This window comes from Pseudomonas sp. ERMR1:02 (assembly GCF_002277815.1).
GTDB lineage: Bacteria > Pseudomonadota > Gammaproteobacteria > Pseudomonadales > Pseudomonadaceae > Aquipseudomonas.
In genome coordinates, this window is record NZ_NKJI01000018.1 from 57,672 (window position 1) to 111,494 (window position 53,823).

General features: G+C 59.5%; 40 protein-coding genes and 5 pseudogenes (1 of these 45 cut by a window edge). 11 read left to right on the forward strand and 34 right to left on the reverse strand.

All coding sequences use genetic code 11. The annotated features are described in order from the left end of the window. From CES87_RS25025 to CES87_RS25095, 15 genes and pseudogenes are all read right to left on the reverse strand, one after another. Positions 1-775 carry the 5' portion of a glycosyltransferase gene (locus CES87_RS25025; protein WP_128608215.1) on the reverse strand. It extends 338 nt beyond the left edge of the window, so only the first 775 of its 1,113 coding nucleotides appear in the window; the start codon lies at positions 773-775; its stop codon lies off the left edge, out of view. Next, the gene (locus tag CES87_RS33615) at positions 772-2,577 is read right to left on the reverse strand and encodes a glycosyltransferase (RefSeq protein WP_256591080.1); all 1,806 of its coding nucleotides are present in this window, start codon (positions 2,575-2,577) and stop codon (positions 772-774) included. Before CES87_RS33615 ends, CES87_RS25025 begins: the two co-directional genes overlap by 4 nt. Positions 2,578-2,669: 92 nt before the next feature. Further along, positions 2,670-4,061, reverse strand: a complete 1,392-nt coding sequence (locus tag CES87_RS25040; protein WP_128608216.1) for an undecaprenyl-phosphate glucose phosphotransferase — start codon at positions 4,059-4,061, stop codon at positions 2,670-2,672. A gap of 117 nt (positions 4,062-4,178) precedes the next feature. Then, positions 4,179-6,491, reverse strand: a complete 2,313-nt coding sequence (locus tag CES87_RS25045) for a GNVR domain-containing protein (RefSeq protein ID WP_128608217.1) — start codon at positions 6,489-6,491, stop codon at positions 4,179-4,181. A gap of 2 nt (positions 6,492-6,493) precedes the next feature. Beyond that, a complete protein-coding gene (locus tag CES87_RS25050; protein ID WP_128608218.1) occupies positions 6,494-7,027 on the reverse strand; it encodes a polysaccharide biosynthesis/export family protein in 534 nt (177 codons plus the stop codon). 11 nt (positions 7,028-7,038) lie between these two features. Continuing rightward, positions 7,039-8,199 carry an outer membrane beta-barrel protein gene (locus CES87_RS25055; protein ID WP_128608219.1) on the reverse strand — a complete coding sequence of 387 codons (1,161 nt, stop codon included), beginning with the start codon at positions 8,197-8,199 and terminating at the stop codon, positions 7,039-7,041. A gap of 134 nt (positions 8,200-8,333) precedes the next feature. Next, on the reverse strand, positions 8,334-8,879 hold the full coding sequence (rfaH, locus tag CES87_RS25060) for a transcription/translation regulatory transformer protein RfaH (protein ID WP_128608220.1): 546 nt from the start codon (positions 8,877-8,879) through the stop codon (positions 8,334-8,336). 822 nt (positions 8,880-9,701) lie between these two features. Further along, positions 9,702-11,047, reverse strand: a pseudogene (locus CES87_RS25065) (sensor histidine kinase). Then, positions 11,023-11,688, reverse strand: coding sequence for a response regulator (locus CES87_RS25070; protein ID WP_128608221.1), 666 nt, complete (start codon positions 11,686-11,688; stop codon positions 11,023-11,025). The pseudogene CES87_RS25065 and the gene CES87_RS25070 overlap by 25 nt, the downstream one beginning before the upstream one ends. A 233-nt stretch (positions 11,689-11,921) precedes the next feature. Beyond that, on the reverse strand, positions 11,922-12,353 hold the full coding sequence (locus CES87_RS25075) for a hypothetical protein (protein ID WP_128608222.1): 432 nt from the start codon (positions 12,351-12,353) through the stop codon (positions 11,922-11,924). 27 nt (positions 12,354-12,380) lie between these two features. Next, a complete protein-coding gene (locus CES87_RS25080) occupies positions 12,381-13,145 on the reverse strand; it encodes a hypothetical protein (RefSeq protein WP_128608223.1) in 765 nt (254 codons plus the stop codon). A 111-nt stretch (positions 13,146-13,256) separates the two neighbouring features. Next, positions 13,257-13,730 carry a hypothetical protein gene (locus CES87_RS32430; RefSeq protein WP_178081479.1) on the reverse strand — a complete coding sequence of 158 codons (474 nt, stop codon included), beginning with the start codon at positions 13,728-13,730 and terminating at the stop codon, positions 13,257-13,259. A 157-nt stretch (positions 13,731-13,887) separates the two neighbouring features. Beyond that, on the reverse strand, positions 13,888-15,252 hold the full coding sequence (locus tag CES87_RS25085) for a glutamine synthetase family protein (RefSeq protein WP_128608224.1): 1,365 nt from the start codon (positions 15,250-15,252) through the stop codon (positions 13,888-13,890). 310 nt (positions 15,253-15,562) lie between these two features. Continuing rightward, positions 15,563-16,908: pseudogene (gene chrA, locus CES87_RS25090) on the reverse strand (chromate efflux transporter). 139 nt (positions 16,909-17,047) lie between these two features. Next, positions 17,048-17,899, reverse strand: coding sequence for a CAP domain-containing protein (locus CES87_RS25095; RefSeq protein WP_128608225.1), 852 nt, complete (start codon positions 17,897-17,899; stop codon positions 17,048-17,050). 141 nt (positions 17,900-18,040) lie between these two features. On the opposite strand from CES87_RS25095, the gene CES87_RS25100 reads away from it, so the two are divergent. Continuing rightward, positions 18,041-18,661 carry a cell wall hydrolase gene (locus tag CES87_RS25100; RefSeq protein WP_128608226.1) on the forward strand — a complete coding sequence of 207 codons (621 nt, stop codon included), beginning with the start codon at positions 18,041-18,043 and terminating at the stop codon, positions 18,659-18,661. 90 nt (positions 18,662-18,751) lie between these two features. Here CES87_RS25100 and CES87_RS25105 read toward each other — a convergent pair. Further along, positions 18,752-22,240: pseudogene (locus tag CES87_RS25105) on the reverse strand (hypothetical protein). A gap of 244 nt (positions 22,241-22,484) precedes the next feature. On the opposite strand from CES87_RS25105, the gene CES87_RS25110 reads away from it, so the two are divergent. Beyond that, positions 22,485-23,420 carry a GlxA family transcriptional regulator gene (locus CES87_RS25110; protein ID WP_128608227.1) on the forward strand — a complete coding sequence of 312 codons (936 nt, stop codon included), beginning with the start codon at positions 22,485-22,487 and terminating at the stop codon, positions 23,418-23,420. Between the two features lie 173 nt (positions 23,421-23,593). Beyond that, positions 23,594-24,562 carry a nitrilase-related carbon-nitrogen hydrolase gene (locus CES87_RS25115; protein ID WP_128608228.1) on the forward strand — a complete coding sequence of 323 codons (969 nt, stop codon included), beginning with the start codon at positions 23,594-23,596 and terminating at the stop codon, positions 24,560-24,562. 135 nt (positions 24,563-24,697) lie between these two features. Here the strand turns inward: CES87_RS25115 and CES87_RS25120 are convergent, their stop codons facing one another. Beyond that, complete coding sequence (locus CES87_RS25120; RefSeq protein WP_128608229.1) at positions 24,698-25,213, reverse strand: DoxX family protein; 516 nt, start codon at positions 25,211-25,213, stop codon at positions 24,698-24,700. 396 nt (positions 25,214-25,609) lie between these two features. On the opposite strand from CES87_RS25120, the gene CES87_RS25125 reads away from it, so the two are divergent. Further along, positions 25,610-27,112 carry an aldehyde dehydrogenase family protein gene (locus tag CES87_RS25125; protein WP_128608230.1) on the forward strand — a complete coding sequence of 501 codons (1,503 nt, stop codon included), beginning with the start codon at positions 25,610-25,612 and terminating at the stop codon, positions 27,110-27,112. A 46-nt stretch (positions 27,113-27,158) separates the two neighbouring features. Here the strand turns inward: CES87_RS25125 and CES87_RS25130 are convergent, their stop codons facing one another. After that, on the reverse strand, positions 27,159-27,818 hold the full coding sequence (locus CES87_RS25130; RefSeq protein ID WP_128608231.1) for a carbonic anhydrase: 660 nt from the start codon (positions 27,816-27,818) through the stop codon (positions 27,159-27,161). A gap of 60 nt (positions 27,819-27,878) precedes the next feature. Next, a complete protein-coding gene (gene cynS / locus CES87_RS25135; RefSeq protein WP_128608232.1) occupies positions 27,879-28,346 on the reverse strand; it encodes a cyanase in 468 nt (155 codons plus the stop codon). A gap of 122 nt (positions 28,347-28,468) precedes the next feature. Between cynS and cynR the strand changes: the two genes are divergently transcribed. Continuing rightward, positions 28,469-29,350, forward strand: a complete 882-nt coding sequence (cynR, locus tag CES87_RS25140; protein ID WP_128608233.1) for a transcriptional regulator CynR — start codon at positions 28,469-28,471, stop codon at positions 29,348-29,350. Between the two features lie 199 nt (positions 29,351-29,549). On the opposite strand, the gene CES87_RS25145 is transcribed toward cynR, so the two are convergent. The 3 genes from CES87_RS25145 to CES87_RS25160 all read right to left on the reverse strand — a co-directional run bounded on the left by CES87_RS25145 (position 29,550) and on the right by CES87_RS25160 (position 32,955). After that, the gene (locus CES87_RS25145; RefSeq protein ID WP_128608234.1) at positions 29,550-29,879 is read right to left on the reverse strand and encodes a hypothetical protein; all 330 of its coding nucleotides are present in this window, start codon (positions 29,877-29,879) and stop codon (positions 29,550-29,552) included. Between the two features lie 522 nt (positions 29,880-30,401). Continuing rightward, positions 30,402-30,905 (reverse strand): GNAT family N-acetyltransferase, encoded by a 504-nt coding sequence (locus CES87_RS25155; protein WP_128608236.1) that lies wholly within the window; start codon positions 30,903-30,905, stop codon positions 30,402-30,404. Between the two features lie 88 nt (positions 30,906-30,993). Further along, positions 30,994-32,955, reverse strand: coding sequence for a DNA topoisomerase III (locus tag CES87_RS25160; protein WP_178081480.1), 1,962 nt, complete (start codon positions 32,953-32,955; stop codon positions 30,994-30,996). Between the two features lie 270 nt (positions 32,956-33,225). On the opposite strand from CES87_RS25160, the gene CES87_RS25165 reads away from it, so the two are divergent. After that, positions 33,226-33,591 carry a DUF427 domain-containing protein gene (locus tag CES87_RS25165; RefSeq protein ID WP_128608238.1) on the forward strand — a complete coding sequence of 122 codons (366 nt, stop codon included), beginning with the start codon at positions 33,226-33,228 and terminating at the stop codon, positions 33,589-33,591. A gap of 113 nt (positions 33,592-33,704) precedes the next feature. Here the strand turns inward: CES87_RS25165 and CES87_RS25170 are convergent, their stop codons facing one another. Next, on the reverse strand, positions 33,705-35,327 hold the full coding sequence (locus tag CES87_RS25170; RefSeq protein WP_128608239.1) for an MFS transporter: 1,623 nt from the start codon (positions 35,325-35,327) through the stop codon (positions 33,705-33,707). Between the two features lie 236 nt (positions 35,328-35,563). Continuing rightward, positions 35,564-37,210, reverse strand: a complete 1,647-nt coding sequence (locus tag CES87_RS25175; RefSeq protein ID WP_128608240.1) for a GMC family oxidoreductase — start codon at positions 37,208-37,210, stop codon at positions 35,564-35,566. Between the two features lie 133 nt (positions 37,211-37,343). On the opposite strand from CES87_RS25175, the gene CES87_RS25180 reads away from it, so the two are divergent. After that, positions 37,344-38,246: a LysR family transcriptional regulator gene (locus tag CES87_RS25180; RefSeq protein WP_128608241.1), complete on the forward strand. Its 903-nt coding sequence runs from the start codon at positions 37,344-37,346 to the stop codon at positions 38,244-38,246. A 137-nt stretch (positions 38,247-38,383) separates the two neighbouring features. On the opposite strand, the gene CES87_RS25185 is transcribed toward CES87_RS25180, so the two are convergent. Continuing rightward, on the reverse strand, positions 38,384-40,192 hold the full coding sequence (locus tag CES87_RS25185) for a monovalent cation:proton antiporter-2 (CPA2) family protein (RefSeq protein ID WP_128608242.1): 1,809 nt from the start codon (positions 40,190-40,192) through the stop codon (positions 38,384-38,386). Between the two features lie 157 nt (positions 40,193-40,349). Here CES87_RS25185 and CES87_RS25190 point away from each other — a divergent pair, with 157 nt between their 5' ends. Continuing rightward, a complete protein-coding gene (locus CES87_RS25190) occupies positions 40,350-41,264 on the forward strand; it encodes a LysR family transcriptional regulator (RefSeq protein ID WP_128608243.1) in 915 nt (304 codons plus the stop codon). Here CES87_RS25190 and CES87_RS25195 read toward each other — a convergent pair. The 3 genes from CES87_RS25195 to CES87_RS25205 form a co-directional block, all read right to left on the reverse strand. After that, positions 41,254-42,024: a substrate-binding domain-containing protein gene (locus tag CES87_RS25195; protein ID WP_128608244.1), complete on the reverse strand. Its 771-nt coding sequence runs from the start codon at positions 42,022-42,024 to the stop codon at positions 41,254-41,256. The genes CES87_RS25190 and CES87_RS25195 overlap by 11 nt on opposite strands. A gap of 25 nt (positions 42,025-42,049) precedes the next feature. After that, complete coding sequence (locus tag CES87_RS25200; protein WP_128608245.1) at positions 42,050-43,342, reverse strand: MFS transporter; 1,293 nt, start codon at positions 43,340-43,342, stop codon at positions 42,050-42,052. A gap of 210 nt (positions 43,343-43,552) precedes the next feature. Beyond that, complete coding sequence (locus CES87_RS25205) at positions 43,553-44,620, reverse strand: sensor domain-containing diguanylate cyclase (protein WP_128608246.1); 1,068 nt, start codon at positions 44,618-44,620, stop codon at positions 43,553-43,555. 182 nt (positions 44,621-44,802) lie between these two features. Between CES87_RS25205 and CES87_RS25210 the strand changes: the two genes are divergently transcribed. After that, positions 44,803-45,141, forward strand: a complete 339-nt coding sequence (locus CES87_RS25210) for an FKBP-type peptidyl-prolyl cis-trans isomerase (RefSeq protein WP_128608247.1) — start codon at positions 44,803-44,805, stop codon at positions 45,139-45,141. A 209-nt stretch (positions 45,142-45,350) separates the two neighbouring features. On the opposite strand, the gene CES87_RS25220 is transcribed toward CES87_RS25210, so the two are convergent. From CES87_RS25220 to CES87_RS25240, 5 genes are all read right to left on the reverse strand, one after another. Further along, positions 45,351-46,370, reverse strand: a complete 1,020-nt coding sequence (locus CES87_RS25220) for a branched-chain amino acid aminotransferase (RefSeq protein ID WP_128608249.1) — start codon at positions 46,368-46,370, stop codon at positions 45,351-45,353. A 223-nt stretch (positions 46,371-46,593) separates the two neighbouring features. Next, positions 46,594-47,976: a dihydrolipoyl dehydrogenase gene (gene lpdA, locus CES87_RS25225; protein ID WP_128608250.1), complete on the reverse strand. Its 1,383-nt coding sequence runs from the start codon at positions 47,974-47,976 to the stop codon at positions 46,594-46,596. 7 nt (positions 47,977-47,983) lie between these two features. Next, positions 47,984-49,258, reverse strand: a complete 1,275-nt coding sequence (locus CES87_RS25230) for a dihydrolipoamide acetyltransferase family protein (protein ID WP_128608251.1) — start codon at positions 49,256-49,258, stop codon at positions 47,984-47,986. Further along, positions 49,259-50,317, reverse strand: coding sequence for an alpha-ketoacid dehydrogenase subunit beta (locus CES87_RS25235; RefSeq protein WP_128608252.1), 1,059 nt, complete (start codon positions 50,315-50,317; stop codon positions 49,259-49,261). 1 nt (position 50,318) lies between these two features. Continuing rightward, positions 50,319-51,554, reverse strand: coding sequence for a 3-methyl-2-oxobutanoate dehydrogenase (2-methylpropanoyl-transferring) subunit alpha (locus tag CES87_RS25240; RefSeq protein WP_128608253.1), 1,236 nt, complete (start codon positions 51,552-51,554; stop codon positions 50,319-50,321). A 185-nt stretch (positions 51,555-51,739) separates the two neighbouring features. Between CES87_RS25240 and bkdR the strand changes: the two genes are divergently transcribed. Further along, complete coding sequence (bkdR, locus tag CES87_RS25245) at positions 51,740-52,228, forward strand: Bkd operon transcriptional regulator BkdR (RefSeq protein WP_008059350.1); 489 nt, start codon at positions 51,740-51,742, stop codon at positions 52,226-52,228. A 130-nt stretch (positions 52,229-52,358) separates the two neighbouring features. On the opposite strand, the pseudogene CES87_RS25250 reads toward bkdR, so the two are convergent. Continuing rightward, positions 52,359-53,221: pseudogene (locus CES87_RS25250) on the reverse strand (MBL fold metallo-hydrolase). A 161-nt stretch (positions 53,222-53,382) separates the two neighbouring features. On the opposite strand from CES87_RS25250, the pseudogene CES87_RS25255 reads away from it, so the two are divergent. Beyond that, positions 53,383-53,823: pseudogene (locus CES87_RS25255) on the forward strand (sulfite exporter TauE/SafE family protein); the annotation flags it as partial.

Genomic DNA, 53,823 nt, shown 5'->3' on the forward strand with positions numbered 1-53,823 from the left:
TGTATCCCGGCAGATCCACTCGATCGGCAACGCCCAGCGCACGTGCCTGCTCAAGCAAGGGAGCCCTGAGAATGCCTTCACCAAAAATGATCAATCGAGCACGGCGGTCCGGTAGTTGGGCGAAGGCGTCGATCAAGGTGTCGAAGCCTTTTTGCCACGCCAGGCGACCCACAGCGACAATCACCGGCGTGGTTTTTTCCTGCAGCCAGGGGTGATCGGGACGCTCGAGTAGTTTTTCGCGAAAGTCATTGTCGAGCACCGGGTTGTCGGCAATGGTCACGTCGCGCTGGCGGGCCAGGGTGGTGTCGACCAGATCCTGGGCCACCCCCTGCGACACACAGATCACGGGATTGGGGATGAGCCGGTAAAGCAGCGGCGCCACCAGGTAGGCCGCTCGCACCCGCCGCGACGGGTTGACGTGTTTGTCGTAGGAAAATGCGTTGCGCTCGCTGACATGCAAGTGTGCCAGGGTTCCGGACAGCGCGGCGGCGGCGATCGCCACCACGTTGACATGGGTAAGGGCGGCCAGTTGTGCATCGAAACGATGGCCGCGAAGAAAGCGTGCCAATGCCGGCACGGCATTCGCGCTGCGTCCGCTGTGCAGTTCGACCTGACGGACGCGGGGATCGAGGTGCGCGGCGTTGATGCCGCCACCGGTGAGCATCAACAGGGTCACCTCATTGCCGGCATCTACCAGGGCGCCAGCCAGGCGCGCCATCATTTTCTCGGCGCCACCGGCACTCAGGTCTTGCAGAATGATCAGCAGCTTCTTCATTGATTCCACACCTGGTAGTACGCCTCGGCGGCTTGCTGGCTGGTGTACTGCCGCACCGCCTCTGCCGCCATTTGCCCGCTCAGTCCGCCCTGACCGTCGACGCTCAGACTGCGCAGCATGCCTTCGGCCAGCGCCGGTACGTCGTTGACTTTTACCAGGCGTCCCAGGCGTCCGTTTTCCAGCAACTCCCGAGGTCCGCTATCGCAATCACAGGCCAGCACCGGAGTGCCCAGTGCCAGCGCTTCAATCAGCACGGTCGGCAAGCCTTCGTGGAAAGAGCTCAGAATCAGCAAGCGTGCCTGGCGGATCAATGGGTACGGGTTGAGCAGATAACCGGTGAAATGCACACGGTTCGAAATGCCCAGGCGCTGTGCTTGAGCAATCAGCGCTTCACGTTGCGGGCCGTCACCGGCAATCACCAGGTAAGGCAACTGCTCTGAGCGGGTCAACGCCATGGCGTAGGCGTCGATTAACAGGTGAAAGCCCTTGGGCTCCACCAGGCGGCCCACGCCCAGCCAGAATCGAGCGGGCAAGTCGCCGGGCAAGGGCGCCTGCGCGGCGCCGAGCATTTGTTCCGTGACCACGGCATTGGGGCAATAACGGATGCGCTGGTGACCCCACGGCATCCAGTCCTGGAGCGACTGGCGCAGGCCTTTGGAGACGGCGACGACCTTGCCATTGCCACACAGATACAACGCATAGAGCAGGCGCAGGCTGGTGGGCCCCGTTTTCTGCTCATCGCAGTCGAGTGCCGCGTGGCGGGCATAAATGACCTTGCACGGGCTGATCAAGGTCGCAAACCAGGTGCACAGATTGGCTTGTTCCTTGGCGGCGATGAGGTGGGTCACGCCCTCACGGTGGATGATTCGGCGTAGCAGGACGATGGACTTGAGCAAGCCGATGAGGCCATTGCCGCCACCTTTGAAAGTGGCCCCGCTCGGGTGGTCCGGCGTGTCGCCGTTCATGACGAAGAAATCGACCTGCCGGCCTTCCTCAAGAAATTGCCCTGCCAGGCGCTGCTGGACACTTTCGACACCTCCGCCGGGCTGGAAGTCTTTGAGAATGAAGAGGATATGCATGGGCATCTCCGGCAGTGGCGCAATGAGGTTTATGGCGACTTTGTGCCGAGCGATCTGTGTCCAGAGCTGCAGGAAGTTGCTTGGGTAGTCGAGCAGGTAGCGTTTGATCGTGTGTGGCTCGCGATACATGCGGTAGAACGCGCGCAGGTGAAGGCGATTGATCCACTCGGGGTAGTAATGGCCAGAGGCTGTGGCCTCTTGGCGAATGAACCCGCCGCAGGTGAATGCCACGCCGCTGAATCCTTCCTGCATAACCTCTTCGACGAACTGCTCCTGCAACCCTGCACCCAGGCCGATGATCAGGATGTCTGTTGTGCCGGCACAGATGTCTTCGCGAATGCATCTGGCCTGTGACGCATCGAAGTAACCGTTGTGACAACCGGCGATTTTCAACCTCGGGTAGCGAGTCCTGATCTTGAGCAGGAAAAGATCCAGTTCCACTTGCCGGGCCCCCACGATGAACACCCGTTTACCCTGCTGTTGGGCGTGGCTCAGAACCGGGTCGGCGATGGAGGTGAAATCGAAGCTGACCCGCTCGATGTGCCGTCCGGTAATGGCCGACATGAAGGCCGACATCAGCATGCCGTCGCAAAAAAAGGCGATGTTGTTGCTGTCATGGCAGTCGAACAGGCTGCCAATGGACGCAAAGTTGATGAAAGAAAATGCTTTGCCGCTGTCGAGCAAGTCCGAAGTGAATCGCGCGACTAATTCAAGCTTGATCATTTGCCTGACTCCTTGCGCAGCGTTAGAGAGTCTGTCGGCCTGTGGAGAGGTAAGTGAAACCGCGATTTTTCAAGCGCTGCGGGTCGTACAGGTCAGTAGATGTCTTTGGATAGCAGGGTGAACGGGGTCTTGACGAGGATCTTGATGTCCAGCCACGGCGACCATTGGTTGATGTAATTGAGGTCCTGGGCGACGCGCAGCTGCATTTTCTCCAGGGTCTCGGTTTCACCCCGATGCCCGGTGATCTGTGCCAGACCGGTAATGCCCGGTTTGAGCCGGTGACGGGCCATGTAGGCGCGCACTTTGCCGGTGTAGTAGAGGTTGTGCGTGACGGCATGCGGGCGGGGGCCGACGAGGGCCATTTGGCCAAACAGCACGTTGAACAACTGTGGTAGCTCATCGATGGAGGTGCGACGCAGAAAGCGTCCAAGCGGGGTGACGCGGTCATCGTCGCGGGTGGCCTGGACCACTTGCCGGTCGTCGTGCACGCGCATCGAGCGGAACTTCCAGACCTTGATCACTTCGCCATCGCAACCGTGACGGTTCTGTTTGAACAGAACCGGGCCGGGCGAGGTGACCTTGATGGCAATCGCCACCCCCAGCAGCAACGGGCTGAGCAGGATAATCGACAGGACTGCCAGGCTGCGCTCGAACAGGTCCTTGCACAGCAGGCTTCCGGGGTGCGAGCTGATCAGGCTTTCGTTGAGGTAGATGGCCGGCATGCGCTCGATTTCTGAAATCGACTGGTTGAGTAGCACCATGCTGCCAAGGTCCGGGATCCAGACCACGTCGACGTTCATGTCCAGAAGATCGATGTACAAGGCTTCAATGAGCGCAGCCTGCGCCATCGGCAGGACGATGTAGACCCGGCGGATTTCCATGTGCGTGAGGATGTCGCGGATCTGGGTGACACGTCCGAGCAGCGGCAGGATGCTGGGAGCAGGGCCGGTCATGTCCTCTGTGGCGATGAAGCCCAGAACTCGCGCATGATCCGGCTGAGTGAGTTTGCGGGCCAACTCGTCGGCGGTCGGACAGGTGCCGATGATCACCGAGCGACACTGATTGGACACCTTGCGCGCAAGCAGTCGGGCCAGTCCGTGCAGGGGCAGGAAACTCGCGGCCTGGACCAGAAAGCCCGCTACCGCCCAGACGATGATGACCTGGCGCGAGAACCTGACGCTGGTCTGGGTGATGAAGGCGATGGTCATCAGCACCGAGAGCAGAATCAACCAGCCGGCCAGCAATCGGCCCAGGCCGACCAGCAATCCATGACGCTTGTGATACACCAGCATGGCGCTGTAGATCGGCACCGAGCCGAACACGGTGAGAATCATCAGGGCGCGGTACTCACTGGTCAGACTTCCGACCCGCCAATACACCAGCAGCATTAGCAGAGCGTTGATCAGAATCATCGCGCACAGCCACTGACCCCAGAAGGTCAAGCCCCGGCGGTGCTCTATTTGAGTAGTGATTTGCGGAGTCATCGGCTCAATCTCCAGGAAATAGTGATACGTCGGCACCGCTGGCGTGCTGGCGGGCGTCGGTCTGATTGAGATGAGGAGCAGGCGAGCAACCTGCGCTTTCGGGCTCAGGGCGGTGCGTTACCGCGAGGCATAGTCATAGTTGTAGAAAGTCTGTGAATGGCCGTACCCGTACTTGCGAGCCTTGCGCAGGTCGACCTGATTGAGCACCACGCCAAACACCGAGGCGTGGCTCTGTTGCAGTACTGTCAGGTACTTTTGCACCTGGCTTACGGGGGTGCTGTCAGACTTGACCACGTAGATCACCGCGTCCGAATGCTGGGCCAGCAACAGCGCGTCGCTGACCATTTCGGCCGGCGGCGAGTCGATGATGATGTGCCGGTAACGCGTCTTCAGCACTTCGAGCATGCGCGCCACTCGCGGCGAGCTAAGCAAGTCTTGTGGTGGAGGTTGACGCTGTGAGTCGGGCTGGTTCAGCGGTGGCGGCAGGCGCGGTGAGCTGAACAAGTCCAGCAAAGGCGGCGAAACGCACCCGGCCACAAGCATGTCAAGGTTGCCCACCGTGCGGATGCAGTCTTCGAGTCGTGCCGTGCCGGCAAGGACATTGACCAATCCAGGGCTATCAGGTGGAAAATCAAAGTTCAGCGAAAGGGTGGGCTGGCGTAAATCGGCGTCGATCAGCAGCACGCGCTCCAGTGACGTGAGTGAGCAGGCCAGGTTGTTGGCGATGGTGCTTTTGCCTTCTTCGGCCACTGTCGAGGTGACCAGCACCACCTGGGCTTGCGTTTCAGCGCTCTGCAGCATCAGCCAGGTCCGCAGGTTGCGTATGGTCTCGGAAAAATGCGGGTTGTCATTGTCGTCGAAGAGCCGCGCCAGTTGCCGGCGGCTTTTCCTTGGCACCAGTGGTACCACGCTGAGCAGCGGTATGTTGAGCGTGCTTTCGATGGTCTCGTCGGTCTTGAAGGTGTTGTTCAAGGTGTCGAAGAGGAAGGCAAGCGCGACGCCGATGATCCCGGCCAGTACTGCGACAATTGCCACGATCAGGGTTTTGCGCGGTTTGCTTGCTTCAATGGGCACGATTGCCGGGTCGACGATGAGCGCCTTGGTGGAGTCCATGTCTGCAGTGGCTGCGGTCTCTTTCAACCGGGTGATGAAGGTTTCGTAGAGTGCCCGGCTGCTGTCGACCTCGCGCTGAAACTCGCGCAGCTGGAATTCCTTGCGCGCGATGTCCTGAATCTGCGCCTTGTTGACGTTGAAGGATTTGCGCAGGGCATCTTCACTGGCAACCGCCAATTGATACTGGTGTTCAATGCCCGAAACCACCTGTTTGACCTGCAAGCGCAGGCTGTCCTGCGCGGTGCGCAGTTCCGAGCGAGCGGACACCAACGTCGGGTGCTTGGGTCCATAACGGCTTGATAATTCCTCGACCTTGGCTTGAGCCTTGGCCAGCTCCGCCTGGAACTGCTGGACCAATGGGTTGCTCAGGACAGCGGGGACGCTGGAGAGTTTGTTCAAGTCGCCGTTGCTCAATCCTTGCACTTGACGGTATTGGCTCTCGGCTTCCGCACGGTTGCGACGTGCGTCGATCATTCGGTTGCCGGTCATTTGCAGTTCGTTCGCGCTGATGGTGGCGACACCGTCAACATCCACCAGTCCCTGTGCTTCCCGATAGCCCTGCAACTTGTCCTCAGCCTTACGCAGGCTGTCGCGCAACTCGACCAGTCGTGTGTTCATCCAGCTGGTGGTGGTTTGCGAGGACTTCTGGCTGGTGTCGAACTGGCTATCAATGAAACTCTGGGCCAGCGCGTTGGCGGCGGCCGCTGCCAGGGCGGCGTCGGGCAATTCCACTTCAATGTCGATCAGCTGACTCTTGCCGACATATTTGACGCTGGTATGGAGCATGAGGTTTTGCGTGACTTCATTGAAGATGTCGTCTTCAGTGGGGGGCACGGCAACCGGGATCAAAAGCTCCAGGCCTGGCAGCCATTGCCCGGCGTTAAGGTCGGCCAGCCACTGGCGCGGATTGAACAAGGGTTGCGGCCGTTGGCGCGGGTCCGTCACCGGGTTCGTCGTCAGCTTGAGTTTCCTCACCACCCGTTCGGCCAGGTCCCGCGATTGCAGAAGCGCAAGTTGAGTCTGCAAGTAATCGGCGGGCGGGGTTCCGGTGTCCGTCGCTTGCTGGAAGGCCAGCAGCGGTGGCGTCTTTTCCTTGATCAGCAAGGTGGTGCTGCCGATATATTGCGGGGTCATGGCGTACACCGCCGCTATCGCCAGTGCACTGCTCAGCAGTACGCACCAGCCAATGTTCCATCTCGCGCGCCAGATCACCCTCCAGAAATTGAGCAGGTCAATGGTGTCCCTTTCTTCGGTGTGCGGCAGATGCGCAGACAGTTGAAGCGGACGTTCGAGGTAGGTGCTAGGGCTGTTGTCCATGATTAGAAAAAGCCTTGTGCAATGGAAATGGTGTCACCGGGGGCTATCACTGTGCTGCGGGTGACGGTGTCGGTCAGCGTCTGTCCGCCGTCGCCGCGCACGATCGTCACGCGCTTGATAGATGCGCGTTCGGTCAGGCCACCGCCCAGGGCTATGGCTTTATCCAGCGTCAATCCCGGTACAAACGGATAGCTGCCAGGTTTCTGCACTTCGCCATTGATGTAGAAGGCGCGATATTCGATCTGGCTCAGGCTGACTTTCGGATCGACCAGGTAACCCTGTTTGAGTCCGTCGACGATGATCTTTTCGACTTGATTGGGCGTGAGCCCCCTGGCGGAAATTTCCCCCAGAAACGGGTAGGAGAAGGTGCCGGCATCGTTGAGGCGAATCCTCTTGAGACTTAACTCCGGCTCGCCGAATACCGTGATGCGCAATACGTCGCCGGCCGCCAGTTTGTACTGAGTACCAGGTTCCTCCGCGTGCGAGAGAGGTACCAGGCACAGCATGAGCAACAATCCGCCAATTTGTGAGTTCATGGGAAATCTCCTTAGAGACTGACGTTGAAGCTGATCTGGAATATGTTGCGCTCGTAGCTTTGGTTTTCTGCATCGGAGTTGTCATCGCGGTAGCGGTAACCCACTTCGATATCCAGCCAGCGGCGCATTTTGTACGCGAGGGCCAGGTTGTATTCGCGAAGGTCATCGGTACGGCTCTGACCTTCGTAGACTTCACGACCCGCGCCGATTTCAAAAATTGAGGTGATGCGTTCTGTCCAGCCATGCCGCCAGCCAACCTGGGTAAAGGTGGTTTTGACAGCGTCGGCGCCATCGTCCCCCTCCGCCAGGGCCTGGCGGGCTAGAAAGGTGAAGGTTGAATAGGTCAGAGGCTTCCATTGCAGATCCACTTGCCACCTCGGGTTATTGAGGTCCTTGGAATTGCTGTCATCGAAGTTCTTGTGCTCATAACCCACACGGACTTTGCCACTGGTGCGTGCGGTGAAATCCCACTCAGCCCCGGCAAGTACGGCATCGGATTTACTGCTGCGGGGGCTGTTGGACAGCAAATAGTCGAAGATCGTGTGGTCGTATTCCAGCAGGCTCCGGGTGTTGCTCCCGATACGGTGATACCAGGTGGTGTTCAAGTTAGTGGTATTGCGTTCTTTGTCATCGTTGGTGCCGCCCGAATTGTCGTATCGAAGTTGCGCGTAATTCGCGCCGAAATCGATCTGGTTGGCGGCAGATTTGGCGCCGTAGGTATAAAGGCCACCTACGCGATCACTGTGAATCTTGTCATTGATGCCATCCACCGCCGTTGAAGTGGTTCGCTCGTACTTGCGCCATTCCGCTTCGAGTTTCAAACGGTGACGATCAGTGAACTCCATGATGCTATCCAGCCGCACCCGCTGTGCGGTATTCGAGGCATCCGGTTCGTCATGATAAATATTGCGGGTGGGCTGCCAGATAACCCGGGTGGCACTGTTTCGGTCTTCCGCCTTGAGTTCGAACGAGGGCGCTATTTTGGTGACCATGGACGATTGAACATTGTGTTCAAGCTCCCGAAAGTTATCATCGTAACTTTCGGAAAATAGCAGAGTTGGCGTGAAGTCGAAGCCGTAGACATTGATGGTCTGCGGGTCGAGACTCCAGGCATATCCAGGGTATGAACAGGCCAGGATCAGCGCAAAGGGATGATGAGGCTTTATAGCCATATCATTGCTCCTGGTCAAAGAGTGCCCGTGCGTAACGACTGCTCATTAATTGCAGGCGGCACAATGCCGTTCTATATAGAGCTGATAGTTGATGTTCTTTTGTGGGTGTTTGTTGGTAGAGGCGGTTTGGTTTGTTATTGTTGTTGTCTTTGCAGTTCATGTCGGCTCGTTCCTGTTTGTTCCAAGTGGCTCAGGGGAATTCGAACGTGCTGCTCTCTATTCAATAACTGTAGCAATAGCATCACGCGCTCTGCACCCTGCATAGACAGGAAAATACCTTCCAGATTTGACAGGGGACCGCTGATTATTTGCAGTGATTCACCTGGTTTGAGCGCCTGGGTCGGACGTTCCTGTGATGCATTACAGCGTAGCCGCAGGTGCTCGATCACGTGGTCAGCGACGACGGCCGGGCCGTGATTGAATTCGACGATCCGGCTGACACCTCGCGTGGAGCGAATTGGCGCCCAGTTGTCGTCCTGACTCAACTGCATGAAAAGATAACCGGGAAACAGTGATTCGAGCACTGTTCGCGGTTTGCCGCGAAACAGGCGTTCACTGCGCAGTTGCGGGCGAAAGATCTGGTAGTTCTGTCTTAGCAGGTTGGTCTGTGCGCGGTCATCCTGACGCGGTTTACACTGTAAGAGGTACCAACGAGAGGCGTTGGCGTCGATAGTTAGCATGCTGACAACTCCGTACTTAGCGAAATGTAAGCGTCATAAGACACTCTGGCGTAAAAACACCATCAGGCTTGCTAGTAGGCAGTGTTGGAGAGTGTATTGCCCGGCGTGGTTGTTTTTGTGGTGGGCTGAAGTGTGTCTCAATAATGAGTCACTTCACGCTCGGGTAAGTAGCGCATCGTCGAAAGACGGTCGAACTGGAGGGAATCATAATGAGTGATTTCACCGGTGTGATTGATTGGCCATCAAGCACCTTCGCCATGGCCAAAGCTACCGCACGGTCCGTGCACGCGGGCCTTTGATTACATAGTTACTATGAACTTTCCCTGAGATCAGCGGGTCCCGGTCAATGTCCGCTGGCAGCCTGTTTTAAGATAGGCTGTTGTAGTTATCAACCAGTCTGAACGGCCTGTCAAACATTGAAGTCAAAATACGTGCCTTTTATCCAGTAGTTGCATTGGGCTGCTGCAAGTGGTTGTTTTCAAGAGTGATTTGTTTTTTCGTCAGCTCGATTAAACTTTTTTCGTTCAATAAAGTCATGCTGGAACAAGAACCCATGGGTGGGAGCAATTCGCTATCACTCTACGCTGCCTGGAACTTTCATAAAAGCGAAGTTGTATAAGCTTAGAAGCAGTCGGCTATAGACCCGACCCGGTCGCAGCACTAAAAGTGAATTCTTCACCCAACAGTGGGGAACAATGGAGCAGATGAAGATTGTTGTAGGCACTGCGGTTTACTCCTCATGACCGTCCTTGTCACCGGCTTTCATGCTGCCAAGCGCTTCTGCCAGGATGGTCATGACGTGGTCGGCGGGCAGGGAAATGCCTATGTGCATGCATTCAACCACAGCGATACACACAATCCGCTACGCGCCTGTTCATTGGCGAAGTCCAATCGAACCTTCGCCCCGGTGCGATCGGCGATGGTCTTGACGATCGAAAGCCCCAGCCCGGATCCGGGCTCGTCAGTTCCCAGGGTGCGGTAGAAGGGGTCGAACACGCGCAACTGTTCCTCTGGAGGAACACCTGGTCCCGAGTCCTTGATCTGCAACAGTGCCTTGTCGTTGTCCATCGCCACCGAAAGGTCCACTCGGCCATTCTCGGGGTGTAGCGGATGGCGTTATCCACCAGGTTCTTCACCACGGTAATGAGGTCGATTTCGTCCATGAGTACCCGCACGTCCTCACCGAGCTCCAGGCCAATGTCGAGGTGCTTGATCTCTGCCAGTGGCAACAAATCCTCCATGACACGTCGAAAGACGTCATGCACCGAAACTGTCGATGTCACTGGGCCTGAAGCCGATTGTGCCTTGGCCAGCGTCAGCAGTTGATCGATCAGGTTCCTGCCGCGCTCGATTCCCCGACGCAACTGCACCAGTCGCTCACGGGCTGGGTGCGACATTTCGGCGGCGGCCAGTCGCTCGGCTTGCAAGGAGAGGGCGGTCAGGGGCGAGCGCAGTTCGTGAGCGGCATCGGCGACAAAACGCCGCTGGATTTCCATGGACTGCGCCACGCGGTTGAGCAATCGGTTGATAGCCACGACGAACGGGCGGATCTCCACAGGCAGGTGATTTTCATCAATCGGGTGCAGTTCCTGCTCGTCGCGTCGGTCGATTTCATAGGAAAGTGTTGCGATGGGGCGGAACAACTTGCGCACCAGATCGCCCACCACCAGCAGCAGGACAGGCAGCAATATGAGAAACGGCAGCACGCTGCGCAAGGCTGTGGCGCGGGCGTCCTTGTCGCGGGCGCCGGTTTCCTGGGCGACGGCGATGCGTTCGCCGCGCATGGTGGTCTTGACCAGCACGCGGAAGGCCTCGCCGGCAATCGGCACGGTCCACAAGCCATCGGCCAGGGTCGTGGGGAAGGGCAACGGTGTTCCGGCATCATCGTTTCCCGATGCTTTGCTGCCATCGGCGAGGTACTGAAGAATGATCCTCGTCTCGTCATCATCCTCAGGGCCGTTTTCGGGGTACTGGAGTGTCATGTGTTGTCGGTCGAACAACTCGGCCATCTGCCGCAGCGTGTCGTCCTGCATTTCGTGTGCCTCGTCGAAGGCCGAGACATAGGCGAAGGCGCCGGCTACCACGGCGACAATCAGGATGGCCAGCGACAGGGCTACCGACAGCCTGAGCTGAACCGACTCACCTAAACGTTTTTTGAAACCATCCATCCCATACCCCTGACGTTTTTGATCACATGGCTGCCTAACTTGCGGCGCAACGCATGAATCAGAAACTCCACCGCGTTGCTTTCCACTTCATTGCCCCAGCCATAGAGGCGGTCTTCCAGTTCACTGCGCGACAGAATCGCGCCGGGTCGGATCAACAGCGCTTGCAGCAGGGCAAACTCGCGGCTGGAGAGCAGGACACCAGGGTGCTGTTCGGTGCTGGCCTCTTTGGATAGCAGGTCCAAGGACACGACGCCGTTGTCGAGCCGCGACGAGGCATTACCGCTGTGACGGCGCAGAACTGCACGCATTCGCGCCAGCAGTTCCGCCATTTCGAAGGGCTTGAGCAGGTAGTCATCCGCGCCGTCATCGAGCCCGCGCAAGCGATCCTCGAGGTTGTCCCGTGCAGTGATGATGAGCAGCGGCACGAGATTGTTCCGGCCGCGAATAGTGCTGAGTACCTCCAGTCCGTCCTTGCCGGGCAAACCGAGGTCCAGCAGCACCAGGTCATAGTGCTGGGTCTGGAGCGCGGCCAGGGCGACGAGGCCGTTTTGCACCCAATCGGTGGTGTAGCTCGCGTCTTTGAGTGCGCCCTGGATCGCATCGCCGATCATCGGGTCATCTTCGACCAGCAGTATCCGCATGTGGCGCTCCGGCAAAAAAGAGACGCGACGGTGATGGCCGTCGCGCCTGTATTGAAGCACCTGTGTGCGGGTTTGTCCGGTCTAACGAGATGAATGCATTCCCCTGTAGGAGCGAGCCTGCTCGCGATGAACGTCAACGATGACGCGTGCTGTCTGAATGATCGCGTTGTCCGGACGTTTTTCGCGAGCAGGCTCGCTCCTACAGGGGAACGAATACATCCGAAAAATCCAGATCAACCTTTCATTGAATCGAAGGCCTTCATCAGCTCATCCATGGTGGCTTTGCAGTCGCTCTGGTTCGGGCTGCTTTTACGCAGGGCAGACAGGGCGTGGTCGATGGCTTTGTCGACGACGTGCCAGTCGCTGGCGGCACGGGGCTTGATGCCGGCTTCGGCTTCATCCCAGGAGGTTTCCAGGTCCTTGATTCGGGTTTTCGCGCCAGGCAGGTCATTTTTCTCGACGAGGCCGGCAACATCAGCGGCGATACCACGGAATGCCGACAAATCGCCGAGTTTCGAGCCTGCATTGGTCTGGCTGCTCACCGCGCCTGAGGTGGCGGCCGCATTGGGTTTGTCGGCAGGTTTTGAGCAGCCGGCCGCAACGCTCAGCAGCGCAATCGACGAGATGATAGCGATGTGGCGAATGGCGTTTTGAAAGTAGCGCATGACGATTCCTTAATGGCCTTTGCAGAATTACTGAGTGATTTGTTTGCGGTTGCCGACGCTGATTTGCGCGACCGCCACCAGAATGACGATGACACACAGGAACAGCGCGCTGGTCCAGGTCGCGCCCATGCCGAGGCCGCCATAGGTTTTGGCCTGAGTCAGCAGGTCGCCGAGGGAGGCGCCGAAAGGACGGGTGAGGATGTAGGCAATCCAGAAGGTCAGTACGACGTTGCCACCCAGGCGCCAGGCGACGAGTGTCACGGCGATCAATGCACCAAATATGACCGCGCCGAGGGTGAAGCCCAGCCCCAGTGCTTCAGTAGCAAGATCACCCGCTGCGGTGCCCAGGGCAAAGGTGCAGAGCACAGTGGCCCAATAAAACAGCTCGCGCCGGGGTGTGACGATTTCGCGGATGGACAGGTTGTGCTCGGTCCGGTACCAGACCAGGAAGTTGACTGCCAGCAGTACCGAAAAGACCGCCGTGCTGGCGTACAGGCTGACGTCCAGCATGTCTGTGAGAATGTCGGTGATCTGGGTGCCGACGATGCTCACCAGTACGACAGTGAGCCAGTAGATCCAGGGGGTATAGGCGCGGGTACGAAGTTGGCAGGTCAGGGCGCTTGCCAGCAGCACGGCCATGCCGATGCTGGTCCAGCCAGCTCCGAGGCCGGCGTCGACGGCGAGGAAGTCGGCGCCGGTTTCCCCCACCGTGGTGGACATGATCTTGATCACCCAGAAGGACAGCGTCACTTCGGGCACTTTGTTGAGCCAGCCGGCTAGGGTCGGGTTCATGTCGGTCGATTCTCCTGGGCAGCGCTATAAAGTGCGCAAGAGAAAGGCTACCGACCGAAACTTAGCTGGGGCTGAGCGAAGGCAAACTCATGGGTTTTCGAGCGCAGGGGATCAGGTGTGTACCAACGCAATGCTGAACGAGACCACGATCATGCAGGCAAAAGCGAAATTGAGATTCATGAAGTTTCCATCCAGAACATGATTGACGGCGCCATTTTGAACAGGCGACGGCGGAATGAAAAATTCCGCTTTGTGATTTGAAAGATCGAAGGAAATGATACTCAGGCCGGATGAGATTGGGAGGGTATACATCCGAGGGGCAAGAAGATCAAAAGCCAGATCAACAGCAAAAGCGAGTTCGACGCTGACACAAAACTTTGTGCAACACGCGAACCTGTAGGAGCCGGCTTGCTGGCGAAGGCGGTGTATCAGGCACTGCATTGTTGACTGGACTTCCGTCTTCGCCAGCAAGCCGGCTCCTACAGGGGTATGCGTATCTACCTCAACCAGGTCGGCTGTCAGGCCGCCTCGCTTTGGCTTTTGATCCAGGCGCCCCGTTAAACCACGATGGCCGAACGCAGGCATTGTTCCGTGGGTAAACCGACAGGACGCCGTTGCATTTCCTTGTAGGAGCGAGGCTTGCCCGCGAAGAGGCCGTGTCAGTCAACATCTTTGCTGAATGACACTCCGCTTTCGCGGGCAGCCTCGCTCCTACAGGTTTTGCTGTGATCGACCGGGCGAGTTACGCCTCAGTCAGATACCAGCGCCAATCCTGCTCCCCCACTTGCGCCATGAACTGCCGATACTCGGCACGCTTGACCGCCAGATACACCCCAAGAAATTCCTGCCCCAATGCATCCCGTGCCCAGGTCGAATTTTCCAGTGCCGTCAGCGACGTCAGCCAGTCGGTCGGCAGCAGCTGCGTGGCTTGCGCGTAGCCGTTGCCTTGCACCGGTTCGCCCGGATCGAGGTTTTCGCGGATGCCGCGATGAATGCCGGCCAGAATCGCCGCCGCCGCCAGGTAGGGGTTGGCATCGGCACCGCAGATACGGTGTTCGATGTGGCGGCTATTGGCCGGGCCACCGGGAACGCGCAGGCTGACGGTGCGGTTGTCGACACCCCAGGTCGGGGCCAGCGGCGCATAGCTGTTGGCCTGGAAACGCCGGTAGGAGTTGGCGTTGGGGCAGAACAGCAGCAGCGAATCGAGCAAGGATGCAAGCATGCCGCCGATGGCCGTGCGCAGCAGCGCAGTGCCGGCCGGGTCTTCGGACGCAAACAGGTTGCGGCCCTCGGCATCGGCGATACTCACGTGCATGTGCATGCCGGTACCCGCCAGATGATCGAAGGGTTTGGCCATGAACGTAGCCTGCATGGCGTGCTGGTGGGCGACGGCTTTCACCAGCCGTTTGTAGCGCACTGCCTGGTCCATTGCCTGCAGGGCATCGCCGTGTTCCAGGGTGATTTCCACCTGGCCCGGGGCATATTCGGAAATCGCCGTGCGCGCTGGAATGTCGTGGAGTTTGCACGCGGCATAGAGGTCAGCGAGGAACGGTTCGATCTGCTCCAGTTCGCGCAGGCCATAGACCTGAGTGTGCCTCGGTCGACCGCCGTCAGCGTCCAGCGCCGGTTGCGGGCGACCGTGGTGATCGCGCTTGGCATCGAGCAAATAGAACTCCAGTTCGCAGGCCATCACCGGATGATAACCCTCGGCCTTCAGCCCCTCGATGACCTTGATCAGCAGATGACGCGGGTCGGCGATGCTGGCGGGCATGCCTTCTTGCGGGTGCATGCTGACTTGCACCGCAGCGGTCGGAATCTGCCGCCATGGCAAACGCACCAGGCTGCCTTCGAGGGGGTAGGCGCGGCAATCGATATCGCCAACATCCCAGACCAGACCGGAGTTCTCGACATCGTCGCCCTGCAAGGTCAGACCCAGGATGGTGCTGGGCAGCGGTCGACCGCTTTCATACACCGCCAGCAGTTCTTCGCGGTGCAACAGCTTGCCGCGCGGCACGCCGTTGGCATCGAGAATGAACAGCTCGATCATGTCGATATCGGGGTTGTTCGCCAGAAAATTCTGGGCGTCTTCAAGGGCTGCGAATTTCATTGTTCGTCACTCACGTTGGCGCCACACAGGCGCACGGATTCAGGCCACGGCACGACGAGGGATAAAGTCCCGGAGTGTGCTGGCAGCGATAGCGAAAAGAGGGGGGGCTCGACGCGTTGCAAACGCAATCAGGCGAGTAGGGTGCTATCCGGCGGGCGTGCGGAGTGACGCAGTTTTGAGCGGCGCAGGGCCATGGGAAGGTTGACGATGCGTTTCATGAGGCAATGCCAGAAAACGTCGGTGGCAGATGGCAAGCCATCCGGGGGTGACTGGATACTAGGGGTGAAAATCAAGTCTGTAAATGTCTGTCTCAGCGCAGAAGATATATCCCCAAGCCTATCAGCCCACAGCCGATCAATACCTCTATCACCCCGCGCTTGAACCGAAGCAGCACTGTGGCAGCAACGATGGCGATCAGCAGCGAAGGCCAATCCAGCCGACCGTCGAAGCCTTTGGGCCAGAGTACGTGGTAGGCAAAGAAGCACGCCAGATTGAGGATCACGCCAACCACCGCGGCAGTAATCGCCGTCAGCGGTGCGGTGAATTTGAGTTCGTTGTGTGTCGACTCCACCAGCGGCCCACCGGCGAGAATGAACAGAAATGAAGGCAGGAAGGTGAACCAGGTCACCAACGTCGCGGCGATGGCTCCGGCGACGAAGGCCTGATCCGGACCGAACACCTGATGCACATAGGCACCAATAAAACCGACGAAGGCGACGACCATGATCAGTGGGCCGGGGGTTGTTTCGCCAAGGGCCAGGCCATCGATCATTTGCGTCGGCGTCAGCCAGCCATAATGGCCGACCGCGCCCTGATAAACATACGGCAGCACGGCGTAAGCGCCACCAAACGTCAGCAGTGCAGCTTTAGTAAAGAACCAGCTCATTTGCGTCAGCGTGCCTTCCCAGCCGAACATAGCGGTGAGCGTAGCCATCGGCAAAGTCCACAACACCGCGCCGATAATCAGCAGGCGCAGCAGTTTCCAGCTACTGAAACGGGCATGTTCGGGAGGCGGCGTGTCGTCGTCGATCAACGCCGGGCCGAAGGATTTTTGCGCAGCGCCATGGCCACCGACCCTGAATTTTTCGGGTGCCAGGCGCCCGCCGAAATATCCGATGATTGCCGCGGCCAACACGATCAAGGGAAACGGCAGGTTGAGCACGAAGATGGCCACGAATGACGCGGCGGCGATGCCCACAGCCAGCTGTTCTTCAACGCCCGGGAGCCGATCCGGTGGGCGGCTTGCACCACGATCGCCGTCACTGCAGGTTTGATCCCGTAAAACAGACCGGCCACCACTGGCACCTCACCGAAGGCGATGTACACCCAGGACAAGGCAATCAGGATGAACAGCGACGGCAGCACAAACAGCACGCCAGCCATCACGCCACCGCCGGTGCGGTGCATCAGCCAGCCGATGTAGGTCGCCAGCTGCTGGGCCTCGGGGCCGGGCAGCAGCATGCAATAGTTGAGGGCATGCAGAAAGCGTCGCTCGGATATCCAGCGCCGGCGCTCGACCAGCTCCTGATGCATGATCGAAATCTGCCCCGCCGGCCCGCCGAAGCTGATGAAGCCGAGCTTGAGCCAGAAAATGAAGGCTTGCCGCAGGCTGACGGGCGCGGGTTGTTGCAGTTGCTGTTCAGTGATCGGGCTCAACTTACAATCCTTTTGAGGTCAGTCCAGCACAAAGTTCCCCGTAGGAGCCTGTTTGCTGGCGATAGCGGTGGGGTCAGGCGCCATCGATGTCGATCTATGCTCCGCCATCGCCAGCAAGCCGGCTCCTACGAAAGCAATGTCACTGCGCCCCAAACATCACCGTCCAGTAAATCCCCGCATCACTCTTCGGATCAACCGCATACGCCGCGCCCAAGTCGCGGTACTGCGGATTCATCAGGTTGGCGCAATGACCGGGGCTGGTCAGCCAGCCGTCGACCACCTTGCGCACGCTGTCTTGCCCGGCGGCGATGTTTTCGCCGATCTGCTGGAAGTCGTAGCCCGCCAGTTCCGCGCGGTCACCCGGTGTGCGGCCGTCGCGGTCCTTGTGATCGAAGTAATTGTTGTTGGCCATGCTGCGCGATTGGGTTTCGGCGGCGCTCGCCAGCGTGGCATTCCAGGTCAGTGGCGTGGTGGCGGCGAAGGATTGCGCGCCGCATTGGCGTGGTCGGGTGCGGGCGACGTTGAGCTCGGCCAGCAGCTTCTGGCCTTCGGCCTGCCAGTCGCCCAGGCGAGCGCTCAACAGGGGGCGGGCCACGACGATGCGCCAGTCGCGGTCCTGGCGGCTGACGCCGACATCGACGAATTGCGGGTCCAGCACGATCTGGCAAAAGCTTTCCTGAATCGCTTTCATCGCCGATGGCGCATCACGCGGGCCGGACAGGCTGATTGCCTGTACGTTCTTCATCGGATAACCCGCAGTGGCCATGGCCTGTTGCAGATTGCCGATGCTGGTGGCGGACAGCACCAGTCGAGGGTCCGCTGCCAGCGGCGGCAGTTCCGACGAAACCTGGCCGGCGCAACGCTGCAACTGGCTGCGGTAAACGTTGATCGATTCGATCAGTTGCGACTCGTCGCTCGCCATGGCGTTGGCGGCGAAAAGCAAACCCAGTGATAAACCAGCGAAACGCATAGCAGACGGTGTGAAGCGCATGGAAATCCCCTTTGGCTGACTGCGCCCATGATGCGCGAAGTTGCTCCCGTTAAGGCAGCGGATTTTCCAGAATGTTGTGGCGTGTGTGCAATCATTTCACTACTACACTAAAGCGATACCTCCAACTGAGTCATTGCGACCATGCGCCTCGACTGGATTGCTGTCTGTCTTGCACTGACGCTGCTTACCTTTCCGGCATTCGCCGACGAGCAACAACAAAAACAAAAAGTCGCCGAAGACAAGGCCGAGGTGCTGGAGCAAAAGGCCGCCGAGAACACCAACGCGCCACCAGCGCCCAAATCCGAAGCCATTACCCAGTCCGAAGTCCAGGCCGTGGACCCTGCCGGCACCGCGCCGATGGATGACGTCATCACCTGTCTGGCCCGTACCATTTACTGGGAAGCCAAGGGCAAGGATTCCGCCGACATGGAAGCGGTGGCCAACGTGGTGATGAATCGCCTCGGTCATGAGGGGTTTCCCGATACGGTGTGCAAAGTGGTCAAGCAGGGCTCGGAAACCAAGAGCTGCCAGTTCTCCTGGTGGTGTGACGGCAAATCCGACACCGTGCAGGAGGAGGTGCCTTATGCGATGGCCAAGGAGATCGCACGCAAGGCGCTGAACAAGCAATTGCCGGATCGCACCGGTGGCGCATTGTATTTTCATGACCGCACAGTAAAGCCGACTTGGGCGAAGGAGTACGTCAAAACCGTGGACATCGGTCTGTTCCGGTTTTACAAACCCCGTGGTGGGGATGCGAAGTAGCTGAGTCAATTTCCCTGTAGGAGCCAGCTTGCTGGCGAAGGCGTCGTGTCAATCGCTATGGATGACGCCTGAGAATCATCTAGCCGGCTTCTAAAACTTCGCAAAATTCAGCGCATCGACAATCGCCGAGCCACCAATACCGGTCAGTGACAGCAGTAGCGCCCTGATCAGCGGATCTTCGGAATAACGCGAGAACGAACCGGCGTTGAGCGTCGAGACCCGCTCGCGAATCATCTTGAATTTGCCGTAGCAAGGCGTGGCTTCGGGCGTTTCCAGCAGGTACGCGTCGAGACGCTGCAAGGCAAGCGTGCGGGCTTTTTCCGCCGCACGCCGCAGTGTCAGCGCGGAGGTGAGCAGCAGCAACGCGGTCAGCAGGAATGAAATCATCAGGCTGGGCGGTGTTGGCCAGTTATCGAACAGACTGTTGCGCGAAGCCAGCAGGATCAGCATGACGACCGTTGGCGCATAGATCAGGCGGTTGACGGCTGAGGTGCGCCTGGCGATCAGTTGCAAATCTACCCACTCATCGATGCAGGGATGCTTGAGCATCCCGAAGATTTTCTTGTGCTCGGCCTGCAAACTTCCGGGCCAGATCGCATGATGCTCGCTCAGATGGCGGATGAAGCGCGTCAACAGCAGATTGGCGTCCATCACCCAGAACACCAGCACCTGGAAAATCAGGGTCGGAATCAGCCAGCTGATCATCCACCACATTGATTCGCCGCGAACGGGCATGCCTTCCATGGGCCAGACGACAAACAGCACGCTGGTGACGACGACGTAGACCCAGGTGGCGAGTATCGCCCGCAACATGCGGGCGCCGAACGAACCGCAGATGCAGTGCTCACCCCAGAAGCGTGTAATCGAGATCATCTTGCGTCCGTCCGTGCAATTGGCCTGGGCGGTTTCGCAGGATTTTGACCAGTCTTCACTGGCGCTCATCAACGGGAAAAAAATCAGTAGCAGCCAGTGGCCCAGTTCGTTGCACCAGCGGCGCACTGTCCAGCCATTGCCACGGTGAATCAATCGTCGAATCTGGCCCCACAAAGTCATCTCGTATTTGCGCATGTGCAGGCGTAAATGGAAGGCGCTTTCGATTTCGGCGCGGTTGATGCGCAGCTTGCGCCAGCCCCAGGTCAATGCCGAGAGCGATATCAACACCGCCAGCAGCCGCAGTGCCACGGTTGGCCAGGCACTGATGCCTTCGAACAGGAACATCGGTTCACCGAGGCCGTTGTCGGTCAGGGTGCTGCGCATCTGGTAGGCCAGCATCAACGCGAGGATAAACACCACCAGCGGGACCACGATGTACCACGCCCAAGCGTCATATGAGCCAGGGCTGTCGCTTGCCGTCGAACCCTGGGCCAGCGCCAGTTGCCTGGCCGAGCGCCGGGTCAGGTTCGAAGAAAGAATGCCCAGCAGGACCAGCACGAACGTGAACCACAGAAACTCCGCGTGCCAGAACCGTGTGGCGATAAAGGCGCAGGCCGCCGCCACCATAAACAGCGTAATGGGTACGCCGCGCACCCAAGCGAGCCGCGTGTCGTGATCATCCTGAGGACCCTCGATGCGCCACCAGACGATGAACGCGGCGATGGTCAGCAGGGTGAACGTCAACGGTCCGGCCCAGAAGAAGGATTGGCTTTGCTTGAATCGCTCACGGATTGACATGGAGGGTTCAGGGAAGGGCGGTGGGGAAGGATCTTGCAGACAGCGTAACGCCATCAAGTCGTGGGGCCGTATGCCGCGATCCGATTGGGATTGGGTTGGTGCTTCGCAACTGGCCGGGCGTGACGCGCTCAGGCGCGTCGCCAAAGGAATGAAGCCACTGATGCCGACTTCATAGATACCCGGCGACAGCAGCTCGGATTTGGAATAATCGAACTTTGCACGCTTGGCATCGAAAGACTGGGGCGCCAACGCGGCCAGCACCGAGATGAACACCGAACTTTGCAGGCTGTCGCGGAACGGTGGCACGTCCTGCTGCAGGGCCCGGGTCAGCGTCAAGCCATAGGGGGCCGCGAGGATCAGGTTGCGGGTGGATTGCGCCTGACCCCGTTGCAGCATGCGGGCGTCAAGATCCGTGGAAAAGAACAGTTTGTAGGGCATCCGGGTCTTCAGTGCCTGCAACACCAACAGCTTGTCGTAGGCATCGACACCCAAAATGCCGATGGCGCCGATCCCGCTTTCACCGTTGCGCCGATAGGCCGCGTCTTCGCTGGCGATGTGGTCGGCGAGGCGTCGCAAGTAATCGAGCTGGGAATTGCCGTCGGATTTTTCCAGCGGACTGAGATCGAGCGGGGCCGAGCCGGTGGCGTTTTTGCCGGCATCGGTGCTGGCCGTCTTGTCGGTACTCGCGGACTCCTCCGGCAGACGTCCGTCCAGGCCGCGTAAATAGCTGAAGCGCAGAATCCAGTGGTCGACCGCTTCCCTCTGGTTTTCACCGTCGCCGAGGCGGGCGTCCTTGGCCACCTGCAACTTGAAGCTTTCGATCAAGGCACGGCTGTAGAAACTGTCCCACTCGGAAATCAACGCGATGCGGTTGCCGCTGCGGCGAAGATTGCTGGTACAGGGTGCGCCGATCCGGCGCAGTTTGCCTTCACCGCATCGCACGCCGGCGGCGGGGTCTACGCGGCGTAATTTCAGCTCTTCGAGAATCAGTTGCGTCATGGTGCCGTCGTCGCTGACGGTGCGCAGCAACTTCATGGGTACCCGGTTTGCCAGGGGTGGCAAGAGTTTCTGGTAACCGCGATCCAGCGTCTCGTTATCGGCCGTGGCCAGCGGTGAGTAGATTTCGACATCCGGCGTAGCCTTGCCGATGTCCTGGTCCTGGAACATGTCGCGCAGGATGGTGGATGTCGAAGGCCCGATGACTTTCAGAACGGTGTGCTCCGGCTGTTCCGTGCAGGCTGTCGGTGCACACGCCGAAGCGACTTTGTGGTTCAGGGTCTTGCGTAGCGTTTCCAGTTGTTGCAGTGGTGTCGCACCGAGCGCGTCCTGTTTCAACCAGAACACGATCGTGCGCTCTGGCGGTGCTGAAGAACCTTCAAGCGCTGTTGGCGGATCGAAAGGATTGGACACGAACACTTCCTAGGGCGCGTCGACGAAACCGGTTTTCTGCGGCGCATCGGGCGACAGGTCGGCGGCGAGTCTCAGGCAGTGGATGTACTGCTCTTGATCCGGCACCCGGTGGGAATTCTTGAACCCCGCCAGCAGGGCATAGCGAATGCGCCGCCGCCGTTCGACTTCATCGGCGTAGGGACCACCTTCGACCAGCGCCACCATGATGTCGGGCGTCGAGGTTTCTGCGGACAGGGGAGAGAGGTCGGGGCTGCACACGTTCTCGGCGTCGGGGTTTTTGCTGTCGATGAGTTTCTTGCGATAGCGCTCCACCGCGTCGAAAGGATCCTGCCAGAGCCGTGCTTCGATGGGCAGTTGCGCCTGGAACTGCGCGCCGACGGGGCGTGGATCGAGGAAGGGTTCGCGAGTGAGGGCGAACATCGATACCACCAGACTCAGGATGATCGCACTGCCTGGCAACCAAAAGGCCAGATTCGTGCCTGAACCCTTGCTGTCCATGGCCTGTGCCTCGTTTTTCGGCCAATTGTGTATTGTTATTTATAGACCCGATCCGTGAAGGGGATGGCATAAATAGGCGATGATCTGCCCGATTTGCCATCGTGCGGGTTGTTGCCGACCCTGTAGGAGCGAGCTCGCTCGCGAAAAAAAGTCCGGACAACGTGGTCATCCAGACAGAGCGCGTTATCGTTAACGTCCATCGCGAGCGAGCTCGCTCCTACAGAGGTCATCTGAGGTAAACCCCATGCACCACATCGGCCTCATCGTTTATCCCGGCTTTCAGGTCCTGGGACTGTCGATGTCCGCCACGTTCGAGTTGGCCAACAGTGCTGCCGATGGACCGCTGTACAGCATTCAGCTGCTGTCCGAAACCGGCGGCCTGGTTCAAACCTCCGCCGGATTTGCAGTGCAAACCACGGCATTCAACAAGCGTCCTTTCGATACGTTGTTGGTAATGGGCGATAACGTTATCCGGCCGGTATCAGCAGGCATGGTGGAATTTTTGCGCCGCGCCAGTCCGGCCACCCGACGCCTGGGTTCGATCTGCACCGGCGCCATCGCCCTGGCCGAAGCCGGATTGCTCGATGGCCGAAGGGCCACCACTCACTGGTGCCATGCCGCATCGCTGCAACGGGCGTATCCAAAAGTCAAAGTCGAAGAGGATCGCATCTTCATTAACGACGGCAACATCTGGACCGCCGCAGGCATGAGCGCCTGCGTCGATCTGGCGCTGGCCCTGGTGGAAATGGATCTGGGCGCCGAAGTCGCGCGACGGGTGGCGCGGCAGTTGGTGGTGTATCACCGCCGGGCAGGTGGGCAGTCGCAGTTTTCGGTGATGCTGGAACTGGAACCCAAGACCGACCGTATCCAGGCTGCATTGACCTACGCCAAGCAAAACCTCAAGTCCGCGCTGTCGGTGGAGGAGTTGGCCAACGCCGCCAATCTGAGTCCTCGCCAGTTCAGCCGCGTATTTCATGCCGAAACCGGTCAATCGCCGGCCAAGGCCATCGAAAGCCTGCGGGTGGAGTCGGCCAGGCTGATGATGGAAACCGGCCGACACTCCATCGATGTAGTAGCGACCGACACCGGTTTTGGTGATCGCGAACGCATGCGTCGGGCGTTTATTCGCGCGTTCGGCCAACCGCCGCAGGTGATTCAACGGCTCAATCGAAGCGAATGAAATACCTGTAGGAGCCCGGCTTGCCGGCGAAGGCGTATTCAAGACCGCTATCGTCGGCAAGGCGTGCTACTAGAGGTGTGTCCTAAAAGGTGGTATCTACGACATTTAAGCCTAAATATTATTACCGTAATCTAAACCTCGTTGAAGCCCACTTCCTCAATGAGATCACCGCCATGCCCCTCGTAAAAGCCGCCGCCGTACAAATCAGCCCCGTACTTTACAGCCGTGAAGGCACCGTCAATAAAGTCGTGGAGAAGATCCTCGAACTCGGTGAACAAGGTGTGCAGTTCGCCGTGTTTCCGGAAACCATCGTGCCGTACTACCCGTATTTCTCCTACGTCCAGGCGCCGTCCGAAATGGCGGCGGAACATCTCAAGCTGCTGGACCAGGCCGTGACCGTTCCGTCGGCCGCGACTGATGCCATAGGCGCTGCGGCCAGAGAGGCCGGCATGGTCGTGTCTATCGGCGTCAATGAACGTGATGGCGGCTCGCTGTACAACACGCAATTGCTGTTCGACGCCGACGGCACCCTGATCCAGCGCCGTCGCAAGATTTCCCCGACCTATCACGAGCGCATGATCTGGGGCATGGGTGACGGTTCGGGCCTGCGCGCCACCGACAGCGCGGTAGGGCGCATCGGTCAACTGGCGTGCTGGGAGCACAATAATCCGCTGGCCCGTTACGCCTTGATGGCCGATGGCGAACAGATCCACGCCTCGATGTACCCAGGCTCGTTCGCCGGTCCGCTGTTCGCCTCGCAAATGGAGGTCAACATTCGCCAGCACGCGCTGGAGTCGGCGTGCTTCGTGGTCAACTCCACCGCTTGGCTTAACCCTGAACAACAAGCGCAGATCATGGCCGACACCGGTTGCGCGATCGGCCCGATTTCCGGTGGTTGCTACACCGCGATCATCGGCCCGGACGGCGTAGTGCTGGGCGCGTTGACCGAAGGTGAAGGCGAGGTGATCGTCGACCTCGACATGGGCCTTATCGACAAGCGCAAACGCATGATGGACTCCAGCGGCCACTACAATCGCCCGGAACTGCTGAGCCTGTTGATCGACCGCACACCGCATGCCCATGTGCATGAACGCAGTGCGCATCCGAAACGAGTAGAGATTGAAGCGCTGCAAGAGATCTGACGTACTGCATCTGTAGGAGCGAGCCTGCTCGCGATGGGCGCTAACGATGACGCGGGCTGATTGGTTCAGCGCGTTATCGTTCACGACCATCGCGAGCAGGCTCGCTCCTACAAGGGACAGGGGTTGTGTTTCGTTTCAGTGCTGCTTGCGGCGCCAGAAGAATCGCGCCAGCAGCGCATCTAGACTGAATTTCCCGGGCCCCGAGAGCAGCATCGGCACCAAGGCAGCCAGGTAGATCAGCGGCAGTTTAAAGTTGCCATAACCCTTGTTGGTAATGGAGTAACCCTGGGCCAGTTCGCTCAAGCTCGACCAGTCGGCGGGCCAGTGAACGGCGGCCGTCGCGACGAGGGTGACCACGATCAGGCTGATTGCCGAAAACCGTGTGGCCAACCCTACCAGCAGGGCCAGGGCGCAGATCAGTTCCACCCACATCGACAGTTCCCAGTTCAGCGTGGCCGGAAGGTGGTTGAACGGAAACGGGAAACGGTCCTGGATGTCGGCAAACCAGTTCTCGCCATTGAATTTTTCCAGGCCTGACTCGAAGAACTCCCAAGCCAGGAATATCCGCAGAGTCAACGGCGCGATCCAGTTGCCGGCACGGTCAAGGTTCAGGTGCAGGCCTTTCACGGCCGATGAAATCGAAGTGCTCATGGACTTTTGTCTCCTTCAAATCAGGGATGTCGGGCTTCGGTTGCCCGTTTAGCGCAAGGATCGGCTTGGCCAATCGACAGGTGAATTTCATCAGGCGGGTGTATCTGCGATGTGTTCCTGGCGCGGGGGATTGCAGGTTGTTGTGTCAGGGGCGGGGCTGTACACACTTTGATACGTAGCCGAGCCCCAGACACCCCTAATCCTCTGTAGGAGCGAGCTCGCTCGCGAAAAACCAGAGGGCGCCGCTGGTCATCAGGTTTTGCGCGTTATCGTTCACGACCATCGCGAGCAAGCTCGCTCCTACAGGGGGCTGTGGTCTGGCTGGGGCAGGCGGATGACGTTCAGGGACTTTTGCTATACATTTTCCGCCCGCCCATTGCATGGTGTAACCGCTTCATGTCTCTTGCGCTCGAACGTCTAGTCGCTGGCACGCCGATCCCTTTCGCCGGTAATCGTGTCACTGTGGTCAGCCCCGAACTGGCGGCACGCTTCCAGCCCGGAGACCACCTGTTGGTGGAGCAGGTCAGCGGCGAATTGTTATTGATCCCGGTGGCCGACCAGCAAGCGGCAGCGGTCGCGATCGAGCGTGCTCAAGCGGCGTTTACTGCGATGTCGGCGGTGTCGGATCAAGCCATCAGCAGTTTCTTCGATCTGTTCGCCCAACGCCTGGAAACGCCGGAGTGCTGGACCTTGATCGAAGCGGCCAACCAGGCCGACATCGAGCGGGCCAAGGCCCGTGGTCGCTCAACCACGCGCTTGCTGGCCGATGAACGCATGCGCCGCGACATGATCGCCGGCCTGCGCGCCTGGCGCGATGCGTCGGCCTCGCGCGGCAAGGTGATCAGTTGCGTCGAGCACGAGGGCTGGAAAGTCGAGCAGGTGGTGTCGCCGCTGGGCATCGTCGCATTCGTCTTCGAAGGCCGGCCGAATGTCTTCGCCGATGCCGCCGGTGTGTTGCGCACTGGTAACACGGCGGTATTGCGCATTGGTAGCGATGCGTTGGGCACGGCCCAGGCGATCGTCACCCATGCACTGAACCCGGCACTTGCCGATGCCGGTTTGCCGAGCGGCGCGGTGTCGCTGGTGGAAAGCGTCAATCATGCCGCCGGTTGGGCGATGTTCGCCGACCGGCGTCTGTCGCTGGCTGTGGCCCGTGGTTCGGGTCGCGCTGTCAGTCAGTTGGGCAGCATCGCGCAACAGGCCGGCACCGCTGTCAGCCTGCACGGCACCGGCGGTGCCTGGTTGATCGCTGATACCGATGCCGATGCCACGCGCTTCGCCAGCGTGGTGCGCAACTCTCTCGACCGCAAGGTCTGCAACACCCTGAACGTCTGCCTGATCCACCGCGACCGCGCCGCTGAACTAGTGCCGCTGTTTCTGGATGCACTGCAACAGGCCGGCAAGGCACGGGGCCAGGGTTGCAAGTTGCACATTGTCGAAGGCAGCGAAGCCTTCCTGCCGGCGGATTGGCAAACCGCAACCGTCGAGGTGTACCGCGCCGAAGGCTACCGGACCGAAGCACTGGCCGAAGTGCTGCCGGAAGATCAATTGGGTCGCGAGTGGGAGTGGGAAGAAACCCCGGAAGTCAGCCTGAAAATCGTCGACGACCTGGACGGTGCGATTGCTCTGTTCAATCGCTACAGCCCGCAGTTCACTGTGTCGCTGATCAGCGAAGACGGGGCGACTCAGGAGCGCTTCTACAACGCGGTCAACGCACCTTTTGTCGGTAACGGCATTACCCGTTGGGTCGACGGTCAGTACGCGCTCAACAAGCCGGAACTGGGCCTGTCGAACTGGGAGAGCGGGCGCCTGTTTGCGCGCAGCGCGATTCTGTCGGGCGATGGTGTATTCACCATTCGCAGCCGCATGACCCAGATTGATCTGGGCGTTAAACGCTAAGACTTCCATCCAGCGACCGCCGCAATGGCGGTCGCTGTGGTGTTGATCATGCGGCATCGACTGCTTGGCCAAACACCGCGCAAGTGGTCGGGTGCTCCACCAGCGACACGAAGCGACGGCTGCTGCCTTCGAGGGCATCGATCGAGCCGGTTTCGATGTCGTACACCCAGCCATGCAAATTCAGCAGGCCTTTTTCCTGGGCCAGGCGCACGCTTGGGTGAGTCTGGATGTTCGCCAGTTGCGCGATTACATTTTCACGCACCATCGAGCTGACCTTCGCCGCGTCATCGACGTGGGGCCGCGACTCGTTGATGACTTTCGCCGACTCTGCATGCTGCAACCAGCTGCCGACGGCGGGCAGGTGATCCATGCAGGTGCACTTGGCGACAGCGGTCATGGCGCCGCAGTCGGAATGGCCGCAGATCACGATATCGGTCACGCCCAGCACGGCGACGGCGTACTCGACCGTTGCTGACACACCACCGGGATGGGGGCTGTAGGAGGGCACGATGTTGCCGGCATTACGGATTACGAACAGTTCACCGGGTTCTTGCTGGGTCAAAAGTTCCGGTACCACACGGCTGTCGGAACAGGTGATGAACAACGTGCCGGGGTGTTGCGTGGTCGCCAAGTGTTTAAACAGGTCGGTGCGTTGCGGAAAGGCTTCTTTCTGGAACTTCAAAAAACCTTCGATGAGCGCTTTCATGGTTGTGTCCTCATGCATGAGCCGGGTTTGGCCCGCACGGCGGTGCGGGCGGGTGTCAACTTAGAACGGACGCAGGGGCAGGAATTTGCCGTCCAGGGTGATTACTGCACGGTGACCACCTTCTGGATCTTCGACTTTCTTCATGTCGAGCTTGAAGTTGATCGCGCTGATGATGCCGTCGCCGAACTGTTCATGAACCAGGGCTTTCAAGGTGGTGCCGTAGATCTGGATCATTTCGTAGAAGCGGTAGATGGTCGGGTCGGTCGGGACACCCGAGAGGCTGCCGCGCAGCGGGATGATCTGCAGGCGGGCCACCGAGTCGGCGTCCAGTGCAAGTTTTTCGCCGATCACATTGGCTGCGCTTTCTGGTAGCGGATGCTGGCCGAGCAGGGCGGCAGTGACGTAGGCCAGGCCAAGGCCGGTGCCGTCGGCCAGATCCTGCCAGGACAGGTTCTTGCGCGCCTTGGCGTCCAGTACTTCGGTGGTCAGGGTCAGGCTTGGGTCGTTGTAGGCGTGGGACTGTTGCATGATGGATCTCCTGTCGCAGTAGGTGGTGCTTGGGTGTGGAGCTATCTTCTGTCGATCCGCTCATAGCGTCCAAGACCGATATACAATGCGACACATAAGTACTGCCTATAGATGGTGATCCCGTGCTGCTGCGTCATTTGCGTTACTTGCTGGCCGTCGCCGACAACGGCGGTTTCACCCGCGCCGCTGAAGCCTTGCACGTGTCTCAGCCGACGCTGTCGCAACAGATTCGGCAGCTGGAAGAAACCCTCGGTGTCAGCCTGTTCGATCGCACCTCGCGCACGGTCAAACCGACCGATGCGGGCCAGGCGTACATCGAATGCGCCCGTCGGGTGCTGGTGGAACTGGAGGCGGGCAAGCGTGCGCTGCATGACGTGAAGGACTTGTCCCGCGGCACCTTGCGCCTGGCCATGACCCCCACCTTCATGGCGTATCTGGTGGGGCCGCTGGTGCGCGATTACGTGGCGCGGTATCCGAATATCCATCTGGAGATTTTCGAACTGTCGATGGACGACATCGAAACCGGGCTGGCGGACGATTCGCTGGATATCGCGATTGCGTTTGATGGGGTGAGGAATGCCGATATCGAATCGATCCCGGCGTTTACCGAGACGCTGGGAGTGATGGTCGGCCGGACGCATCCGTTGTATGAAAGCCAGGACGCACTGACGACAGAACAAGTGTCGCAACTGGAGTTTGCCTTGTTGACCCCTGGTTTCGTTACCCGCACTCGTATTGACGAATACTTCGCCCAGCTACAGATCACTCCGAAGGTGACCATTGAGGTCAATTCGGTCAACACGCTGCTGGAAGTCATTCGCCACACTGCGATAGCGACGATCCTTCCGGAACCCATCGCCACGGTAGAGCGTGCATTACGAAAAATTCCACTAATTGGTGAGGCGCCGAGGCGCGGGGCATCGCTGCTTCGGCGCAAGAACAACTATCACAGCGCGGCAGCGTTGGCGTTTGCAGATCTGGCGTTGGGAGCCGAACTTTCATAACCAACCAATACCCTGAAGGAGCTGGCTTGCCAGCGAAGGCGTCGTCAAATTCAGCATCAACGGTGGCTGATACACCGCCTTCGCTGGCAAGCCAGCTCCTACAGTGTGTGTACGCACAATATTCTGCGCACAAAAAAAGGGCCTGCTCTTATTGGGAGCAGGCCCTTTTTATTAATAAGTCAGCAATGACTCATTTCAATTAGTAGAACCGGTCAATCACCCGAACTTCATTCTGATTCTGCATCGAGGTCCAGGCCTGTTTCAGCGTATGCAGAACATTACCGATGAAGTCCTTGTCGGCTGCGGCTTTCTTGCCGACATAGCCCTGGCCTCGACGGTACATCTTCAGTCGGGCCAGCAGGTTCTGGTTGTTCTGGTCGAACTCCGCTTCATGGGCGTGGGGCGACAGGCAGTCGATATGGACTTGGCCCGATTTGCTGATCCACAGAATGTGGCTGTCGAGGCTGTCTTTTTGCGCAGCGAACATACGAGCCAGTTCTTCGATAGTAGGTTGATTGTTCAGATTCATGATAAAGCTCCCTTGACCATTTGGTGATCTTTCAAAGTTGATTCGCTAATACAAGTAGCCCATCGGTTAGTTGATCCCTGGCACCGAAACCAGGACGTCAGCAGTCGTCCGCCAGATTTGGCGAGGTCCTGCGTCTGTTGCATGTAGTCGTGTTGAATAACTGCTACGCAATAGCGTCACAACGAAGAGAAGCGGCGATAACCTTTGGGCCCCTGCCGACATTTTCAGGGTCGGCCACAAGCTTCATGAGGATGGATCGCCAGCACTTCTCGTCCTTGTACTGGACGTTCAGGCCAGGTCAGCTTCTTCAATCTGCCTTGTGGGCAGCGTGTATCCGGAAAAAACAGCTCGGCGGTCAGACGAGCTTGCTCAAACGTGTTGCCTGTACTCCCGATCGGGGAGACGTCTGCATCATGCAAGGGCAAATCGAAGGCGTCAACGGTTTTGTAGTGAATATTTTTAGTCACTACATATTGTCGGACAATGCTGTCTGGAATTAAAAAGGGGAGTGAAAAGCGCCGGTCAGGAGGATGGCGGCGAAAGCTCAAAGCGGTAAAGGGTGCAAGGATAGCCCTCGATCGTCTGCCGATGCCGGGTGAACCCGTTTGGGCTAAGACGCGGCATTACCGCGGCCCAGAACAGCCGTGCTGGCTGGTTTGCCTCAATGTGGAAAATCTGCCATTGACCGGGGAATCGGCTCAAGAGGGTGGAAACGACAAACTTCGCGACACCCTGGCCACGAAAGCGTCGGCTGACAAAAAGGTAGCCGATGTTGTACTGGGCGCCGGGCAGATGACACTCGTCATCCACGGTCACGAAACCGGCGAGTTCGCTGTCAATCCGGATCAAAAACGGCCGTGTCGCGGGTTTTCGCCAGTAGTCCGGCAGGGGCCTGATGTTGAAAAAACCATGTTCACTCAGTCTTAGTGGCAACCACTCGCTGAAGTCGTAGGTGTAGAACTGCATCAGGTTTTCAATTGTTTCCAGTTCGTCGCGCTGCGCTGCGTGCAGTTCTATTGAAGACATGTTGGGAGGCTCCTGTTGGGGTGCACTCTGTATGGTGGCACAACAGGAATCTGCAGGAGCCGGCGTGCTGGCGATTTCGGTGGGGCGCTCAGGCCTTGCCTGCCGGTTTCGCAGTGCGTTTGGCGCCAGTCGATGCCTTACGCTTGGCCGGTTTGCGCTTGTTTTTCCAGGGCGTGGCGCCTCGTCCTGCAGAACTGGCCGGGCCGCTAATGGACAGGCTCAGGCCGGCGCAACGGGCAACCTGCTTGCTCATCCACGCCGCCTGTTTGGTGACGAACTCTTCGAGGCTCATTTCCCCGCTCTGCACCATGTCCAGCGCCTGCTCCCAAATGGCCGTGGTGCCCGGATCGGCAATCGCCCGCGGCACGGCATCGATCAGGCTGAAAGCGGCCGGGGTTGCAGAAAGTGCCTTGCCGTTCTTGATCAGATACCCGCGGTCGAGCAGGCCCTGGATGATCGAGGCGCGGGTCGCTTCGGTACCAATGCCGGTGGTGTCCTTGAGTTTCTGTTTGAGCAGCGGATCTTCCACCAGTTTGGCCACGTTCTTCATGGCTTTGATCAGGTCGCCTTCGGTAAACGGTTTGGGTGGTTGGGTCCACAGGTCTTTGAACTGCACGTTGGCCACCGCGCAATCAATGCCTTCCTTGAGGTTGGGCAGGGTTTGCGGGGCCGGCACTTCCCGAACCTTGGCCGAGTTTGGGGTCGGGGCAAGGGCTTCAGGCAGGGCGCGCTTCCAGCCAGGTTCGACGATCTGCTTGCCGACCGCGCGCAAGGCTTCACCGGCACAGTCGAAATCGGCCTGGGTGCGGTCGTATTCGTGATTGGGCAGGAACTGCGCCAGATATCGTGCACGGATCAGGGTGTAGACCGCACGCTGCTTGCCCACCAGTCGATCGAGGTTTTTCGCCGCGGCAGTGGGGATGATGCCGTGGTGCGCGCTGACCTTGGCATCGTTCCAGGCGCGTGAGCGGCGTTGAGGTTCCAGGTGATCGTGCAAGGCGTTCAGCGCCGGATCGGCCTGGCGCAACGCCGCCAGAATGCCCGGTGCTTCGCTGTGCTGGCTGAGCGGCAGGTAGCCGCAGTCACTGCGCGGGTAGGTGATGACTTTGTGGGTTTCGTAGAGTGCCTGGGCGATATCGAGGGTTTCCTGGGCGCCGAGTCCGAGTTTCTTCGAGCAGACTTCCTGCAAGGTGCCCAGGTCGAACGGCAGCGGGGCTACTTCGCGCATCCGCTCAGTGCGCAGCTTGATCACCCTGGCGTTCGCTGCCCCCATCATCGCCGCAGCGGCCTGCTGGGCCAGCGCCTGATTCAGGCAGCGATCCTGATCGTCGCAAACTTCGGAGGCCGCCCGCCATTGCGCAGTGAACGCGGTGCCTTCATGGAGCAGTTGCACATCGATGGCCCAATAAGCGACGGGTACGAAATCGGCAATGCTGCGGTCGCGATCCACCACCAGACGCAGGGTCGGGGTTTGTACCCGGCCGACCGGCAACACGCCCTGATAGCCGGATTGGCGCCCGAGCAAGGTGAACAGCCGGCTCATGTTCATCCCGATCAGCCAGTCGGCCCGGCTACGCCCCAGTGCCGAATGGTAAAGGCTGAAGGTCTCGGCACCCGGCTTGAGCGCGGCGAGGGCCTTGCGAATCGAGGCATCGTCCAGTGCCGACAGCCATAAGCGGCGGATCGGCCCGCGATAGCGACAATGCTCCACCAGTTCCCGGGCGATCATCTCGCCTTCACGGTCGGCGTCGGTGGCAATGATCAGTTCGTCAGCTTCACCGAGCAGGCGCTTGACCGCCTTGTACTGGCTGGCCGTGCGCGGTTTGACGGTCATCTTCCATTTGTCCGGAATGATCGGCAGGTCCGCCAGCACCCAGCGTTTGTAGCGCGCGTCGTAGGCATCCGGTGGGGCGGTTTCCAGCAAGTGACCGATGCACCACGTCACCGTGACGTCCGTTCCCAGCCAGCATCCATCGCCACGGCGTTTGGCGCCGAGCACGGCCGCAATGTCTTTGGCCTGGGAAGGTTTTTCACAGAGGTACAGCCGCATAACCACCATCGTCGATCAAGGTCCGGGAGATGCACAGAATGGCCGGTGATGTGCGCGCAGGCAATCTTTATCTGTATGGATGTACAGTTAGTGGGTTGGGATTGTTTGCAGAACCCGTTCGGCTGTGAGGCAGTCGTGAATGCGAAACTTGGGTTATACCTGATACATCGTGCTTGCAGGTTTTGGCGCTGCTGCGCAGCCCATCGCTGTAGGAGCGAGCTTGCTCGCGATGAACGATAACGCGGTCAATCGTCATGAGGAACGAATTCCATGAAAAGTACCGGTCCTAGTCCTGTCATCACCATCGCCGAGCAACCGGGCTGTCTGTTGGTGAAGTTTCACGGTATCCAGGTGGCTGCGTCCTCGCGCGCACTGGTGCTGCTGGAGGCCAATTACCCGCCGGTGTATTACGTGCCGCGAGAAGACATCGACGAGAAGTATTACGCCCGTACCGATCACACCAGCTATTGCCCGTACAAGGGCGATGCCAGTTATTTCAGTCTGCAGATCCCGGGGCATGAAGGCGCCAACGCGGTGTGGAGTTACGAGAATCCAAAAGTATCTGTCTCGCAGATTCGCAAATACCTGGCGTTCTATCCGGATCAAGTGAAGTTTGAGGTCGTCGAACTCGAGTAGGAGCGAGCTTGCTCGCGATGGAGGTGAACGATTACGCGTAAAACCAGGTGCCCAGCGGCGTCCCTGGTTTTTTCGCGAGCAAGCTCGCTCCTACAGGTTGTTTCCGGGCAGTCTCAGTTCTTGTCGAGATCCACGTTCTTGGTCTCACGCAAGCACAGCATCCCCACCACCAGGCTCACCCCGGTGATCAGCACTGGATACCACAGCCCGTAGAAGATGTCCCCGGTGTACACCACCAACGCAAACGACACGGTCGGCAGGAAGCCACCGAACCAGCCATTGCCGATGTGGTAAGGCAGGGACATCGAGGTGTAGCGGATGCGAGTCGGGAACAGTTCGACCATGAGCGCCGCCAGCGGGCCGTAGCACATGGCGGAGATGATGATCAGCGCGACAATCAGCGCCACGATCATCGGTTTGTTGATCTGCTGCATGTCGGCCTTTTGCGGGTAGCCGGCAAGGGTCACCGCGCCGCGCAGGGCGGCTTCGTCGAACCCGTCGATTTTCACGTCGCCGACGCTCACTTGCACGCCGCTGCCGGCCGGTGCGGCTGCGCTGCTGTACGGCAGGCCCTGTTTGACCAGGAAGGTCTTGACCTTGTCGCACGGGCTATCAAATTTCGCCTTGCCCACCGGGTCGAACTGGAAGGTGCAGGTGGCCGGGTCGGCCAGCACGGTGATTGGTGCCTGGCGGCTGGCTTGGTCGATGGCCGGGTTGGCGTAGTGGGCCAGGGTCTTGAAGATCGGGAAGTACAGCGCTGTGGCGAGCAACAGGCCGAGCATCAGCACCGGTTTACGCCCGACCTTGTCCGACAGCCAGCCGAAGAAAATGAAGAACGGCGCGCCGATGGTGACGCTGACGATCAGCAGGCCGTTGGCCACGGCGGGGTCCATTTTCAGGAACTGGGTGAGGAAGAACAGCACGTAGAACTGCGCTGCGTAGAAGGTCACGGCTTGCCCGGCGTTGATACTGAACAGCGCGATCAAAACAACCTTTAGGTTTTCCCATTTGCCGAAGGAATCGCGGATCGGCGACTTGCAGAGCTTGCCTTCTTCTTTCATTTTCACGAAGGCAGGAGATTCGTGCAGGCTCAGGCGAATCCAGGTCGAGATCCCCAGCAGAATGATTGAAAACAGGAACGGAATGCGCCAGCCCCAGACTTCGAACTGATCGCCGGTGAAGTAGCGGCAACCGAGTACCACCAGTAACGAGAGCAGCAGGCCGAGGGTGGCGGTGGACTGAATCCAGCTGGTATGGAAACCGCGTTTGCCGATGGGCGCGTGTTCCGCGACATAAGTCGCGGCGCCGCCGTACTCGCCGCCAAGGGCCAGGCCCTGGAGCATGCGCAGCACCACGAGGATGATCGGCGCGGCGATGCCGATGCTGGCGTAGGTCGGTAGCAACCCGACGCAGAAGGTCGCCAGGCCCATGAGGATGATGGTGGCGAGGAAGGTGTATTTTCGCCCGATCATGTCCCCCAGCCGACCGAAGACCAAAGCGCCGAACGGCCTGACGACGAAGCCGGCGGCGAAGGCCATCAACGCGAAGATGAACGCCGTGGTGTCGTTGACCCCGGCGAAAAACTGCTTGCTGATCACCGCCGCGAGGGCGCCGTAGAGGAAAAAGTCATACCACTCGAAGACCGTACCGAGCGACGAGGCGAAGATGACTTTCTGGGTTTCCTGGCTGGTGCCCGCGCTGCGCACGGCTTCCAGCTGCTGAACATGTTCTGACATATCGGTATCCCTCACAGTGATTGTTTTTGTTGTTCCACTGTCGGCGCCGGCTTTGTGGGCTGGTGCCGCGTTTATCCATAAATCGGGTGCAACCGCTTTCTGCTTCCTGTAGGAGCGAGCCTGCTCGCGATGGACTTCAGGACGCCGCGGGGTGTCTGGTTTCCCGCGCTATCGTTCACGTCCATCGCGACGGTGCGACGATTCGACAGGCTCGCTCCTACAGGGGGCGTGTATGTTCAGGGATGTGTGACCAGTTCCATTGTCGGGGTGATGCTCCTGGTGGCTGCATTCAGCATAAGATGTGCGGCTTTCTCCGCGATCATCAGCGTAGGCGAACAGGTGTTGCCCGAGGTGATGTGCGGCATGATTGAGGCGTCGGCGATGCGCAGACCGGGGATGCCATGGACGCGCAGTTCTGCATCGACCACCGCATCAGCATCGTTGCCCATGCGACAAGTACCGACCGGATGGAAAATGGTGGTGCCGATGCGTGCCGCGGCTTCGTGCAGTTGTTCTTCACTTTGCAGGCTGTCGCCGGGCAGGTATTCGACGGGTTTGAACGCTTGCAGGGCCGGCGCGGCAACGATACGCCGGGTCAGGCGAATGGCATCGGCGGCGACCCGCAGGTCCTCGGGATGACTCAGGTAATTGGGCTGGATCAGTGGCGCTTCTTGCGGGTCGGCGGAGCGGATTTCCACCTTGCCCCGACTTCGCGGGCGCAAGTCGCAGACCGATGCGGTGAAGGCCGGGAAGGCATGCAGCGGTTCGCCGAAGCGTTCCAGCGACAGTGGTTGTACGTGGTATTCAAGATTGGCCGAGGTCTGCTCCGGTCCCGATCGGGCGAAGGCCCCGAGCTGGCTCGGCGCCATGGACAGTGGGCCGCTGCGGTCATAGAGATAACGCAGGCCCATGCCCATCTTGCCCCACAGGCTGCCGGCGATCTGATTCAGGGTGCGGGCATTTTCCAGTTTGTAGATCAGCCGCAGTTGCAGGTGATCCTGCAGGTTGCCACCCACGCCGGACAGTTCATGGACCACGCCGATGCCCAAGCGTTGCAGCAGCGGGCGAGGGCCTATCCCTGAGCGTTGCAGGATGCTCGGCGAGCCAACAGAACCGGCGCACAGTACAATTTCCTTACGTGCCTTGAAGGTTTTCGCCTGACCTTGCCAGCGGGCGCTCACCACCGACGCGCGACCATTTTCCAGCAGCACGCGGTCGACTTCGACGCCAGTCAGTACCGTCAGATTGGCGCGATCACGGATCGGTTTGAGAAACCCCTTGGCCGCGTTCCAGCGGATGCCGGCCTTTTGGTTGACCTGGAAGTAGCCACAACCTTCGTTGTCGCCCTGATTGAAGTCATCGATGCTGGCAATGCCGCTTTGCTCGGCGGCGCTGCGGAACGCATCAAGAATCGGCCATGACAGACGCTGGCGTTCGACCCGCCACTGGCCGTCGGCACCATGAAATTCGGACTCCCCGGCAAAGTGATTTTCGCTTTTCTTGAACAGCGGCAACACTTCCTTCCAGCTCCAGCCGGGGTTGCCGTCGGCGGCCCAACTGTCGTAATCGCCGGCCTGGCCGCGCATGTAGATCATGCCGTTGATCGAAGAGCAACCACCAAGCACTTTACCGCGCGGGTAACTCAAGGTACGACCTTGCAGGCCGGGTTGTGCTTCGGTCTTGAAGCACCAGTCGGTGCGCGGGTTGCCGATGCAGAACAGGTAACCCACGGGAATGTGAATCCACGCATAGTTATCGCGGCCGCCGGCTTCGAGCAGCAGCACCCGGTGTTGCGGGTTGGCCGACAGCCGATTGGCCAGCAAACAACCGGCCGGACCGGCCCCGACCACGATGTAGTCGAATTCATCAAGGGAAGTTTGCATCCCTGACCTCGTGTTGTTGTTCTTGTTGTATCCCATCCTAGTTGTTAGCTTTCGTTTAAAGAATGTTAGTTTTTGCCCACCTGCTGTGCGTTTTTAAACAGCGCCTTCAATCGCCAAGCTTCAAGGACGACTCATGTTCGACTGGAATGACCTGCGGTTTTTTCTGGAGTTACAGCGTAGCGGACGTTTGCTGACCGCCGCCCGCCGTTTGAACACCACCCACGCCACGGTCGCACGGCATATCGAAGCCATCGAAAAAAGCCTTGGCAACGCGCTGTTCGTGCAGCATGCCCAGGGTTATGAGCTGACGCCGGCGGGCGAAGCGTTGCTCAAACACGCCGAAGCCATGGAGAACGTCGCGCTGCTGGCCCAGGAGGAAATCACCCAATCCACGGCGCCGCTGGGAAAGATCCGCGTCGGGGTCACGGAAGGGCTGGGCATCATGTTCCTCGCCAGTCGCATGAACGGGCTGTTCGAACGCTATCCGGGCCTGGAGGTGGAGCTGGTGGCAGTGCCACGCTTCGTCAGCATCCTCAACCGCGAAGCGGAAATCAGCATCCATCTCGAACGCCCGTCTGCCGACATGCTGGTGACGCGCAAACTCACCGACTATCGTCTGGCGCTGTACGCCAGTCAGGATTACCTCGACCGTTCACCGCCACTGAACAGCCGCGAAGACTTGGGGCGGCATGCCTGGATCGGTTACGTCGACGACTTGCTGTTCAGCCAGGAGCTGATGTTCCTCAACAGCTTCTGCCGCAATCCGCAGGTGGTCTTCCACAGCACCAGCGTCATCGCCCAGCAACAGGCCGCCCGCGCGGGCCTGGGCATCGCCGTGCTGCCGTGCTACATGGCCAGCGCCGATCCCGCATTGGTGCCGTTGTTTGCGGACGAAAGCATCCTGCGCAGCTACTGGATCAGCACCCGCCGCGAACTGCACAAATCGGTGCGTCTGCGGGTGATGTGGGACTACATAGTGGAGTTGTGTGAGCGTGAACAGGAACTTCTGCTTGGCCCCAATCCCGATTTTTTGTAGGAGCGAAGCTTGCTCGCGAAGAACGATAACGCGGTGTATCAGGCATGACGCCTTCGCGGGCAAGCCTCGCTCCTACAGTTTTTACACTGATCCCTGTAGGAGCGAGGCTTGCCCGCGAAGAGGCCGGTACATTTACCTCAATTCTTTTTCGCTTGCTCTTCCAACTGATCCGACTCAAACAACCGCGCCAATTCCGCCCGGGCTTCCTGCGCCGTCTGCATCACTTTCGCCGCATCGTCGTAGACCGCGTGCTGGGCTTCGAGCACTTGTTCGTCGTGGTGCTTGAAACGCTTGATCCGCGCATCCGCCTGGGCCTGGGTCAAACCCAGACCGATCAGCGTCTGCCGGCTCATTTCCAGGCTCGAATAATAGGTTTCGCGCACGGCCTGCGCGCCCAAGTCCATCAACCGATGCACATGCTGGCGGTTACGGGCACGGGCGATGATCTTTATGTGCGGGTAGAGCTTGTGCACCAGCTCGGCGGTCTTGATGTTGGTGTCCGGGTCATCGGTGGCGATCACGAAAAACTCGGCTTGCTCGACCTTGGCCGCGCTGAGGATTTCCGGGCGCATCGGGTCGCCGTAGAACACCGGTACACCGCCGAAGCTACGCGACAGTTCGATGGTTTCCACCGAAGTGTCGAGGGCGACGAACTTGATGTTTTGTGCCCGCAGGATACGCGCCACAATCTGGCCCATGCGGCCCATGCCGGCGATCACCACGCGAGGTGCATCGGTGTCGATTTCGCGAAATTTTTCCGGCACCACCACCGGTTGCACCGTGGGGCTGACCAGACGCGCGCATACCAGCAGCAACAAGGGTGTGACGGCCATGGACAAGGTAATGGTCAGCACCAGCAAGTCGTACAGGCGCGGCTCGAACAGGCCCTGATCGCGGCCGATCTTGAACACCACAAAAGCAAACTCACCACCAGCCGCGAGGACGATGCCGAGGCGAATCGCGCTGACCTTGCTCAACCCCCCAGCCAGTCGCCCCACAATAAACAGCAACGGCAGCTTGATGGCGATCAGCACCAGGGTCAGTCCCAACACCGTAACCGGCGCGCTCAGCAGCAGACTCAGGTTCGCGCCCATGCCGACACTGATGAAAAACAGTCCCAGCAACAGGCCCTTGAACGGTTCGATCTGTGCTTCCAGTTCATGACGGTACTCGGAATCCGCCAGCAGCAGGCCGGCGAGGAATGCGCCGAGGGCCATGGACACGCCGACCAGATCCATCAGCCACGCGGTGCCGATGACCACCAGCAGCGCGGTGGCGGTGGACACCTCCGGCAAACCGGTTTTCGCCACCACGCGGAACACCGGACGCAACAGATAACGCCCGCCGATCACCACCACGGCGATGCTACCCAGTACCCGCAAACCGTGGTTCACATCTTCTGCCGTGCTGGTGTTGTGGTCGACGCCGGCCAACAGCGGCACCATCGCAATCAACGGGATCGCGGCGATGTCCTGGAACAGCAGAATCGCAAAGGCCAGACGCCCGTGAGGGCTGGTCAACTCCTTGCGCTCGGCCAGGCTTTGCAGACCAAAAGCGGTAGACGACAGGGCTAGCCCCAGGCCCAGCACGATCGAGCTGTTGAGCGTTTGTCCAAACACAAACAGTGCCACCACGCCAATCACCGAGCCGGTGAGCAGCACCTGCGCCAGGCCAACGCCGAACACCGATTTGCGCATCACCCACAAGCGTCGTGGCGACAGTTCCAGGCCGATGATAAACAGCAGCAACACCACGCCGAGTTCCGAGATGTGGCTGACGCTGCTCGGGTTGCCGATCAGGCCCAGCACCGAGGGGCCGATGATCACCCCGGCAAACAGATAACCCAGCACCGCCCCCAACTGCAGACGCTTGGCCAGGGGAACGGTGAGGACTGCCGCGAGCAGAAACACGACAGCGGCTTGCAACAGATTGCCTTCATGGGGCATGAGAAAACTCCATTTACTCGGTACGGCGGGGGGGACAAGGATAAAGGCTGTGCCCGACGACGTCAGCAAAGCGTCCGGGTTAAGTTGTTACATTTAGCATTAATTGGTTACATTTATAGAATAAGCGGATCAATCTGATCCGAACCGAGTGCGCACCATGGCCATCAATTTCGACCTCAATGACTTGCAAGCCTTTCGCGCGGTGGTCGAGCAGGGCAGCTTTCGCAAGGCCGCCGATGCCGTGCGCATCTCCCAGCCAGCCCTGAGCCGACGGATCGAAAAACTTGAGGACGCCCTCGGCGTGAGGTTGTTCGATCGCACGACACGCAAGGTCAGCCTGACCCAGGCCGGACGCGGTTTCATTCCCAACGTCGAGCGTCTGCTGGATGATCTGGACGTGGCATTGCTGGGCATCAGTGAGGTTGCCTCGACCCGCCTCGGCCACGTCACCGTTGCCTGCGTGCCGTCGGCGGCCTACTACTTCATGCCGCGGGTCATCGCTCACTATCACCGGCAATTTCCCCGGATCAAGGTCAAGGTGCTGGACTCCAGCGCCCATGAAGTGCTGAGTGCGGTGGTCAACGGCGAGGCGGATTTCGGCCTGAGTTTTATGGGCACCCTTGAGGCCGAGGTGGATTTCGAACCGCTGGTGCAAGAGAGTTATGTAGTGGCCTGCCGGCGCGATCATCCATTGGCCGGACGCTCCAGCGTGACCTGGGACGAGTTTTATCAGCAGGACTACATCTCGCTGGGCAAGACGTCGGGCAACCGTTTTTTGCTGGATCAGGCGCTGGCCCGGGTGGTGCCGCAGCGGCAGAGCATCTGCGAAACCTTGCACGTGACGACCATGATCGGGCTGGTCGAGGCGGGATTGGGTGTGGCAGCGGTGCCGTTGATGGCGATGCCGGCGGCGGATCACCCGATTTTGACTCGGGTGCCGCTCACCGAGCCGCAGGTGATGCGCAGTGTCGGGCTGATCAAGCGCCGGGGTCGCACGCTGACCCCGGCAGCACTGGAACTGGAGCGCCTGGTGGTGGAAATGAAAGTCGTACCGCCGACCCTCAGCGACTGACCGAGTCCAGCCCCGTCGCTTTCACATCCGCCTGAGCTTGGGTCGACGCCATATATTCCAGCAGCGCTTTGGCCTCGGCCGGGTGTTGCGCGCCGACCGGAATGCCCGCGGCGAAACGGGTGACCGATTGCACCGATTCCGGAATCTTCGCCACGAAAGTCACCCCCGGCACCGGCAGCAATTCGCTGACCTGCTGGAAGCCCAGTTGATAGTCGCCGGTGGCAACCACCGAGCCCACGGGGATTTTCGGCACCATTGTTGACTTGGCTTTCAGCTGGTTCTCGATGCCCAGGCGTTTGAACAACTGCTGTTCGATATACACGCCGCTGGCACTGTCGGAATAGGCGACTGACTTGGCGTCGAGCAGGGTCTTTTTCAGGCTGTCGACGGAACTGATGTCCGGCTTCGGTGCACCTTCGCGCACCACCAGGCCAATCCGCGAGTCCGCCAGTTCGACCCGTGATGCCGGATCGACTTTGCCTTGCTTGATCAGATCGTCCAGTGCGTAGCCGACCATGATCACCACGTCGGCTTGTTCTCCTCGGGCGAGGCGATTGGGGATCGCTTCCGGGGCTTTGCCCATCGACGGGCCGAGCGCGGTGTCGAGGGTGTTGCCGGTGGAGGCGGCGAACTTCGGACCGAGGATCTTGTAGGCGGCAGTAAAGCCGCCGGAGGTCATCACGCGAATCTCTTGCGCCTGGGCGACAGCGCTCAGGCTGATGAGCAGCGCCAGGGCCGCGACATTGAAAAGCTTTTTCATGGACGTGTTCTCGAAAAGGGCAGGTTCACGACAGGGCTGGTTGCATGCGGCCACTGGCACGGCGATAGAGGAACAGCGTCGCGCACAAGGCGCAGAGTGCCGCGAAGCTCATCCAGTAGCCGGGCGCAGCCTTGTCGCCGCTGTACTGGATCAGCAAGGTCGACATCGCCGGGGTGAAACCGCCAAACACCGCGGTAGCCAGGCTATAAGCCAAGGAGAACCCCGCGACTCGCACTTCTACCGGCATGATTTCGGTCAGCGCCGGAATCATCGCGCCGTTGTACAAACCATAAATGAACGACAGCCACAGCAGCACCAACAGCATGTTGAGGAAGCTCGGCGCCTGCACCAGATACGACAGCGCCGGATACGTCGAGGCAAGCGCCAGCAAGGCCATGGTGATCAACACCGGACGCCGCCCGATACGGTCCGACAACGCGCCACCGATGGGCAGCCAGAAGAAGTTCGAAACGCCCACCAGCAAGGTCACCAACAATGCATCAGACGTGCTCAGGTGCAGTACGGTTTTGCCGAAGGTCGGCGCGTATACAGTGATCAGGTAAAACGCGGTGGTGGTCAGCGCGACCATCAGCATGCTGGCGATCACGATCACCCAGTTCTGCGCCAGGGTGCGAAACACTTCGGCCATGCTTGGCCGGTGTTTGCGGGCGGCGAACTCTTCAGACTCTTCCAGGTTACGGCGCAGGAAGAAGATGAATGGCACGATCATGCAGCCGACGAAAAACGGAATCCGCCAGCCCCAGTCGGCAATCACCGTGGGCGCCATCCATTGGTTCAGGCCATAACCCAACGCTGCTGCGACGACGATCGCCACTTGCTGGCTACCCGACTGCCAACTGGTGAAAAAGCCTTTGTTGCCCGGTGTCGCGATCTCCGAGAGATACACCGAAACACCGCCCAGTTCCGCACCAGCCGAGAAGCCTTGCAGCAAGCGGCCAAGGAGCACCAGCGCGGGGGCGAACAGACCGATGGTCTGGTAACCGGGCACCAGCACGATCAGGATTGTGCCGCTGGCCATGATCGACAACGTGACGATCAAGCCTTTGCGCCGGCCCACATCGTCGATGTACGCACCCAGCACCACTGCACCCAGCGGACGCATCAAAAAGCCCGCGCCGAACACGGCAAAAGTCATCATTAACGAGGCGAATTCGCTGCTGGCAGGGAAGAACACGGCAGCGATCTGCGTGGCGTAAAAACCGAAAAGGAAGAAGTCAAACTGCTCAAGAAAGTTGCCCGAGGTGACCCGGAAAATCGCACTGGCCCGAGAACGTCCGCTTGGGATTGAGGCTGTCATAGATAGGTACTCCACCGCTTTTATGACGTGCGTCGCCTGGACACGGCGCACGGTTCTTATTGGGGCGGATAGTGGAGCAGGGTGGGCGATATGTTAATTGCATAGTTGGTATGCATTGATGTGTCGAGCGGATCAATGCATTTGTGTTGGATCTGACGTCATCGCTTGTAGGAGCGAGGCTTGCCCGCGAAGAGGCCCTGTCAGGCACGCTTATATTGGATGACTCACCCCCTGCTCACCCAACCGATACTGATTATTCCCACTGCGCTTGGCCGCATACATCGCCAGATCGGCAATGTGAATCAGCCGGTCCATGCTCGGCGCATGGTCGGGGAACACGGCGACGCCAAGGCTGGTGCCGATGTGCCGCTGTTCGTTGCCGATGGTGATGGGCGGGGAGAGTTCGACGAAGATTTTCTGGCAGATGCTGCGGGCTTCGTCCTGCAGGCAGATGCCTTGGGGCAGGCCCTGGAGAATGACCACGAATTCGTCGCCGCCGATCCGGGCCACGGTGTCGGTGGTGCTCAGGATTCGTTTCAGTCGAGTCGCGGTGGTGACCAGCACGCGGTCGCCGGCCGCATGACCGTAGTGATCGTTGATCGCCTTGAAACCGTTCAGATCGACAAACACCAGTGCAACCCTCGTAGCGCTGACGCGCGCCTGTTCCAGCGCAACGGACAGGCGTTCTTCGAGCACCAGACGATTGGGCAACCCGGTCAACGGATCGAAATGGGCCAGGTGTTGCAGGTAACTGGCGGAGGCTTTTTCCTCGGTGATGTCGCGCACTACACCCATCATCTTGATCGTCTGAGCATGGTCGTTCTTGACCACATTTCCGGTTTCCCGCAGCCAGCGGATGGTGCCATCGGGCCAGACCACGCGGTATTCCTCGTCGTGGTTTTCACCCGTTGCCAGGCAACGCAGCTCGCCGGCCCGGACTTTGGCCCGGTCGTCGGGATGCACGCAGGCGCAAAACAGCGCGTAGGAGGGCGTCACTTCGCCTATCTTGAAGCCGAACATGCTGAAGATCGCCTCCGACCAATAGAGCTTGTCGGTGTCTACATCCCAGTCCCAGGTGCCAATGCGTGCGAAGTATTGGCTGCGCTTGAAACGCTCGGCGTCACCGTCCTGGTGGATGTTCTGGCCTACGGCGAGGTTGTTGATGATCGCGCGATATTCGGTCAGCTGCTTGCGCAACCCACGCTCGCGGGCGATCAATACGATAATCAGGATAAGCATCACCGAGCCGAAGGCGGCGATGGTCCAGAGCCCATTCATTTGAAAATTGCCATCATGGCGTTGTGACCATACGGGTTGATGTTGATGACCTTAATTCAGGGTGATTTCGGCAAACGGCCTCAGAAAGTGATCTGGCGAGCGCAACAGTTGCCAATCGACGGCAAATCTGGGAAAACGGCGCCCATCAAGCCTTTCGGGCAACAAGCATACGAGTGAATGTTATGAATGACGACCTTCAGGTTATCGATCTCCAGGTAGGTGACGGAAAAGCCGCCATCAAAGGCGCACTGATCATCACCCAGTATCGCGGCTGGCTGGAAGACGGGACAGAATTTGATTCTTCCTACAGCCGAGGCAAACCATTCCAGTGTGTGATTGGCACCGGGCGTGTGATCAAGGGGTGGGACCAAGGCATCATGGGCATGCAGGTCGGCGGCAAGCGCAAGTTGCTGGTGCCGGCGCACCTGGCCTATGGCGAGCGCACGATGGGCAAGATCACGCCGAACTCGAACCTGATTTTCGAGATTGAATTGCTGGAAGTGCTGACGCGGGATGATTGATGGGCAGATTGTTTATAGGTCGTTCACGAGTCCTCTGTAGGAGCGAGCACGCTCGCGATGGTCGTGAACGATGACACTGGAAGCCTGACACCCAGTGGTGTTTTCAGATTCATCGCGAGCATGCTCGCTCCTACAGGTGAAACCACTCCCATGAAAAAGCCCCCCACTGCCAAGGCAGTGGGGGGCTTTTGTTTGTCGCGGACGTCAGATCAAACTTTGACGATCCAGCCTGCTGGCGCTTCAATGTCGCCGGTTTGCACGCCGGTCAGCTCTTTGTAGAGCTTCTGGGTAATCGGGCCGACTTCGGTTTCACTGTGGAACACGTGCAGGTGGTCGTTGTAGTTGATGCCGCCGATCGGCGTGATCACCGCAGCAGTACCGCAGGCTCCGGCTTCCTTGAAGTCCGAGAGCTTGTCGATCAGTACATCGCCTTCGATCACTTCCAGACCCAGACGCGACTTGGCCAATTCGATCAGCGACAGACGGGTGATGCCCGGCAGTACCGACGGCGAGCTCGGGGTGACGAACTTGTTGTCGTGGGTGATCCCGAAGAAGTTGGCCGAACCGACTTCCTCGATCTTGGTGTGGGTCAGCGGGTCCAGGTAGATGCAGTCGGCGTAGTGCGCCTTCTTGGCCTGGGAGCCAGGCATCAGGCTGGCGGCGTAGTTGCCACCGACCTTGGCGGCACCGGTGCCTTGTGGCGCGGCGCGGTCGTAGCTGGAGATCAGGAAGTTGTGCGGAGTCAGGCCGCCCTTGAAATAGGCGCCGACCGGGATGCAGAAGATCGAGAACAGGAACTCCGGCGCGGTACGCACGCCGATGTTGTCACCCACGCCGATCACGAACGGGCGCAGGTACAGCGCGCCGCCGGTGCCGTAAGGCGGGATGAAACGCTCGTTGGCGCGGACCACTGCCTTGCAGGCTTCGATGAACTGTTCGGTTTCGACGAACGGCATCAGCAGGCGTGCGCAGCTGCGCTGCATGCGCAGGGCGTTCTGGTCCGGGCGGAACAGGTTGATCGAGCCGTCCTTGCAACGATAGGCCTTCATGCCTTCGAAGCACTGCTGTCCATAGTGAAGGGCAGTGGAGCCTTCGCTGATGTGCAGCACGTTATCTTCGGTCAGGGTGCCTTTGTCCCACTCGCCATTACGCCAGTACGACAGATAGCGCTTGTCGGTCTTGATGTAGTCAAAACCCAGCTTGTCCCAATTGATGCTTTCGTTACCCATGACACCCTCTATCACTTATCAACCGCCGAAACGGTTCAAGGCTTCTGACGTTTTTCTGGATGGGCACAACAATACTTCATTCGACCGATGTTTCGCAGCCTGAAATGCGATCCTTGTAGGAGCGAGCCTGCTCGCGATGGACGTCAACGATAACGCGCTCCGTCTGAATGACCGCGTTGTCCTGACGTTTTTCGCGAGCAGGCTCGCTCCTACAGGGTTCGGGTTACAAGTGCAACGCATGCCCCAAGGCACGCAACGCCGCTTCCTGCACCGCCTCGCCTAGCGTCGGGTGCGCATGGATGGTGCCGCCGATGTCTTCCAATCGCGCGCCCATTTCCAGACTTTGCGCAAACGCTGTGGACAGTTCGGAAACCCCGACGCCCACTGCCTGCCAGCCGACAATCACATGATTGTCCCGACGGGCGACGACGCGCACGAAGCCGCTTTTCGACTCCAGCGTCATCGCCCGGCCATTGGCGGCGAACGGGAAGCTCGACACGATGCAGTCCAAACCAGCAGCCTTGGCCTCGTCCGGGGTCTTGCCGACCACCACCAGTTCCGGGTCGGTAAAGCACACGGCGGCGATGGCGGTGGGATTGAACTCGCGGGACTTGCCGCTGATCAGTTCGGCCACCATCTCACCCTGAGCCATGGCCCTATGGGCCAGCATCGGTTCACCGCTAAGGTCGCCGATGGCATACACGTTGCGCATGCTGGTCTGGCAACGGTTGTCGATCTTGATCGACGAGCCGTTCATGTCCAGGTTCAGCGCTTCGAGGTTCCAGCCCTGGGTGTTCGGTTTACGGCCTACGGCCACCAACACCTGATCGGTTTCAAGGTTCAGGATGTCACCGTTTGGATCGGTAACTTGCAGCGTATTTTTATTTGAATCAAAGCCTTGAACGCTATGTTTCAAGTAAAGCTTCACGCCAAGCTTTTTCAGTTCTTCATGCACCGGTTGGGTCAATTCGGCGTCGTAGGCCGGCAGGATGCGCTCCTGGGCTTCGACCACGCTAACGTCGGCACCGAGCTTGCGATAGGCAATCCCCAGCTCCAGGCCAATGTAACCGCCACCGACCACGATCAACCGCTTCGGTACGGAGGTCGGCGCCAGGGCTTCGGTGGAGGAGATGATCGGCCCGCCGATCGGCAGCATCGGCAGGTTCACGCTCTTGGAACCGGTGGCCAGCACCAGGTGCTCGCACTGAATGCGGGTGTCGCCGACGTCGACGGTTTTACCGTCAACCACTTTCGCCCAGCCTTCAATAACCTGGACCTTGTTCTTTTTCAGCAGCGCCGCGACGCCGGTGGTCAGGCGATCGACGATGCCATCCTTCCACTCGACGCTTTTGCCGATGTCCAGCGTCGGCGCCGAAACGTTGATGCCCAACGCCGAATGCTGGCTGTGGTGCCGGGTCTGGTGGAACTGTTCGGCGACGTGGATCAACGCCTTGGACGGAATGCAGCCGATGTTCAGGCAGGTGCCGCCCAACGATTGGCCTTCCACCAGAATGGTCGCAATGCCCAGCTGACCAGCACGGATCGCCGTCACATATCCGCCAGGACCGCCGCCGATGATCAGCAGCGTAGTGTTCAGAGTCTGCATGTCTTACTTACTCCATAAACAGCGTGGCGGGTTGTTCGAGCAAGGCACGTACGGCCTGGATGAAGAGCGCCGCGTCCATGCCATCGACCACGCGGTGATCGAAGGAGCTGGAGAGGTTCATCATCTTGCGGATCACGATCTGGCCTTTGATCACCATCGGCCGTTCGACGATCTTGTTCACGCCGACAATCGCCACTTCCGGCAGGTTCAGCACCGGGGTGCTGACAATGCCACCCAACGCGCCGAGGCTGGTCAGGGTGATGCTGGAGCCCGACAGTTCATCGCGGCTGGCCTTGCCGTTACGCGCAGCCGTGGCCAATCGCGAAATTTCCGAGGCGCTGTCCCAGAGGCTGCGAGCCTCGGCGTGACGCACCACCGGCACCATCAAACCGATGTCAGCCTGAGTGGCGATACCCACATGCACCGCGCCGAGGCGGGTGATGACCTGAGCTTCGTCGTCGTAACGGGCATTGATCTGCGGGAAATCGCGCAGCGCGACGACCAGGGCGCGGACCAGGAACGGCAACAAGGTCAGCTTGCCGCGGGTCGTACCGTGTTTTTCATTCAGGTGGGCGCGTAGTTCCTCGACGGCAGTGACGTCGATTTCTTCGACATAGCTGAAGTGAGCGGCGCGTTGCGTGGCGTCCTGCATGCGCTGGGCAATCTTGCGGCGCATGCCGATCACCGGGATCTGCTCTTCGTCATTACGCTGGGCATAAGCACTGCTGGCGGTCGATGCGTTCGACTGACCCTGAGCCAGATAGGTATCGAGGTCTTCGTGCAGCACACGACCGGCCGGGCCGCTGCCACGTACCAGACGCAACTGGATGCCAAGATCCAGCGCATGTTTACGTACGGCCGGGGAGGCCAGCGGACGATCATCGGCTTGGCGAGCGACCATCGGTCCCTGGCATACGGCTGCCGGACGAGGCGCCGTTGCTGGTTTGCTTTGCACGACCGCTTCGACTTTCGGTGCGGCTACGGCTGGAGCTTCTTTAATGCCAGCCGCTGGAGCAGCCGACTCCTTAACGTTGCCCGCGCCTTCGACTTCAATGCTGATCAGCACACTGCCGACCGCCATGACTTCGCCCGGCTGCCCGCCGAGGGCGATGACCTTGCCATGCACCGGCGATGGAATATCCACCATCGCCTTGTCGGTCATGACATCGGCCAGCACCTGATCTTCGACGACCAGGTCGCCGACTTTCACGTGCCACTGAGACAATTCAACTTCCGCGATGCCTTCGCCGATGTCCGGCATCTTGATAACGTGCGTGCCCATTCAGACCTCCATAACCCGATGCAAAGCCGCGCCCACACGGGACGGACCAGGGAAATACGCCCACTCTTGCGCGTGCGGGTAGGGGGTGTCCCAACCAGTGACGCGTTCAATCGGCGCTTCCAGGTAGTGGAAGCAGTGCTCTTGCACCAGCGCGGCCAGTTCGGCGCCGAAACCGCAGGTGCGAGTCGCTTCGTGAACGATTACGCAGCGGCCGGTTTTCTTCACCGACTTGACGATGGTTTCCAGGTCCAGCGGCCACAGGCTGCGCAGGTCGATGACTTCGGCGTCGATACCGCTTTCTTCAGCAGCAACTTGCGACACGTACACGGTGGTGCCGTAGGTCAGGATGGTCACGTCCTTGCCCGGACGGGTGATGGCGGCAACGTCCAGCGGCACGGTGTAGTAGCCGTCCGGAACCTGCGCGGCCGGGTGTTTCGACCACGGGGTTACCGGGCGGTCGTGGTGGCCGTCGAACGGGCCGTTGTACAGGCGTTTTGGCTCAAGGAAAATCACCGGGTCATCGTTCTCGATGGAAGCGATCAGCAGGCCCTTGGCGTCGTAGGGGTTGGAAGGCATCACAGTGCGCAAACCGCAGACCTGGGTGAACATCGCTTCGATGCTCTGGCTGTGGGTCTGGCCGCCGTAAATACCACCGCCGCAAGGCATGCGCAGGGTCATCGGCGCGGTGAACTCGCCGGCCGAGCGATAACGCAGGCGCGCGGCTTCGGAAATGATCTGGTCGGACGCCGGGTACACATAGTCGGCGAACTGGATTTCCGCCACCGGACGCAAGCCATAGGCGCCCATGCCCACGGCGACACCGACGATTCCACTTTCGGAGATCGGCGCATCGAACACCCGCGAGGTGCCGTACTTGTTCTGCAGGCCTTCGGTGCAACGGAACACGCCGCCGAAGTAGCCGACGTCCTGGCCGAACACTACTACGTTGTCGTCACGCTCAAGCATCACATCCATGGCCGAGCGCAGGGCCTGGATCATGGTCATGGTGGTCGTGGTCATGGCGGTTTCCAACTGGATATTGTTGTTGTGATCGTTCATGTCAGATCCCCAACTCTTGACGCTGGCGCTTCAAGTGCTCCGGCATCTCTTTGTAGACGTCTTCGAAAATCGTCGCGGCGCTTGGAATCTGGCCACCGGCGAGGGTGCCGAACTTCTCGGCTTCTTTTTGCGCGGCGATTACTTCGGCTTCCAGCTCGGCGCTGACGGCGGTGTGTTCCTCTTCGGACCACTGGCCGATCTTGATCAGGTGCTGCTTGAGGCGCGCGATCGGATCGCCCAACGGGAAGTGGCTCCAGTCGTCAGCAGGACGGTATTTGGACGGATCATCGGAAGTCGAGTGCGGGCCGGCGCGGTAGGTGACCCATTCGATCATGGTCGGGCCAAGGTTGCGGCGGGCGCGTTCTGCAGCCCAGGCGGAGGCGGCGTAGACCGCGTAGAAATCGTTGCCGTCGACACGCAGGGAGGCAATGCCGCAGCCGACGCCACGACCGGCGAACGTGGTGGCTTCACCACCGGCAATCGCCTGGAAGGTCGAGATTGCCCATTGGTTGTTGACCACGTTGAGAATCACCGGCGCGCGGTACACGTGGGCGAAGGTCAGGGCAGTGTGGAAATCCGATTCGGCGGTGGCGCCGTCGCCGATCCATGCCGAGGCGATTTTGGTGTCGCCCTTGATCGCCGAAGCCATGGCCCAACCCACAGCCTGGACGAACTGGGTGGCAAGGTTGCCGGAAATGGTGAAGAAACCGGCCTCTTTCACCGAATACATGATCGGCAACTGGCGTCCCTTGAGCGGATCGCGCTCGTTGGACAGCAATTGGCAGATCAGGTCCACCAGTGGCACTTCGCGAGCCATCAGAATGCTTTGCTGACGGTAGGTCGGGAAGCACATGTCGTCGATGTTCAATGCCAGGGCCTGGGCGCTGCCGATGGCTTCTTCGCCGAGGCTCTGCATGTAGAACGACATTTTCTTCTGACGCTGGGCGACCACCATGCGGTTGTCGTAGATCCGCGTCTTGAGCATGGCACGCATGCCTTTACGCAGGATCTCCACCGGCACGCCTTCGGCCCACGGGCCCAAGGCATTACCCTGGTCGTCGAGCACGCGAATCAGGCCGCGGGCCAGATCAGCCGTTTCGGCGGGTTCAACATCGATTGGGGGTTTGCGCACCGTACCGGCATCGGTCAGATGCAGGTAGGAGAAGTCGGTTTTACAGCCGGGACGGCCTGATGGTTCAGGGACGTGCAGACGCAGCGGTTCATACGCTTGGTTCATGGCTTCTACGCTCGATCTTGTGAATTTCTTGTAGTGAGCTGACAGATTTCATTCGGTAGAACAAATCTTGTCCTACAACAATCATAGGCCCGGCCAAGAAGAATATTTCTCTCTGTTTCGTTGCGCTAAAGATCATTTACAGATAAAAAATCTGCATAAACAACAAAAACAGGTGGTTTTGTCTCATGCGCAAACTGGACCGTACCGATATCGGCATTCTCAACAGCCTTCAGGAGAACGCACGCATCACCAACGCTGACCTGGCACGCTCGGTCAACCTGTCGCCGACGCCGTGTTTCAACCGGGTCAAGGCGATGGAAGAACTGGGCCTGATCCGCGAACAAGTGACCCTGCTCGATGCCGACCTGCTGGGGCTTCACGTGAATGTATTCATCCACGTCAGCCTGGAAAAACAGGTCGAGGAGGCGTTGCAGCATTTCGAGGAGGCGATTTCCGATCGCCCGGAAGTGATGGAGTGCTACCTGATGGCAGGCGACCCGGACTACCTGATCCGAGTGCTGGTGCCGACCATCCAGTCGCTGGAGCGCTTCATGATGGACTTTCTGACCAAGGTGCCGGGGGTGGCGAATATCCGATCGAGCTTTGCGCTCAAGCAGGTGCGCTACAAGACGGCGCTGCCGTTGCCGGCGAATGGTTTAACCCTGGGAACCTGACCGCAGATGACTGATCGTTCCCACGCTCTGCGTGGGAACGCCGCCAGGGACGCTCCGCGTTCCGCTTCGGGATGTGACGCAGAGCGTCACGGGATGCATCCCCACGCAGAGCGTGGGAACGATCATTACATCAAAATTTATTCAGGGGGATTTTCAGGTAGGTCACGCCATTGTCTTCAGCAGGCGGCAAATTCCCCGCCCGCACATTGACCTGAATCGCCGGCAACAACAGCGTGGGCATGCCCAACCCGGCATCACGCTGGGTGCGCATGGTGACGAAGGTGGTTTCATCGATGCCGTCGCGCACATGGATGTTGCTTTTGCGCTGCTCACCCACAGTGGTCATGCAGCGCGGTTCGCGGCCCTCGGGCGGATAGTCGTGGCAGACATAGAGATGCACGCTGGCGGGGAAGGCCAGTAACTTGTGGATCGAGGCGAACATCTGGTGAGCATCGCCGCCGGGAAAGTCGCAACGCGCGGTGCCCACGTCCGGCATAAACAGCGTATCGCCCACCAGAATCACGTCGCTGCCGATCAGGTACGCCATGTCCGCCGGGTATGACCGGGTACATGCAGAGCCGTGGCCTTGAGGTTGCCGATAACGAATGACTCGTCAGGGGCGAACAGGTGATCGAACTGCGAGCCGTCGATGGAGAATTCCGGCTCAAGATTGAACAGGGCCTTGAACACGTTCTGCACCTTGCAGATCGACTGGCCGATGGCGATTTTTCCGCCCAGTTCCCGGCGCAGATAAGGCGCGGCGGAAAGATGATCGGCATGGGCGTGGGTTTCCAAAAGCCATTGCACTTGCAACCGATGCTCGCGCACAAAAGCGACGATCCGGTCGGCCTGTACCGTGGTGGTTCGCCCGGCGGCGGGGTTGTAGTCGAGCACCGGATCGACGATCGCGCATTGCCCGCCTTTGGCGTCAAAGATCACGTAACTCCAGGTGGACGAGGCATCGTCGAAAAAAGCTTCAATCAGGGCGGGCATGGGGTTTGTTTCTTGGTGGAGTAGCCATGAGGTTAGTTTCATTTTCCCTGCGCTGACCAGCCCGGCGTCAATTCTGTTAATGAAAAAACCTGTGCGGGCTCTATCCTGTCACTCATCGATACCGGGCGTTCCCGGCCTTTGTCATGGATTACGAGCGTTATATGTTGCTGGCGATTTTTTTTGGTGTGGTCATGGGGTTGGTGCTCGGTTTGACGGGGGCCGGAGGCGGGATTCTTGCCGTGCCGGCGCTGGTGCTGGGCCTGGGCTGGAGCATGACCACGGCGGCGCCCGTCGCGCTGTTCGCAGTGGGCAGCGCGGCGGCGGTCGGGGCGGTCGATGGCTTGCGTCACGGTCTGGTGCGCTACCGCGCGGCGTTGTTGATTGCCCTGCTGGGGGCGGTTTTTTCGCCGGTGGGTATCTACTTCGCCCATCAGTTGCCGGAAAAAATCCTGATGATCCTGTTCAGCCTGTTGATGGTCCTGGTGGCCGCACGGATGCTGCGCCGTGAGCGCAAGGATGAGGGCCCAGCGATCACGGTCACGCCAACTGGGGTCAGAAAAACTGCATGCTCGATCAGCACACCGGGCGCTTTTCCTGGACCG

Bases quoted from the DNA above. Each gene is read 5' to 3' on its own strand.
- CES87_RS33615 (WP_256591080.1), bottom strand. From the start codon at position 2,577: ATGATCAAGCTTGAATTAGTCGCGCGATTCACTTCGGACTTGCTCGAC.
- CES87_RS25040 (WP_128608216.1), bottom strand. From the start codon at position 4,061: ATGACTCCGCAAATCACTACTCAAATAGAGCACCGCCGGGGCTTGACC.
- CES87_RS25045 (WP_128608217.1), bottom strand. From the start codon at position 6,491: ATGGACAACAGCCCTAGCACCTACCTCGAACGTCCGCTTCAACTGTCT.
- CES87_RS25050 (WP_128608218.1), bottom strand. From the start codon at position 7,027: ATGAACTCACAAATTGGCGGATTGTTGCTCATGCTGTGCCTGGTACCT.
- CES87_RS25055 (WP_128608219.1), bottom strand. From the start codon at position 8,199: ATGGCTATAAAGCCTCATCATCCCTTTGCGCTGATCCTGGCCTGTTCA.
- rfaH (WP_128608220.1), bottom strand. From the start codon at position 8,879: ATGCTAACTATCGACGCCAACGCCTCTCGTTGGTACCTCTTACAGTGT.
- CES87_RS25070 (WP_128608221.1), bottom strand. From the start codon at position 11,688: ATGCGGATACTGCTGGTCGAAGATGACCCGATGATCGGCGATGCGATC.
- CES87_RS25075 (WP_128608222.1), bottom strand. From the start codon at position 12,353: ATGCGCTACTTTCAAAACGCCATTCGCCACATCGCTATCATCTCGTCG.
- CES87_RS25080 (WP_128608223.1), bottom strand. From the start codon at position 13,145: ATGAACCCGACCCTAGCCGGCTGGCTCAACAAAGTGCCCGAAGTGACG.
- CES87_RS32430 (WP_178081479.1), bottom strand. From the start codon at position 13,730: ATGCCTGCGTTCGGCCATCGTGGTTTAACGGGGCGCCTGGATCAAAAG.
- CES87_RS25085 (WP_128608224.1), bottom strand. From the start codon at position 15,252: ATGAAATTCGCAGCCCTTGAAGACGCCCAGAATTTTCTGGCGAACAAC.
- CES87_RS25095 (WP_128608225.1), bottom strand. From the start codon at position 17,899: ATGCGCTTCACACCGTCTGCTATGCGTTTCGCTGGTTTATCACTGGGT.
- CES87_RS25100 (WP_128608226.1), top strand. From the start codon at position 18,041: ATGCGCCTCGACTGGATTGCTGTCTGTCTTGCACTGACGCTGCTTACC.
- CES87_RS25110 (WP_128608227.1), top strand. From the start codon at position 22,485: ATGCACCACATCGGCCTCATCGTTTATCCCGGCTTTCAGGTCCTGGGA.
- CES87_RS25115 (WP_128608228.1), top strand. From the start codon at position 23,594: ATGCCCCTCGTAAAAGCCGCCGCCGTACAAATCAGCCCCGTACTTTAC.
- CES87_RS25120 (WP_128608229.1), bottom strand. From the start codon at position 25,213: ATGAGCACTTCGATTTCATCGGCCGTGAAAGGCCTGCACCTGAACCTT.
- CES87_RS25125 (WP_128608230.1), top strand. From the start codon at position 25,610: ATGTCTCTTGCGCTCGAACGTCTAGTCGCTGGCACGCCGATCCCTTTC.
- CES87_RS25130 (WP_128608231.1), bottom strand. From the start codon at position 27,818: ATGAAAGCGCTCATCGAAGGTTTTTTGAAGTTCCAGAAAGAAGCCTTT.
- cynS (WP_128608232.1), bottom strand. From the start codon at position 28,346: ATGCAACAGTCCCACGCCTACAACGACCCAAGCCTGACCCTGACCACC.
- CES87_RS25145 (WP_128608234.1), bottom strand. From the start codon at position 29,879: ATGAATCTGAACAATCAACCTACTATCGAAGAACTGGCTCGTATGTTC.
- CES87_RS25155 (WP_128608236.1), bottom strand. From the start codon at position 30,905: ATGTCTTCAATAGAACTGCACGCAGCGCAGCGCGACGAACTGGAAACA.
- CES87_RS25160 (WP_178081480.1), bottom strand. From the start codon at position 32,955: ATGCGGCTGTACCTCTGTGAAAAACCTTCCCAGGCCAAAGACATTGCG.
- CES87_RS25165 (WP_128608238.1), top strand. From the start codon at position 33,226: ATGAAAAGTACCGGTCCTAGTCCTGTCATCACCATCGCCGAGCAACCG.
- CES87_RS25170 (WP_128608239.1), bottom strand. From the start codon at position 35,327: ATGTCAGAACATGTTCAGCAGCTGGAAGCCGTGCGCAGCGCGGGCACC.
- CES87_RS25175 (WP_128608240.1), bottom strand. From the start codon at position 37,210: ATGCAAACTTCCCTTGATGAATTCGACTACATCGTGGTCGGGGCCGGT.
- CES87_RS25180 (WP_128608241.1), top strand. From the start codon at position 37,344: ATGTTCGACTGGAATGACCTGCGGTTTTTTCTGGAGTTACAGCGTAGC.
- CES87_RS25185 (WP_128608242.1), bottom strand. From the start codon at position 40,192: ATGCCCCATGAAGGCAATCTGTTGCAAGCCGCTGTCGTGTTTCTGCTC.
- CES87_RS25190 (WP_128608243.1), top strand. From the start codon at position 40,350: ATGGCCATCAATTTCGACCTCAATGACTTGCAAGCCTTTCGCGCGGTG.
- CES87_RS25195 (WP_128608244.1), bottom strand. From the start codon at position 42,024: ATGAAAAAGCTTTTCAATGTCGCGGCCCTGGCGCTGCTCATCAGCCTG.
- CES87_RS25200 (WP_128608245.1), bottom strand. From the start codon at position 43,342: ATGACAGCCTCAATCCCAAGCGGACGTTCTCGGGCCAGTGCGATTTTC.
- CES87_RS25205 (WP_128608246.1), bottom strand. From the start codon at position 44,620: ATGAATGGGCTCTGGACCATCGCCGCCTTCGGCTCGGTGATGCTTATC.
- CES87_RS25210 (WP_128608247.1), top strand. From the start codon at position 44,803: ATGAATGACGACCTTCAGGTTATCGATCTCCAGGTAGGTGACGGAAAA.
- CES87_RS25220 (WP_128608249.1), bottom strand. From the start codon at position 46,370: ATGGGTAACGAAAGCATCAATTGGGACAAGCTGGGTTTTGACTACATC.
- lpdA (WP_128608250.1), bottom strand. From the start codon at position 47,976: ATGCAGACTCTGAACACTACGCTGCTGATCATCGGCGGCGGTCCTGGC.
- CES87_RS25230 (WP_128608251.1), bottom strand. From the start codon at position 49,258: ATGGGCACGCACGTTATCAAGATGCCGGACATCGGCGAAGGCATCGCG.
- CES87_RS25235 (WP_128608252.1), bottom strand. From the start codon at position 50,317: ATGAACGATCACAACAACAATATCCAGTTGGAAACCGCCATGACCACG.
- CES87_RS25240 (WP_128608253.1), bottom strand. From the start codon at position 51,554: ATGAACCAAGCGTATGAACCGCTGCGTCTGCACGTCCCTGAACCATCA.
- bkdR (WP_008059350.1), top strand. From the start codon at position 51,740: ATGCGCAAACTGGACCGTACCGATATCGGCATTCTCAACAGCCTTCAG.